The 57,671-nt window shown below is 62.8% G+C and carries 48 protein-coding genes (1 of these 48 running past the window's edge); 28 read left to right on the top strand and 20 right to left on the bottom strand.

Annotated features, from left to right (window positions below; all coding sequences use genetic code 11):
- Positions 1–123, bottom strand: partial view of a FadR/GntR family transcriptional regulator gene (locus FNA46_RS20470; RefSeq protein WP_143127067.1) — the 5' portion only. The gene continues 573 nt to the left of window position 1, outside the view; the window shows 123 of its 696 coding nt (coding positions 1–123); it begins with the start codon at positions 121–123; its stop codon lies off the left edge, out of view.
- Positions 124–353: 230 nt separating this feature from the next.
- Here FNA46_RS20470 and FNA46_RS20465 point away from each other — a divergent pair, with 230 nt between their 5' ends.
- The 15 genes from FNA46_RS20465 (at position 354) to FNA46_RS20395 (ending at position 18,986) form a co-directional block, all read left to right on the top strand.
- Positions 354–1,931, top strand: a complete 1,578-nt coding sequence (locus FNA46_RS20465; RefSeq protein ID WP_143127066.1) for a sugar ABC transporter ATP-binding protein — start codon at positions 354–356, stop codon at positions 1,929–1,931.
- Between the two features lie 19 nt (positions 1,932–1,950).
- Positions 1,951–2,973 carry an ABC transporter permease gene (locus FNA46_RS20460; RefSeq protein ID WP_143127065.1) on the top strand — a complete coding sequence of 341 codons (1,023 nt, stop codon included), beginning with the start codon at positions 1,951–1,953 and terminating at the stop codon, positions 2,971–2,973.
- A gap of 94 nt (positions 2,974–3,067) precedes the next feature.
- Positions 3,068–4,015 carry an ABC transporter substrate-binding protein gene (locus FNA46_RS20455; protein ID WP_143127064.1) on the top strand — a complete coding sequence of 316 codons (948 nt, stop codon included), beginning with the start codon at positions 3,068–3,070 and terminating at the stop codon, positions 4,013–4,015.
- A gap of 68 nt (positions 4,016–4,083) precedes the next feature.
- On the top strand, positions 4,084–5,097 hold the full coding sequence (locus FNA46_RS20450; RefSeq protein WP_143127063.1) for an aldo/keto reductase: 1,014 nt from the start codon (positions 4,084–4,086) through the stop codon (positions 5,095–5,097).
- Positions 5,098–5,099: 2 nt separating this feature from the next.
- Positions 5,100–5,918, top strand: coding sequence for an amidohydrolase family protein (locus FNA46_RS20445; protein WP_143127062.1), 819 nt, complete (start codon positions 5,100–5,102; stop codon positions 5,916–5,918).
- 4 nt (positions 5,919–5,922) lie between these two features.
- Positions 5,923–6,933, top strand: coding sequence for a zinc-binding alcohol dehydrogenase family protein (locus tag FNA46_RS20440; RefSeq protein WP_143127061.1), 1,011 nt, complete (start codon positions 5,923–5,925; stop codon positions 6,931–6,933).
- A gap of 106 nt (positions 6,934–7,039) precedes the next feature.
- Complete coding sequence (locus FNA46_RS20435; RefSeq protein WP_143127060.1) at positions 7,040–7,771, top strand: SDR family oxidoreductase; 732 nt, start codon at positions 7,040–7,042, stop codon at positions 7,769–7,771.
- A 26-nt stretch (positions 7,772–7,797) separates the two neighbouring features.
- Positions 7,798–8,643, top strand: a complete 846-nt coding sequence (locus FNA46_RS20430) for a fumarylacetoacetate hydrolase family protein (protein WP_143127059.1) — start codon at positions 7,798–7,800, stop codon at positions 8,641–8,643.
- Positions 8,644–8,688: 45 nt separating this feature from the next.
- Positions 8,689–10,005 (top strand): L-fuconate dehydratase, encoded by a 1,317-nt coding sequence (locus tag FNA46_RS20425; RefSeq protein WP_143127058.1) that lies wholly within the window; start codon positions 8,689–8,691, stop codon positions 10,003–10,005.
- Between the two features lie 117 nt (positions 10,006–10,122).
- Entirely contained in the window at positions 10,123–11,328 is a 1,206-nt protein-coding gene (locus tag FNA46_RS20420; protein ID WP_143127057.1) for an efflux RND transporter periplasmic adaptor subunit, read from the top strand.
- A 4-nt stretch (positions 11,329–11,332) separates the two neighbouring features.
- Entirely contained in the window at positions 11,333–13,291 is a 1,959-nt protein-coding gene (locus FNA46_RS20415; RefSeq protein WP_143127056.1) for a MacB family efflux pump subunit, read from the top strand.
- Between the two features lie 95 nt (positions 13,292–13,386).
- Positions 13,387–14,049: a TetR/AcrR family transcriptional regulator gene (locus FNA46_RS20410; RefSeq protein ID WP_143127055.1), complete on the top strand. Its 663-nt coding sequence runs from the start codon at positions 13,387–13,389 to the stop codon at positions 14,047–14,049.
- A gap of 153 nt (positions 14,050–14,202) precedes the next feature.
- On the top strand, positions 14,203–15,978 hold the full coding sequence (locus FNA46_RS20405) for an N-acetylglutaminylglutamine amidotransferase (protein ID WP_143127054.1): 1,776 nt from the start codon (positions 14,203–14,205) through the stop codon (positions 15,976–15,978).
- A 4-nt stretch (positions 15,979–15,982) separates the two neighbouring features.
- The gene (gene ngg, locus FNA46_RS20400; protein ID WP_143127053.1) at positions 15,983–17,785 is read left to right on the top strand and encodes an N-acetylglutaminylglutamine synthetase; all 1,803 of its coding nucleotides are present in this window, start codon (positions 15,983–15,985) and stop codon (positions 17,783–17,785) included.
- A gap of 1 nt (position 17,786) precedes the next feature.
- The gene (locus FNA46_RS20395; RefSeq protein WP_143127052.1) at positions 17,787–18,986 is read left to right on the top strand and encodes an osmoprotectant NAGGN system M42 family peptidase; all 1,200 of its coding nucleotides are present in this window, start codon (positions 17,787–17,789) and stop codon (positions 18,984–18,986) included.
- Positions 18,987–18,997: 11 nt separating this feature from the next.
- Here FNA46_RS20395 and FNA46_RS20390 read toward each other — a convergent pair whose 3' ends face one another.
- Positions 18,998–19,393 carry a diacylglycerol kinase gene (locus FNA46_RS20390; protein ID WP_143127051.1) on the bottom strand — a complete coding sequence of 132 codons (396 nt, stop codon included), beginning with the start codon at positions 19,391–19,393 and terminating at the stop codon, positions 18,998–19,000.
- A gap of 345 nt (positions 19,394–19,738) precedes the next feature.
- Here FNA46_RS20390 and FNA46_RS20385 point away from each other — a divergent pair, with 345 nt between their 5' ends.
- Genes FNA46_RS20385 through FNA46_RS20365 form a run of 5 tightly spaced genes read left to right on the top strand, consistent with a single transcriptional unit; the run spans position 19,739 to position 24,284 of the window.
- Positions 19,739–20,908: an ABC transporter substrate-binding protein gene (locus FNA46_RS20385; RefSeq protein ID WP_143127050.1), complete on the top strand. Its 1,170-nt coding sequence runs from the start codon at positions 19,739–19,741 to the stop codon at positions 20,906–20,908.
- Between the two features lie 49 nt (positions 20,909–20,957).
- Positions 20,958–21,818: a branched-chain amino acid ABC transporter permease gene (locus FNA46_RS20380; protein WP_143127049.1), complete on the top strand. Its 861-nt coding sequence runs from the start codon at positions 20,958–20,960 to the stop codon at positions 21,816–21,818.
- Positions 21,815–22,846, top strand: coding sequence for a branched-chain amino acid ABC transporter permease (locus tag FNA46_RS20375; protein ID WP_143127048.1), 1,032 nt, complete (start codon positions 21,815–21,817; stop codon positions 22,844–22,846). The genes FNA46_RS20380 and FNA46_RS20375 overlap by 4 nt, the downstream gene beginning before the upstream one ends.
- Complete coding sequence (locus FNA46_RS20370) at positions 22,843–23,589, top strand: ABC transporter ATP-binding protein (protein ID WP_143127047.1); 747 nt, start codon at positions 22,843–22,845, stop codon at positions 23,587–23,589. Before FNA46_RS20375 ends, FNA46_RS20370 begins: the two co-directional genes overlap by 4 nt.
- Positions 23,586–24,284 carry an ABC transporter ATP-binding protein gene (locus FNA46_RS20365; RefSeq protein ID WP_143127046.1) on the top strand — a complete coding sequence of 233 codons (699 nt, stop codon included), beginning with the start codon at positions 23,586–23,588 and terminating at the stop codon, positions 24,282–24,284. Before FNA46_RS20370 ends, FNA46_RS20365 begins: the two co-directional genes overlap by 4 nt.
- A gap of 176 nt (positions 24,285–24,460) precedes the next feature.
- Here the strand turns inward: FNA46_RS20365 and ligM are convergent, their stop codons facing one another.
- From ligM to purU, 3 genes are all read right to left on the bottom strand, one after another.
- A complete protein-coding gene (gene ligM, locus FNA46_RS20360; protein ID WP_143127045.1) occupies positions 24,461–25,873 on the bottom strand; it encodes a vanillate/3-O-methylgallate O-demethylase in 1,413 nt (470 codons plus the stop codon).
- A gap of 151 nt (positions 25,874–26,024) precedes the next feature.
- A complete protein-coding gene (locus tag FNA46_RS20355) occupies positions 26,025–26,759 on the bottom strand; it encodes a GntR family transcriptional regulator (RefSeq protein ID WP_143127044.1) in 735 nt (244 codons plus the stop codon).
- A gap of 147 nt (positions 26,760–26,906) precedes the next feature.
- Positions 26,907–27,755 (bottom strand): formyltetrahydrofolate deformylase, encoded by an 849-nt coding sequence (purU, locus tag FNA46_RS20350; protein WP_143127043.1) that lies wholly within the window; start codon positions 27,753–27,755, stop codon positions 26,907–26,909.
- Between the two features lie 484 nt (positions 27,756–28,239).
- On the opposite strand from purU, the gene FNA46_RS20345 reads away from it, so the two are divergent.
- A complete protein-coding gene (locus tag FNA46_RS20345; protein ID WP_143127042.1) occupies positions 28,240–29,133 on the top strand; it encodes a methylenetetrahydrofolate reductase in 894 nt (297 codons plus the stop codon).
- Positions 29,134–29,227: 94 nt separating this feature from the next.
- Here the strand turns inward: FNA46_RS20345 and FNA46_RS20340 are convergent, their stop codons facing one another.
- Positions 29,228–29,761, bottom strand: coding sequence for a DUF992 domain-containing protein (locus tag FNA46_RS20340; protein ID WP_143127041.1), 534 nt, complete (start codon positions 29,759–29,761; stop codon positions 29,228–29,230).
- Between the two features lie 377 nt (positions 29,762–30,138).
- Here FNA46_RS20340 and FNA46_RS20335 point away from each other — a divergent pair, with 377 nt between their 5' ends.
- The gene (locus tag FNA46_RS20335; RefSeq protein WP_143127040.1) at positions 30,139–32,970 is read left to right on the top strand and encodes a glycosyltransferase family 2 protein; all 2,832 of its coding nucleotides are present in this window, start codon (positions 30,139–30,141) and stop codon (positions 32,968–32,970) included.
- Positions 32,971–33,071: 101 nt separating this feature from the next.
- Here the strand turns inward: FNA46_RS20335 and FNA46_RS20330 are convergent, their stop codons facing one another.
- Positions 33,072–33,989 carry a glycosyltransferase family 2 protein gene (locus tag FNA46_RS20330; protein WP_246103241.1) on the bottom strand — a complete coding sequence of 306 codons (918 nt, stop codon included), beginning with the start codon at positions 33,987–33,989 and terminating at the stop codon, positions 33,072–33,074.
- 395 nt (positions 33,990–34,384) lie between these two features.
- Here FNA46_RS20330 and FNA46_RS20325 point away from each other — a divergent pair, with 395 nt between their 5' ends.
- The gene (locus FNA46_RS20325; RefSeq protein WP_143127039.1) at positions 34,385–35,704 is read left to right on the top strand and encodes a hypothetical protein; all 1,320 of its coding nucleotides are present in this window, start codon (positions 34,385–34,387) and stop codon (positions 35,702–35,704) included.
- 42 nt (positions 35,705–35,746) lie between these two features.
- On the opposite strand, the gene FNA46_RS20320 is transcribed toward FNA46_RS20325, so the two are convergent.
- From FNA46_RS20320 to FNA46_RS20260, 13 genes are all read right to left on the bottom strand, one after another.
- A complete protein-coding gene (locus tag FNA46_RS20320; protein ID WP_143127038.1) occupies positions 35,747–38,104 on the bottom strand; it encodes a hypothetical protein in 2,358 nt (785 codons plus the stop codon).
- Positions 38,105–38,183: 79 nt separating this feature from the next.
- Positions 38,184–40,547 carry a hypothetical protein gene (locus FNA46_RS20315; protein ID WP_143127037.1) on the bottom strand — a complete coding sequence of 788 codons (2,364 nt, stop codon included), beginning with the start codon at positions 40,545–40,547 and terminating at the stop codon, positions 38,184–38,186.
- Complete coding sequence (locus FNA46_RS20310) at positions 40,548–40,967, bottom strand: GtrA family protein (RefSeq protein ID WP_143127036.1); 420 nt, start codon at positions 40,965–40,967, stop codon at positions 40,548–40,550. It lies immediately after the preceding gene.
- A complete protein-coding gene (locus FNA46_RS20305; protein WP_143127035.1) occupies positions 40,964–42,247 on the bottom strand; it encodes an NAD(P)/FAD-dependent oxidoreductase in 1,284 nt (427 codons plus the stop codon). Before FNA46_RS20305 ends, FNA46_RS20310 begins: the two co-directional genes overlap by 4 nt.
- Before the next feature lie 115 nt (positions 42,248–42,362).
- Positions 42,363–43,295 (bottom strand): NAD-dependent epimerase/dehydratase family protein, encoded by a 933-nt coding sequence (locus tag FNA46_RS20300; protein ID WP_143127034.1) that lies wholly within the window; start codon positions 43,293–43,295, stop codon positions 42,363–42,365.
- Positions 43,295–44,032, bottom strand: coding sequence for an SDR family NAD(P)-dependent oxidoreductase (locus tag FNA46_RS20295; protein ID WP_210245908.1), 738 nt, complete (start codon positions 44,030–44,032; stop codon positions 43,295–43,297). The genes FNA46_RS20300 and FNA46_RS20295 overlap by 1 nt, the downstream gene beginning before the upstream one ends.
- Positions 44,033–44,043: 11 nt before the next feature.
- Complete coding sequence (locus FNA46_RS20290; RefSeq protein ID WP_246103239.1) at positions 44,044–45,315, bottom strand: FAD-binding oxidoreductase; 1,272 nt, start codon at positions 45,313–45,315, stop codon at positions 44,044–44,046.
- A gap of 62 nt (positions 45,316–45,377) precedes the next feature.
- On the bottom strand, positions 45,378–46,790 hold the full coding sequence (locus FNA46_RS20285) for a UbiA family prenyltransferase (protein WP_185969934.1): 1,413 nt from the start codon (positions 46,788–46,790) through the stop codon (positions 45,378–45,380).
- Positions 46,791–47,501: 711 nt separating this feature from the next.
- Complete coding sequence (locus FNA46_RS20280; RefSeq protein WP_143127030.1) at positions 47,502–48,311, bottom strand: DeoR/GlpR family DNA-binding transcription regulator; 810 nt, start codon at positions 48,309–48,311, stop codon at positions 47,502–47,504.
- A gap of 129 nt (positions 48,312–48,440) precedes the next feature.
- Positions 48,441–49,505 carry an ABC transporter permease gene (locus FNA46_RS20275; RefSeq protein ID WP_143127029.1) on the bottom strand — a complete coding sequence of 355 codons (1,065 nt, stop codon included), beginning with the start codon at positions 49,503–49,505 and terminating at the stop codon, positions 48,441–48,443.
- Entirely contained in the window at positions 49,502–51,031 is a 1,530-nt protein-coding gene (locus FNA46_RS20270; RefSeq protein WP_143127028.1) for a sugar ABC transporter ATP-binding protein, read from the bottom strand. The genes FNA46_RS20275 and FNA46_RS20270 overlap by 4 nt, the downstream gene beginning before the upstream one ends.
- Complete coding sequence (locus FNA46_RS20265; protein WP_210245907.1) at positions 51,028–51,645, bottom strand: DUF2291 family protein; 618 nt, start codon at positions 51,643–51,645, stop codon at positions 51,028–51,030. Before FNA46_RS20265 ends, FNA46_RS20270 begins: the two co-directional genes overlap by 4 nt.
- A 72-nt stretch (positions 51,646–51,717) precedes the next feature.
- Positions 51,718–52,659 carry a D-ribose ABC transporter substrate-binding protein gene (locus tag FNA46_RS20260; protein WP_143127027.1) on the bottom strand — a complete coding sequence of 314 codons (942 nt, stop codon included), beginning with the start codon at positions 52,657–52,659 and terminating at the stop codon, positions 51,718–51,720.
- Positions 52,660–53,012: 353 nt separating this feature from the next.
- On the opposite strand from FNA46_RS20260, the gene FNA46_RS20255 reads away from it, so the two are divergent.
- From FNA46_RS20255 to FNA46_RS20235, 5 genes are all read left to right on the top strand, one after another.
- A complete protein-coding gene (locus FNA46_RS20255) occupies positions 53,013–53,993 on the top strand; it encodes a sugar phosphate isomerase/epimerase family protein (RefSeq protein ID WP_143127026.1) in 981 nt (326 codons plus the stop codon).
- Between the two features lie 44 nt (positions 53,994–54,037).
- The gene (locus FNA46_RS20250; RefSeq protein ID WP_143127025.1) at positions 54,038–54,859 is read left to right on the top strand and encodes a transketolase; all 822 of its coding nucleotides are present in this window, start codon (positions 54,038–54,040) and stop codon (positions 54,857–54,859) included.
- Entirely contained in the window at positions 54,859–55,818 is a 960-nt protein-coding gene (locus tag FNA46_RS20245) for a transketolase family protein (RefSeq protein ID WP_143127024.1), read from the top strand. Before FNA46_RS20250 ends, FNA46_RS20245 begins: the two co-directional genes overlap by 1 nt.
- Positions 55,819–55,826: 8 nt before the next feature.
- Positions 55,827–57,296, top strand: coding sequence for an FGGY-family carbohydrate kinase (locus tag FNA46_RS20240; RefSeq protein ID WP_143127023.1), 1,470 nt, complete (start codon positions 55,827–55,829; stop codon positions 57,294–57,296).
- On the top strand, positions 57,257–57,671 hold a 415-nt coding region (locus tag FNA46_RS20235), incomplete at its 3' end, for a hypothetical protein (protein ID WP_143127022.1). The genes FNA46_RS20240 and FNA46_RS20235, both read left to right, overlap by 40 nt.

The raw sequence follows: 57,671 nt of genomic DNA, 5'->3' as shown, positions 1-57,671 counted from the left end.
GGCAAGCTCGCGCTCCGCCGGCAGCCGCTGGCCGAGCCGGAAATGACCACTCTGGATGAGGCTGCGGATCTGGTCCGCCACCTGCTGATAGAGCCGCCGCTCCGTTGTCCTGATCCCGCTCATCACCTGCGCCATATTCTCCATTGGCCTTACCATAGGGGCTCGGCAGGAAACTGGCAAGACCAATGATTTTTTATTGATATCATGGCTTTATGTAATTGACTGACGAAATATGATCGGAACTCGCCGAAATTGGCTTGACCAGTTTGGCCAGACCGCCTACCACTAATGGCCATCGGCCGCCGGGTGGAGCTGGAGCGGCCATGCGCAAGCTTGCGCAGGGAGGAGACTTCATGCAGACCGGTCAGGCCACGCATGGCGGGACAGGCGCGCCCACTGCCGAAAGGCGACGCGCAACGGAGCAAGGCAGCGAGACGCTGCTGAGCCTCACCGACATCCGCAAGGAATTCCCGAGCGTCGTGGCGCTTGCCGATGTCAGCTTCGACCTCAAGCGCGGCGAAGTCCATGCGGTCTGCGGCGAAAACGGCGCCGGCAAATCCACGCTGATGAAGATCATCAGCGGTGTCTACACCCCAACCTCCGGCCGCATCACCTACAAGGGTGTCGAGCGGCAGTTCGCCTCACCGCTTGAGGCCGAGCAACTCGGCATCGCCATCATTCACCAGGAACTCAATCTGGTGCCGCACCTGACGGTGGCGGAAAACATCTATCTGGCCCGCGAACCGCGCCGCAGCTTCCTGGTCGACCGCCGGAAACTGAAGGCGGATGCCAAGGCCTGCCTCGACCGGCTGGGCGTTGCGATCTCTCCGGACCGGCTGGTGCGCGAGCTTTCGGTCGCCCAGTGCCAGATGGTGGAAATCGCCAAGGCGCTGTCGCTCAACGCCGAAGTGCTGATCATGGACGAACCCACCTCCTCGCTGACCGAGCAGGAGACGCGCCTGCTGTTCAAGGTCATTCACGATCTGAAGCGGGAAGGCGTCGGCATCGTCTATATCTCGCATCGCCTCGATGAGATGGCAGAGATCGTCGACCGCGTCACCGTGCTGCGCGACGGTCGCTATGTGGCAACCGACGCCTTTGCCGACACCAGCATCGACCAGATCGTCGCCCGCATGGTCGGCCGCTCGCTGGAGGAAAAATTTCCCGAGCGCACGGCGCAGCCGACCGATGAGGTGATCTTCAGCGCCGAGAACCTGACGCGACGCGGCGTGTTCAGCAATGTCAGCTTCAGCCTCAGGCGCGGCGAAATCCTCGGCTTTGCCGGGCTGATGGGCGCCGGACGCACGGAGGTGGCGCGCGCAATCTTTGGCGCCGATCCGCTGGACGCCGGACGGGTCACCCTGGAAGGCCGGGAGCTTTCGATCCGCAATCCGCGCGATGCGATCGAGGCGGGGCTTGCCTATCTGTCGGAAGACCGCAAGGCGCAGGGGCTCGCCATCAAGATGCCCGTCGATGCCAACATGACGCTGGCGAACCTCAAGGCGCTGTCGAGCCGCCTCGGTCTCATCGATTTCGACCGCCACGCTCGCGTCACGCAGGACTATGTGGACCTGCTCAGCATCAAGACGCCGTCGATCCGCCAGCCGGTGCGGCTTTTGTCCGGCGGCAACCAGCAGAAGATCATCATCGGCAAATGGCTGTTCCGCAAATCGAAGGTGATGTTCTTCGACGAACCGACGCGCGGCATCGATGTCGGCGCGAAATTCGCGATCTACAAGATCATGGACGAGTTGGCCCGCGAGGGCATCGGCGTCATCCTGATCAGCTCCGAACTGCCGGAAATCTTAGGCATGACCGACCGTGTCGCCGTGTTCCACAATGGCCGCGTGACGGGCGTGCTGGAAACGGCGCGCACCAGCCAGGAGGAGATCATGCGCTATGCCTCCGGCTTCGGCCCCACCCAGCACTGACATGCCGACTGCGAGGACGATGATGACAGCCCCCAAGGAACCAAACAGCGCTCGCCTCAGCGACCGCCAGAAGGACGTGATCCAGAAATTCGCCGCCCTCGGCAGCCTTTTCGTGCTGATCGTCGTCTTCTCGCTGACCAGCAATGCCTTCTTCACCGTCAACAACGGCATGACGATTGCGCTGCAGGTCACCTCGATCGCCCTGCTCGGCATCGGCGCGACCTGCGTGATCATCACCGGCGGCATCGATCTGTCGGTCGGCTCCGTGCTGGCGCTGGCAGGCGTCGTCGCGGCCCTTCTCGTCAAGGAGGCCGGCTTTCCGGTCTGGCTCGGCATGCTGGGCGGCATTCTCACAGGCTCGCTCTGCGGCGTGGTGAACGGCATCCTGATCACCCGCATGAAGCTGCCACCCTTCATCGCCACGCTCGGCATGATGCTGATCGCCCGCGGCGTTGCGCTGCAGATCACTGGCGCGCGCGCCGTCTCCGGCCTTGGCGAAAGCTTCGGCGAACTTGGCAATGGCGCGCTCCTGCGCATCATCACCGTCGGCGACGACGGCTTCCCGACCGTGGTGTTTCCCGGCATTCCCTATCCGGTGATCCTGATGGTGGTGATCGCGCTCGCCGTCTCCTTCATGCTGAACCGCTCGATCCTCGGCCGCCATATCTATGCGGTCGGCTCGAATGTGGATGCGGCGCGTCTCTCCGGCGTCAACGTCACCCGCGTCACCAGCTTCACCTATATCCTGTCCGGCACGCTGGCCGGGCTGACGGGCTGCGTGCTGATGTCGCGCCTCGTCACGGGCCAGCCGAACGAAGGCGTGATGTACGAACTCGATGCCATCGCCAGTGCCGTGATCGGCGGCACCTCGCTGATCGGCGGCGTCGGCACCATTTCCGGCACGGCCATCGGCGCCTTCGTCATCGGCATCTTGCGCAACGGTCTCAACATGAACGGCGTCTCCGCCTTCACGCAGCAAATCATCATCGGTCTCGTCATTCTGGTCACCGTGTGGATCGACCAGCTGCGCAATCGCCGATGAGGACGGGGGCGGACCCTTTTCCGCAAACACCAAGGGGAGTGGGAGCTCCCGGGAGGCGGCCCGCCAGGGCCACTTCATTTCAGGAGGATGGACAATGAAGAAAATCGCATCTGCCTTGCTGGCATCGGCATTCATGATCTGCGCCGCCTCGGTGTCGGCGCAGGCGGCGGAAATCGCCGTGATCGTCAAGACCGTCAACTCGACCTTCTGGCAGAACGTGCAGAAGGGTGCTGATGCGGCGATCAAGGAGGTCGGCGGCGGTAACACCATGACCTTCCAGGGCCCGGCCGCCGAATCCGCCATCGCCGATCAGGTGAACATGGTGGAAAATGCCGTCAACCGCGGCGTCGCCGGCATCGTGCTGGCCCCGTCCGATCCGGACGCGCTGGTTCCGGCCGTGAAGAAGGCCTGGGAAGCCCGCATTCCGGTCGTCATCATCGACTCCATGCTCGCCAAGGGCGCCGAGCAATATTACCAGTCCTTCCTGGCCACCGATAACCGCAAGGCGGGCGAACTGGCCGCCAAGGCGCTGATCGACAAGGTGGGCAAGGAAGGCAAGATCGCCGTGATGTCCTATGTGGCAGGCGCCGGCTCGGAAATCGGCCGCGTCGGTGGCTTCACCGATTACATCAAGGCCAATTCCAAGCTCCAGATCGTCGGTCCCTTCTACTCGCAGTCGCAGATGGCGACCGCGCTGAACCAGACGACCGACGTTCTGGCCGCCAATGCCGATCTCAAGGGCATCTTCGGCGCCAACGAGCCGACCGCCATCGGCATGGGCCGCGCACTGAAGGAATCCGGCAAGGCCGGCAAGGTCGCGGCCGTCGGCTTTGACGGCAACCAGGATCTCCAGGGCTTCGTTAAGGACGGCACGCTTGCCGCGATCGCCGTGCAGGGCTCCTTCCAGATGGGCGAACTCGGCGTGAAGACGCTCTCGAAGATCCTGAAAAAGGAAAAGGTCGAGAAGTTCGTCGATACCGGCGTCGTCGTCGTCACCAAGGAAAACATCGACAAGCCGGAAGCCAAGAACGTTCTCTACTGATCGCAATCCATCGCGCGCGGCCTCTTTGGGTCGCGCGCCCTTTCCCCCCAATGCACGAGACAGATGACATGAAGGCCGCCGATATCCGCACCCACGCCCGCACCGGGGTTTCCCTTACCAGCATGGGACTGGGCTGTGCCCAGATGGGCAATCTCTACCGCGTGACATCCTATGCGGAATCCGAAGGCGCCTTCCGGGCCTCGTGGGAAGCCGGCATCCGTTATTTCGATACGGCCCCCTTCTACGGCTTCACCCGCTCCGAGCGTCGGCTCGGCACCATGCTGACCGATCTCCCCCGCAGCGATTACGTCGTCAGCACCAAGGTCGGCCGCGTGATGACGCCGGATGAAAGCGTGGGCGCCGAAGAAGACAGCTATGTGCAGCCCCTGCCCTTCCGCCCGGTCTACGACTACACCCATGACGGCGTGATGCGCTCTTTCGAGGCCAGCCAGCAACGCCTCGGCATTCTGAAGCCGGACATTCTCTATGTGCACGACATCGGCAGCGTGACCCATGGCGAACGCCACGCCCATTACTGGCAGCAGTTGACCGAAGGCGGCGGCTTCCGCGCGCTGACCCGGTTGCGGGAAGAAGGCCTGACGCGCGCCATCGGCCTCGGCGTCAACGAATGGGAAATCATCCGCGATGCCATGCAGGTGGCCGATATCGACATCTGCATGCTGGCCGGTCGCTATACGCTGCTTGAGCAGCAGAGCCTTTCCTTCATGGATGACTGCGCAGGCCGCGGCGTCGGCATCGTCATCGCCGGCGCCTTCAATTCCGGCATTCTCGCCGGCAATCGCAAGTTCAACTACACCGATGCGCCTGCCGATGTGCTGGCCCGCGTCGATGCGCTGCGCGATGCCTGCGAGGCCGAAGGGGTGACGCTGCAGGCCGCCGCCCTGCAGTTTCCGCTCGCCCATCCGGCGGCCCTCACCATCGTCTCCGGCGCCCGCACGGCCGAGCAGCTGACGGCCAATGTCGGCTGGTTCGAGGAAAGCATTCCGGCCGCCTTCTGGGCGCGCCTCAAGGACAAGGGCCTGATTGCCGAAGGCGCGCCGGTTCCGGCTGCGGGAGCCTGAACATGCGGATCGATGCCCACCAGCATTTCTGGCGTCTCGCGGACCGGCCCGGCCAGTGGCCGCCGCCGGAGCTTGCGCCGATCTACCGCGATTTTGCGCCGGAGGATCTGCTGCCGCTGATGGCCGCCTGCGGCATCGACGGCACCGTGCTGGTGCAGACCATGGAGAGCGCAGCGGATACCGACTTCATGCTGGATCTTTCCGAACGCCATGCCTTCATCCGGGGCGTGGTCGGCTGGACGGACCTGAAGGCAGCCGATGCGCCGGCCGCCATCGAAAACCTGACCGGCCATCGAAAACTGAAAGGCCTGCGCCCGATGCTGCAGGGTCTTGCGGAGGAGGACTGGATTGTCGATCCGGCCCTTGCACCGGCCGTCGAGGCCATGGTGGCCGCCGATCTTGCCTTCGATGCGCTGATCTTTCCAAAACATCTGCCGCATCTGCTGACCTTGGCACGGCGTCATCCGGCGCTTCGGATCGTCATCGACCACGGCGCCAAGCCGCTGATCGCCGAGGGCCATTTCAGCACCTGGCGGCAGGATATGGCCGCCCTTGCCGCCCTGCCGCAGATCTGCGTCAAGCTCTCAGGCCTGCTGACCGAAGCCGGCGACCAGAAGCCGCAGGCCGTGCGCCCCTATGCGGAAACGCTGCTGGAGCTTTTCGGCAGCGAACGCGTGATGTGGGGCAGCGACTGGCCGGTGGTGCGTCTCGCCGGCGATTATCAAGGCTGGTTCGAACAGGCCCGCGCCATCGTGCCGCAAGCCGATCACGCTGCCGTCTTCGGGGCCAATGCCGCCCGCTTCTATCGTCTGGAAAGGTAAGTAAATGCTGACGATCATCTGTGACGAGCCCGGCAGGTTGACGGCCATCGAACGGCCGAAGCCAACGCGTGCGACCGACGAGGTGCTGGTCCGGGTGCGCCGCGTCGGCGTCTGCGGCACCGACCTGCACATCTTCACCGGCAACCAGCCCTATCTCTCCTATCCGCGCGTGATGGGCCATGAACTGGCGGCAACGGTGGAAGAGGTTCCGGCTGGAAGCCGTCTCGTGCCCGGTTCGACGGTCTCGATCATTCCCTACATTTCCTGCGGCACCTGCGATGCCTGCCGCAAGGGCCGCACCAATTGCTGCCGCAATATCGGCGTGCTCGGCGTTCACCGCGATGGCGGCATGACCGGCTATCTCAGCCTGCCGGAACGCTTCCTGCTGCCGGCCGACGGCCTGTCGCTCGATCAGGCCGCCATGGTGGAGTTTCTGGCGATCGGCGCCCATGCCGTGGCACGTGCCGGCACGAAGGCGGGTGACAGCGTGCTGATCGCCGGTGCCGGCCCCATCGGCCTTGCGGTGGCCGTCTTCGCCAGGAAGGAGGGCGCCGTCGTGACGATGATCGACGGGCGCGAGGATCGCCTCGCCTTTGCCCGCGATCACCTCGGCATCGATGCCACCGTCCTGCTCGGCGAAGGCGACGTGGACCGGCTTTCGGCGCTGACCGACGGAAACTTCTTCGAGACGGTGTTCGATGCGACCGGCAATCCGAAGGCGATCGAGCGCGGTTTCCGCTTCGTCGCCCATGCCGGCACCTATGTGCTGGTCTCCATCGTCGCGAGCGACATCACCTTTTCCGATCCGGAATTCCACAAGCGCGAGACGACGCTGCTCGGCAGCCGCAATGCGACCGCCGCCGATTTCGAGCATGTGATGGCCGCCATGCGGGCGGGCCATGTGCCGGATGCGCTGGTGACGCACCGCATGGGGCTGGCCGAGGTGCCGGACAAGTTCTCCGGCCTTCTCGACCCGGCGGCCGGCGTGGTGAAGGCGATGATCGAGGTTGCGTGACGCAACAACGGTCAGGGGGCACTGGTCAAGCGCCACCCAAGGCGGCAGCATGCGGCACGGCGCCGACAAGGGGCGCGCGAAGGACAAGAGCAGGGAGCAGACGAACATGGCAGATCTTCAGGGCAAGACGGTGCTGATCACCGCCGCCGGACAGGGCATCGGACGCGCGAGCGCGCTCGCCTTCGCCGAGGCCGGCTGCACGGTCCATGCCACGGACATCAACGAACAGGCGCTGGCGGAGCTGCCGAAGCGCGACAATCTGACGGTCGAGCGGCTGGACGTGCTGGACGAGGCGGCGGTGAAGGCCTCAGTCGCCCGCATCGGCTCCGTGGACATTCTGTTCAATTGCGCCGGCGTCGTGCATGGCGGCTCGATCCTCGAGATGAAGGACAGCGACCTCGATTTCGCCATGGACCTCAATGTCAAGGCGATGATCCGCACCATCCGGGCCGTACTGCCCGGCATGATCGAGCGGAAGGATGGCGCGATCATCAACATGTCCTCGGTTGCCTCCAGCATCAAGGGCGTGCCGAACCGCTTTGCCTATGGCGTCAGCAAGGCCGCCGTGATCGGTCTCACCAAGGCGGTCGCTGCCGATTACGTCGGCCACAACATCCGCTGCAACGCCATCTGCCCCGGCACCGTGGAAAGCCCCTCGCTGCAGGACCGCCTGCGCGCCCAGGGCGATTACGAAGCGGCACGCGCCGCCTTTATCGCCCGCCAGCCGATCGGACGGCTTGGCAGGCCGGAAGAAATCGCAGACCTTGCCGTGCATCTGGCCGGCGCGACCTACACCACCGGTCAGGCCATCGCCATCGATGGCGGCTGGACCATCTGACGCATTAAAAGAGAAGGACATCCCCCATGAAACTGCTTCGTTACGGCGCACCCGGCGCGGAACGCCCCGCGCTTGTCGATGCCAGTGGCACGATCCGCGACCTGTCCGGCCATGTGGCCGATCTTGCGGGCGCAGCGCTTGACCCGGCAGCGCTCTCGAAACTGGCCGACCTCGATACTGCTTCGCTTCCGGCCGTCGCCGCCTCCGAGCGGCTTGGCCCCTGCGTTGCCGGCACGGGCAAGTTCATCTGCATCGGTCTCAACTATTCCGACCATGCCGCCGAATCCGGCATGGCGGTGCCGCCGGAGCCGGTCATCTTCATGAAGGCCAGCTCGGCGATCTGCGGCCCGAACGACGACGTGCTCATCCCGCGCGGCTCGGAAAAGACCGACTGGGAAGTCGAACTCGGCGTCGTGATCGGCAAGACGGCGAAATATGTCTCGGAAGCCGAGGCACTCGATTATGTCGCCGGCTACTGCGTGTCCCATGACGTCTCCGAGCGCGCATTCCAGACGGAACGCTCCGGCCAGTGGACCAAGGGCAAGTCCTGCGACACCTTCGGTCCGATCGGCCCCTGGCTGGTGACGAAGGACGAGATCACCGATCCGCAGAACCTCGGCATGTGGCTGAAGGTGAACGGCGAGACGATGCAGAACGGCTCCACCGCCACCATGGTTTACGGCGTGGCCTTCCTCGTTTCCTATCTCAGCCAGTTCATGAGCCTGCATCCGGGCGACGTCATCTCCACCGGCACGCCTCCGGGCGTCGGCATGGGCATGAAGCCGCAGCGCTACCTGAAGCCCGGCGACGTGGTGGAACTCGGCATCGAGGGTCTCGGCACCCAGAAGCAGACCTTCCGCGCCGACGCCTGACCCCTTGCAAGACACAGCTGACATCTGACTGCCGGAGACACGAGCATGGCCAAGATCACCGACATGCGCATCATCGACCTGAGGTTCCCCACATCGCACAGCCTCGACGGCTCGGATGCGATGAACCCGGATCCGGATTATTCGGCAGCCTATGTCATTCTCGAAACGGACGTGCCCGGTCTTGCCGGGCACGGCCTTACCTTCACCATCGGCCGCGGCAACGACATCTGCTGCATGGCGATCGATGCCATGCGCCATCTGGTGGTGGGCACCGATCTCGACACGATGAAGGCGCATCCGGGGACATTCTGGCGGCACCTGACCGGCGACAGCCAGCTGCGCTGGATCGGCCCCGACAAGGGCGCGATGCATCTTGCAACCGGTGCGGTCGTCAATGCGCTGTGGGACCTCATCGCCAAGGAGGCAGGAAAGCCGGTCTGGCGGCTCATCGCCGACATGAGGCCGGAGGAGATCGCCGACATTGTCGATTACCGTTACCTCACCGACGTACTGACGCGCGACGAGGCAATCGCCCTCCTGTCCAAGGCCGAGAGCGGCAAGGCGGAGCGCATCGCCATTCTGGAGCGCGAGGGCTATGCCTGCTACACCACCTCGGCCGGCTGGCTGGGCTATGACGACGAAAAGCTGCGCCGCCTCTGCCAGGAGGCCGTGGATGCCGGCTTCAACCATGTGAAGATGAAGGTCGGCCGCGATCTCACGGACGACATCCGACGGCTGACCATCGCCCGCGAGGTGATCGGGCCGGATCGCTATCTGATGATCGACGCCAACCAGGTCTGGGAGGTGGATCAGGCGATCGACTGGGTGAAGCGCCTCTCCTTCTGCAAACCCTTCTTCATCGAGGAACCGACGAGCCCAGACGACGTGGCCGGCCACCGCAAGATCCGGCAGGCGATTTCCCCCGTGAAGGTCGCGACCGGCGAGATGTGCCAGAACCGCATCATGTTCAAGCAGTTCATCGCCGAGGGCGCGATCGATGTGGTGCAGATCGACAGCTGCCGCATGGGCGGCCTGAACGAGGTGCTGGCCGTGCTGCTGATCGCCGCCAAGTTCAACCTGCCGGTCTGGCCGCATGCCGGTGGCGTGGGCCTGTGCGAATATGTGCAGCACCTCTCGATGATCGATTACATCTGCGTCTCCGGTACCAAGGACGGCCGGGTGATCGAATATGTCGATCACCTGCACGAACACTTCCTCGACCCCTGCCGCATCGAGAATGCCGCCTACATGCCGCCGAAGCTGCCGGGCTTTTCCATCGAGATGAAGCCGGAAACGCTGACGCAATTTGCCTTTGCGCCGGTGCGGGCCAGCGCCACGGCACAGGATGCCGATGCGGCCTGAAGAAGGCGCAAAAGCTGAGCAGATTACCAAGGTTTAATGCGGAAATGATTGACCGCGAACAGCCCGGGCGATTAATGGAACTCACAAGTTCCCATAAAACCCCGGGTTTGTTTCCGTATGTTTCCCACACGTCGCTCTCTCCTCCTGGCCCTGGCTGTTGCCGCAGTCGCCGGCTATGGCTGGATGCGTTTCTCCGCCGAACCGGCCGCGCCTCGCTATCTGACGGCACCCGTGACGCGGGCAGATCTGGAGGAAACCGTGCTGGCGACCGGAACGCTGAAGCCGGTGCGGCTGGTGGCCGTCGGCTCGCAGGCTTCCGGTCGCATCACATCGATCAAGGTGAAGCTTGGCGACACCGTGAAGACCGGCGACCTGATTGCCGAGATTGATTCCACCACCCAGGCCAACAGCCTGAAGACCGCCAGAGCCTCCCTGGACAACGTGAAGGCGCAGCTGGCCGAAAAGCAGGCGACGCTGGAAAGCTACCAGAAGACCCTGGCGCGGCAGAAGGCAATCTATACCAGCCAGGCGGGATCGCAGGCCGATCTGCAGACGGCCGAGACGAACGTGCGGACCACAGAGGCACAGATTGCGGCCCTCAACGCGCAGATCATCTCCGCCGAGATTGCCGTCGGCACCGCTGAAGTGGAACTCGGCTACACGCGGATCACCGCACCGATGGATGGCACCATCCTCTCGATCGTCAATCTGGAAGGGCGAACGGTGAATGCCAGCCAGTCCATTCCCACCATCGTCATCATGGGCGACCTGACGACAATGACCGTACGGGCCGAGATTTCCGAAGCCGATATTCCCAAGGTGAAGCCCGGCCAGCATCTGCGCTTCAACCTGATCGGCGACCGCGCGACCGTCCACGAGGCAACGCTGGAAGCCATCGAACCGGCGCCTGAATCGATTACCAGCGACAGCGCCGTCAGCAGTTCGACCACGACCAGCAGCAGCTCGTCCTCCAGTTCGTCGTCCTCGGCGATCTATTACATCGGCACCTTCAATGTTCCGAACCCGGACGGCAAGTTCCGCACCTACATGTCAGCAGAGGTCAACATCGTGCTGGGTGCTGCCAAGGGCGTGTTGACCATTCCCTCTTCCGCGCTCGGCACCGTCGACAAGGACGGGCACACCACGGTGCGCGTCGTCGACGCGGACGGCAAGGCGGGCGAGCGGGCGGTAACGGTCGGCCTCAACAACAAGATCGCCGCTGAAGTGCGCGACGGGTTGAACGAAGGCGAGCATGTCGTCATCAGCCAGGCCAGCGCGAGCAAGAGCAGCAGCAACCGTCCCGGCCCGCCGATGGGGTTCTGAGCCGATGACCACGCCGCTGATTTCCGTCGAAAAGCTGCGCCGCGATTACGTGTCCGGCGAAGGCACGCTGACCGTTCTGAAGGACATCGACCTTACCATCGAGCACGGGGAGATGGTCGCCATCATGGGCGCCTCCGGTTCGGGCAAGTCGACGCTGATGAACCTGCTCGGGCTGCTCGACCGTCCGACGTCGGGCACCTATCGCGTCTCGGGCCAGGATACCTCGGCCCTCGACAGCGACCAGCTCTCGGCGCTGCGGCGCGAGCATTTCGGCTTCATTTTCCAGCGTTATCACCTGCTGGCCGAGCTTTCGGCGGTCGGCAATGTGGAAATTCCGGCGATCTATGCCGGCCGCGCGCGCAGCGAACGCCGCGAACGCGGGGCGGCCCTGCTCGGACGGCTCGGCATGGCAGACCGCACCGCGCATCGACCCGGCCAGCTTTCCGGCGGCCAGCAGCAACGCGTTTCCATCGCCCGCGCCCTGATGAACGACGCCGAGGTGATCCTCGCCGATGAGCCGACCGGCGCGCTCGACCGCCAGAGTGGCGAAGAGGTGCTGCGCATTCTCGAAGAACTGAATGCAGACGGCAAGACGATCATCATCGTCACGCACGATCCAAGCGTGGCCGCGCGGGCAAAACGCATCATCGAAATTTCCGACGGCGTGATCATCGCGGACCGGCGCACCGACGCGGCAGACGCACGAAAATCGGAGACGCCGGCCGACCCGGGCACGGCCGCCTCCGCCCCCACCCGCTGGGGCGCCGGGCTGGACCGCTTCCGCGAGGCCTTCACCATGGCGCTGAAGGCGCTGGCCGCTCACCGGCTGCGCAGCTTCCTCACCATGCTCGGCATCATCATCGGCATTGCCTCGGTCATGCTGGTGGTGGCGCTCGGCACCGGCAGCCAGAAAATGATCCTTGCCAATATCAGCAGTCTCGGCACGAACACGCTGGAAGTGTTTCCCGGCAAGGGCTTTGGCGACACGCGGTCCGGCCGAGTGACGACACTTGTGATATCGGATGCCGATGCGCTGGCAAAGCTCACCTATGTCGCCGCCGTCACGCCAACCGTTTCCACCAACACCACGGCGCGCTTCGGCGCGACAGTAGCCAATGCGCTGGTCAACGGGGTCGGCAGCCAGTATTTCATCGTCAAGGGCTCGACGCTCGTCTCCGGCCGTTTCTTCGACGACGAGAGCGTTGCGACGCTCTCGCAGGATGCCGTCATCGACGAGAACACCGCCAAGGCGCTGTTCGGCTCCGAAGGCTCGGACCCGATCGGCAAGATCATCCTCGCCGGCACCGTTCCGGTGCGGGTGGTGGGCGTGATTTCCTCGCAGCAGGGCGGCTTCGGCTCCAGCGACAACCTGTCGATCTACCTGCCCTATACCAGCGTGCAGACGCGGTTTCTCGGTACGACATCGCTGCGAAGTCTGACCGTGCGCGTCGCCGACGATGCGGAAATGGACGCGGCCGAGCAGGCCGTCACCGACTTTCTCATCCGTCGCCACGGCACCAAGGACTTCTTCATCCTGAACACCGACGATATCCGCAAGACGATCACCAGCACGACGCAGACCATGACGCTGCTCGTCTCGGCCATCGCCGTCATTTCGCTGATCGTCGGCGGCATCGGGGTGATGAACATCATGCTGGTCTCGGTGTCGGAGCGGGTGGCGGAGATCGGCGTGCGCATGGCGGTCGGCGCTCGGCGGATGGACATCCTCCAGCAGTTCCTGATCGAGGCGGTGCTGGTCTGCCTGATCGGCGGCTGCCTCGGCATCGCGCTTGCCCTGTCGGTCGGAGCGGCGGCAGCATTGTCCGGCGCCGGTATCAGCCTGATCTTCTCGGCCACGCCCATGCTGCTTGCCTTCGCCTGCTCCTGCCTGATCGGCATCGCCTTCGGCTTCCTGCCGGCCCGCAATGCGTCCCGTCTCGATCCGGTCGCAGCGCTCTCGTGACCTTGGCCGGATGATTTTTCGATGGAAGTGGGCTAAGCCCACCATCGCGGGATGCGGATCGCAGGGATCGGCGCCTCCCGGAGGTTCAAGGCCCGATGGACGACAGTGACAAGACCCGGCAGGCCGAAGAGCTGCCCTCCGTTGCAAGACGGGGCCGCGGGCGGCCGAAAAGCCAGCCCGATCCGCAGCGCCGTGCGGCCATCATCGATACGGCCCGCCGCACCTTCATCGAACTCGGCCTCGCAGGCACGACGACCGAGATCGTCGCCAGCCGCTGCCATATCTCCAAGCAGACGCTCTACCGGCTGTTTCCCAGCAAGACGGATCTCTTCGTCGCCGTCGTCGCCGCGCATCGCCAGACGATGCTCGATCTGCCGCGTCCACCGGAAGAGGACGCGCCGCTGGCAGAGATCATCGGCCGGATCTTCATGCTGGACATCGATGCCGAGACGGAACGTGAACGCGAAGCCTTCATCCGCATGGTGATGCAGCAATCGCACCAGATGCCGGAGCTGATGGAAGTGCTTTTCCGCGAAGGCCCGGAAACCTCCCGCAGGCAGCTTGCCGACTGGCTGTCCGGCCAGATGACAAGGGGCAGGCTGGTGCTGGAAGACCCGGTCACCGGCGCGCGCATGCTGATGGATCTGCTGATGGGCGGGATCGGCCGCGGACCCAAGGGCTGGAAGGATCTGGCTGACCGCAGGCGCCACATGGAACAGGCCATCGCCCTCTTCGTGCGCGGCACGCGACCGGCCTGAGACCCGCCTCCCCCCACGAAAAATATCGCAACCTTTCCCGAGCCTCCTCGTTTGGCCCTCAGGCTGTCGCTTGTTCCCTTGGCACCGGCGCCGGCATGTCGCGCCCTGAAAGGGTCCTGTCCAGACGAAAAACGAGAGGCTTGAAGCAGCACAGTGTGTGGAATCTGCGGAGAAATTCGATTCGACGGCGTCCAGCCATCCCCTTTGGTACAGGCAAGAATGCTGGAGGCGATCGCGCCCCGCGGACCGGACGGGTCCGGCATGGTGATCCACGCCGCCACAGCCCTGTCTCATAGAAGACTATCGATCATCGACCTGTCGCCAAAGGCACGCCAGCCGATGGTCGATGCGGAGCTTGGCCTGACGATCGCCTTCAACGGCTGCATCTACAACTATCCGGAATTGCGCGCTGAACTGTCAGCCATGGGGTACCGCTTCTTCTCCCATGGCGATACCGAAGTGATCCTCAAGGCCTGGCATGCCTGGGGCACGGCCTGCGTCGAACGCTTCCACGGGATGTTCGCCTTCGTCATCCATGAGCGCGACACGAACCGTGTTGTCATGGCGCGCGACCGCTTCGGCATCAAGCCGCTCTATCTGGCGAGGATCGGCCGCAGCATCCGTTTTGCATCCACGCTTCCGGCGCTGGTGAAGGGAGGCGACATCGACACCTCGATCGACCGCGCCGCCCTGCACCACTATATGAGCTTCCATGCGGTGGTGCCGCCGCCGCGGACCATCCTGAACGGCGTGAAGAAGCTGCCACCCGCCACGATCCGCGTCATCGATGCCGATGGCAGCGAGACAGACAGCCTTTACTGGAATCCGCCCCACCGGCGCGATCCGGCGCTGGCCCATCTCTCACGCGAGGAATGGCGCGACCGGGTGCTTCATGCGCTCCGCACTGCAGTCCGTCGCCGGATGGTCGCCGACGTACCGGTCGGCGTGCTGCTGTCGGGCGGCGTCGATTCCAGCCTGATCACCGGCCTGCTGGCCGAGGAAGGCCAGCAGGACCTGATGACCTTTTCGGTCGGCTTCGAGGAGGCGAATGGCGAAAAGGGTGACGAGTTCGTCTATTCCGATCTCATCGCCAAGCACTTCGGCACCGATCATCACCGGATCTTCGTGCCCTCCTCCCAGTTGATGGAGGCCCTTCCGGGAGTGATCGGCGCCATGTCCGAACCCATGGTGTCCTACGACAATGTCGGCTTCTACCTGCTTGCCAAGGAGGTCTCGAAGCACATCCGCGTCGTGCAGTCCGGCCAGGGGGCAGACGAGGTGTTTGCCGGCTATCACTGGTATCCGCCGCTGCAGGACAGCCGGGACGTGGCGGGCGATTATGCGAAGGTCTTCTTCGACCGCTCGCATGCGGTTCTTGCTTCGCAGCTCAATCCGGACTGGATGGCAGACGGCGATGTCAGCCGCGACCTCGTGGCGGCTCACCTGCTCGCGCCGGGCGCGGAAACGCCGGTCGATGCCGCGCTTCGGCTGGACAGCCAGGTGATGCTGGTGGACGATCCGGTCAAGCGCGTCGACAACATGACCATGGCCTGGGGCCTGGAAGCCCGGGTGCCCTTTCTCGACCACGAACTGGTGGAACTGGCAGCGACCATTCCCCCTGACCTGAAGCTGGCCGACGGCGGCAAGGGCGTGCTGAAGGATGCCGCCCGTCTGGTCGTGCCGCATGAGGTGATCGACCGCAAGAAGGGCTATTTCCCGGTGCCGCAGCTCAAATATGTCGACGGCCCCTATCTCGACATGGTGCGCGACGCGCTGACCTCGCAGGCAGCCCGTGAACGCGGCCTCTTCCGCAACGACTATCTGCAGCGCCTGTTTGCCGATCCGACAGGCCACATCACGCCGCTTCAGGGCTCGGAACTCTGGCAGGTCGGCCTGATGGAACTGTGGCTGCAGAAGCAGGGAGTGTAACGGCATGACGAACAACAAGACAATGAGCGAGCGTGCCCAGCGCATCCGGAGCGACAAGGCCGTGGCGCACCGACTGAAGCGGAGACGCTTCGAATCGCTGCGCAGCACCATGCAGACGCATGCGGCAAAGACGGCCCCTTCCGCGGCGATCGATTGTGGCTGGGGCCGGCTGATCTTCGCCCAGACCTTCGATGATGCCGGTGAGCTTGTCTCGGCACTGCGCGAGGAAGCACCGGAACACCGAGACATCGCGGTCTATGTCGCCGACCCGCATGTGGCTCTGGCGCAGGCGCCGCAGGAGATTTTTCTCGACCCTTCCCACACCTACCGACTGGACCTTGCCACCTACCGGTCCGGACGCCGCCGTCCGCGCGGCTTTTCCGTGCGACGGCTGTCCTCGGAAGCGGATGCCCGGGCGGTCAACCGCATCTATGCCGCCCGCAACATGGTTCCGGTCCGGCCGGATTTCTTCTGGTCGAACCGCGACAATCGCGCCATCACCTATCTGGTGGCCGAGGATGAGGTGACCGGCGAAGTGATCGGCACCGTCACCGGGATCGACCATGCCCGGGCCTTCGCGGATCCCGAGCAGGGCGCATCGCTCTGGTGCCTTGCCGTCGACCCGCAGGCACGCCATGCCGGCATCGGCGAAACGCTGGTGCGGCGGCTTGGCGAACATTTCAAGGCGCGCGGCGCGGCTTTCATGGATCTCTCCGTGCTGCACGACAATGCGCAGGCCATCGCGCTTTACGAGAAACTGGGCTTCCGGCGCATTCCGGCCTTTTCGATCAAGCGCAAGAATTCGATCAATGAGCGTCTCTTCGTGCGCCCGCCGGAAGCCTATGACACCCTCAACCCCTATGCCCGGCTGATCGTGGACGAAGCGCGACGCCGCGGCGTGCAGGTGGAGATCACCGATGCGGAGGGAGGCTTTTTCCGCCTGTCGAGCGGCGGTCGCTCCGTCCATTGCCGCGAAAGCCTGTCGGACCTGACCTCTGGCGTGGCGCTGTCGATCTGCGACGACAAGGCAGTGACGCGGCGGGTGGCGGAACGCGCCGGTCTCTCGGTTCCGGAACAGATGACGGCGGAGGGGGATGAGACGGCGCTGACCGCCTTTCTGGAAAGACATGGCCGCGTCGTGGTCAAGCCCGCGCGCGGCGAGCAGGGTCGTGCCGTAGCGGTCGGCCTTGCCGGCATGGACGAAGTACGCCGGGCGATTGCCGGAGCCCGCGAGGTCTGCGACCGGGTCCTGATCGAAGCCTGCTTCGAGGGCGAGGATCTGCGCCTCGTCGTCATCGACTTCAAGCTGGTGGCCGCCGCGATCCGCCGGCCGCCGCATGTGATCGGCGACGGCAGGAGCACCGTGCGGCAGCTCATCGAGACCCTGTCGCGCCGGCGCGCGGCTGCAACCGGCGGCGAAAGCCGGATCCCGATTGACGCAGAGACGGAACGCTGCCTCAAGCTTTCCGGCCTGACGCTGGACGATGTGCTGGAGGACGGTCGTGACATCGTGGTGCGCAAGGCCGCCAACCTGCACACCGGCGGTTCGATCCACGACGTCACCGCCATCGTGCATCCCCGACTGGTGGACGCGGCCATCAAGGCGGCCCGCGCCATCGACATTCCCGTCGTCGGCATCGACTTCATGGTGAAGAGCCCGACCGAACCCGACTATGTCTTCATCGAAGCCAATGAGCGGCCCGGACTCGCCAATCACGAGCCGCAGCCGACGGCGGAACGGTTTCTCGATCTGCTGTTTCCGCTGTCGGGACATCGCGCCGCCCGCACCGCGCTCGGAAAGATGTGAGATGGCGATCGAGATCGACGAAGACTACCTGCTGGCCCAGTTGAAGACGCTGCTTACGATCGACAGTCCGACGGGCTACACCGACGCTGTGGTGATCCACTGTTCCCGCGAGCTGGAGCGGCTCGGCCTGACGCCCGAGCTGACACGGCGCGGCGCGATCCGGGCCGTGCGGCAGGGAAGCCGCCGGCAGGGGGCGCGGGCGATCGTCGCGCATCTCGACACGCTGGGTGCGCAGGTCAAGGCGATCAAGGAGAACGGCCGGCTGGAACTGGTACCGATCGGCCACTGGTCGGCCCGCTTCGCCGAAGGAGCAAGGGTCACGCTCTACAGCTATCACGGCGCCTTTCGCGGCACCATCCTGCCGCTGAAAGCCTCCGGCCACACCTTCAACGACGCGGTGGACACGGCGCCCGTCGGCTGGCCCCATGTCGAACTGCGCGTGGATGCTCTGACGCGCTCGGCTGCGGAAACGCGGGCTCTCGGCATCGACGTCGGCGACACTGTCGCCATCGACACCGGCGCGGAATTTCTCGACAACGGCTTCATCAATTCCCGCCACCTGGACGACAAAGCGGGCGTAGCCATCCTGCTTGCAGCCATCGAGGCGCTGGAGCGGGCACAGGCCAGAACACCGGTCGATACACACTGGCTGTTCACCATCGCGGAGGAGGTCGGCGTTGGCGCCTCCTCGGTCGTCTCGCCCGACATCGCCTCCATGCTGACGATCGACAACGGCACCGCCGCCCCGGGGCAGAACTCTTCCGAATTCGGCGTTACCATCGCCATGGCAGACCAGACCGGCCCCTTCGACTACCACCTCACCCGCAAGCTTGTGGACCTGTGCGAGGAAAACCGCATCCCCTACCAGAAGGACGTCTTCCGCTACTATCGCTCCGACTCCGCCTCGGCGCTGGAGGCGGGTCACGATATCCGCACCGCGCTTGCCGCCTTCGGTGTGGATGCTTCGCATGGCTACGAGCGCATCCACCGCCATGCGCTGGTTTCGGTCGCGCAGCTGGTTGCAGCCTTTGCGGTCAGTCCCGTCCGCATCGGTCGCGATCTGAGCGAACTGTCGGGCATCGATGATTTTACCACCCAGCCGACGAAAGCGGCTGAACAGGCTGCGGCCCCCTCCTCGGGCAGGCGCTCTCCAGAGTATCAGCGACACAGGCCCGGCAATCTGCCACGAGGCGGGGCGTAACGATCCGGAGTTCAGACCGGCAGCGGAGCGAGAAAGGCCAGATAGAGCGCATAAAAGAACAGGGCGCCATTGGCGAGCAGCAGACAGAAGACGGCAAAGGAGCCCAGATCCTTCGCGTGTCGCGCCACGACGGAAAATTCCGGCGAGATGCGGTCGACAATCTCCTCCACCGCCGTGTTCAGCGCCTCCATGGCAACCAGAACCAGAAAAAGGATCAGGCCGGCAAAGAAGATGAAGAAGCTCGCGCCAATGGCGAGATACGCAATGTTGAGGATGGCATAGACCAGCAATTCGTGCCGGAACGCCGTCTCGCCCCACAGTCGGCGCGCGCCGCCGAGCGAGTAGCTTGCCGCAGCAAAGACATGCCCCAGGCCCCGCTGCTTCTGGTGATGGACAGTTTCCGACATCTCGCACACGCCCCATGATCTTAGCCAGCACATAACCCGGCGCGACGCGGCTGCAAAGCCCTGCCTTGGCATGTGCCGCAGACCTTGTGGCCGCACGCACCGAAGGCCGGCCTCTCCCGGCACACGCCGCCATACTGGACCTTGCGTCAGTCGGGTCGATAAAGGCCCTGGCCTCCGCATTTCTGATCATGCGCCCGCTTGTCCTGCCTGCATTTGCTGTATACATTGACCCCGGCGCCTGCGGTGAGGAGACTGTAAGGGCGCCGCGGAATTCAGCAGCATCAGCCGTTGACGGGCCTGTGGGAGTGGGCTCGCCGCATCGCCATCACTCAGGGAGGAGTATACATGGCATCGTTATCGAGACGCATGTTCATTGCAGGCGCTGCGCTATGCGGCCTGCTTGCATCCAGCGCCCATGCCGCAGACACGGTGAAAATCGGGCTGATCCTGCCGATGACCGGTCCCTTTGCCTCGACGGGACGTCAGGTGGAGGCTGGCGTGCGGGCCTATATGGCGCTGAACGGCGATACGGTGGCCGGCAAGAAGATCGAGATCCTGCTGCGTGACGATGCCGGCACCGCCGACCAGACCCGCCGCGTGGCGCAGGAACTGGTGGTCAAGGACGGTGCCAACGTTCTGATGGGCTTCGGGCTGACGCCACTCGCGCTCTCCGTGGCACCGGTGCTTGGCCAGGCCAAGGTGCCGGCCATCATCACCTCGGCGACCACCTCGGTGATCACCCAGAAATCCGAATATTTCGTGCGCACCAGCATGGCCGGCCCGCAATCGGCCGTTCCCGTCGCCACCTGGGCCGCCAAGAACGGGCTGAAGCGCGTCGTGACGCTCGTCAGCGATTACGGCCCGGGCATCGACATCGAGAAGGGCTTTACCGACCAGTTCAAGAAGGAGGGCGGCGAGATTGTCGAAGCGGTGCGCGTGCCCCTGCAGAACCCGGATTTCGCGCCCTTCCTGCAGCGCGTGCGCGACACGAAGCCGGATGCCGTCTTCGTCTTCGTGCCCTCCGGCGTCGGCTCCATTTTCATGAAGCAGTTCGTCGAACGCGGCCTGCGCGATGCCGGAATCAAGCTGATCGCTACCGGCGACGTGACGGACGATGACCTGCTGAACGGCATGGGCGATGCGGCGCTTGGCGTCATCACCGGCCATTTCTATTCGGCCAACCACGACAGCCCGGAAAACAAGGCCTTCGTGGCGCAGGTGCGCAAGGCCAGCAACAACATGCGGCCGAACTTCATGGCGGTCGGCGGCTATGACGCCATGGCGCTCGCCTATGCGGGCCTGAAAAAGACGAATGGCGATACCGACGGCACCAAGCTGGTCGAGGCCATGAAGGGCATGTCCTGGGTCAGCCCGCGCGGGCCGATCACCATCGATCCGAAGACGCGCGACATCGTGCAGGACATCTACATGCGCGAGGTGAAGAAGGTGGATGGCGAACTCTACAATGTGGAATTCGCCACCTTCCCGAAGGTGCGCGATCCGAACACGCCCTGAGCGTTCAGGCAAGGCAGGGGTGCCGGGCTTCCCGGCACCGGGAGGACCGATGCTGACCATCCTGTTCGACGGCATTGCCTATGGCATGCTGCTGTTTGTTCTGGCGTGCGGGCTTGCCGTAACGCTGGGCCTGATGAACTTCGTCAATCTGGCGCATGGCGCATTCGCCATGGCCGGCGGTTATGTGACCGTCGTGATGATGAACCGCTATGGCCTCTCCTTCTACTGGTGCCTGCCGGCCGCCTTCCTCGCCGCCGCGCTTCTCGGTGCGGCGCTGGAGGTGACGCTCTACCGGCGTCTCTATGCCGCGCCCCATCTCGACCAGGTGCTGTTCTCGATCGGCCTCGTCTTCATGGCCGTCGCCGGCATCGACTATTTCATGGGCGGCCAGCAGCAGCTGATCTCGCTGCCGCCGGAACTTTCCGGCCGCTTCTCGCTGTTCGGCGTCGGCATCGGCCGCTACCGGCTGTTCATCATCATCCTCTGCGCGCTGCTGACCATCGCGCTGCAGCTGACGCTCACCCGCACCCGCATCGGCAGCCAGCTGCGCGCCGCTGTGGATGACGGGCGCGTGGCCCGCGGCCTTGGCATCAATGTCTCGCGGATCTTCGTGCTGACCTTTGCGCTCGGATCCGGCCTCGCCGGCCTCGGCGGCGCGCTCGGCGTGGAACTCTTGGGCCTCGATCCGAACTTCCCGCTGAAATACCTCATCTATTTCATGATTGTGGTGACGATCGGCGGAACCTCCTCGATCACCGGCCCCTTCCTGGCGGCGCTGCTGCTCGGCGTCGCGGATGTCGCCGGCAAATATTACCTGCCCTCGCTCGGGGCCTTCATCATCTATGCCGTCATGATCGCCTTCCTGATCCTGCGGCCGCATGGCCTGTTCACCCGGGAGGGCGGCAAGTGAGCACACCGCATTCGCAGATCGCCGCCGCCTTTCTGCGGCGCAAGGCCGCCTGGTCGCCGCTGGAAGCGGGCCTCTGGGGCCTGGCACTCGCCGCCGCCTTCCTGTTTCCCTCGCAGCAACTGCTGCTGAGCGAGATCGCGATCCTGGCACTCTTTGCCCTGTCGCTGGACCTGATCGTCGGCTATGCCGGCATCCTGTCGCTCGGTCACGCCGCCTTCTTCGGCATCGGCGCCTATACGGCTGGCCTCTTCTCGCTGCATGTTTCGGCCGAACCACTGGCCGGCCTTGCGGCCTCTGCCGTGGTGGCGGGGCTGCTCGGGCTTGCCACCAGCTTCCTCGTGCTGCGCGGCAGCGATCTCACCCGCCTGATGACCACTTTCGGCGTCAGCATGCTGCTGGCCGAAGGCGCCAACCAGGCCGCCTGGCTGACCGGCGGTGCGGACGGGTTGAGCGGCATCCTGCTGGGGCCGATCGCCGGCACCTTCGACTTCGATCTCTGGGGCCGCACCGGCTATCTCTACAGTCTCGCGGTGCTGTTCATCCTGCTGCTGGTGGCCCGCCGCATCGTGCATTCGCCCTTCGGCCTGTCGCTGAAAGCGATCAAGCGCAACAGCCGCCGCGCCGCCATGCTGGGCATTGCCCCCAACCGGCGCATCGTCGTCATCTACACCATTTCGGCGCTCTATGCCGGCATGGCCGGCGCGCTGCTGACGCAGACCACCAGCTTCGTTTCGCCGGATGTGCTGGCCTTCCACCGCTCGGCCGACGTGCTGCTGGTGCTGGTGCTGGGCGGCGTCGGCTATCTCTATGGCGGCATCATCGGTGCGGTAATCTTCACCCTGCTGCGCGCATGGCTGTCGGTCGTCACACCGCAATACTGGATGTTCTGGATCGGCCTGATCCTCGTGGCGCTGGTGGTGATCGGCCGCGACCGGCTGGATCCGGCGCGCGCCATTGCCCTTGTCCGCTCGCGCCTGCTCGGACGCCCAGCCGCAAAGCCGGTTCCGCTCTCGGAGGACGGCCGATGACCCCGGCGCTCGAAACACAGATGCTCGTCAAGCGCTTCGGCGGGCTGATCGTCACCAACGAAGTGTCGCTCAGCGTGCGGCCGGGCGCGCGCCATGCGCTGATCGGCCCGAACGGGGCCGGCAAGACCACGCTGATCAACCTGCTGACGGGTGCACTGACACCGAGCGGCGGGCGCATCCTGCTGTCCGGTGAAGACATTACCGCCACCACGCCCTTCGAACGGGTGCGCCGCGGCATTGCCCGCACCTTCCAGATCAACCAGCTGTTCAACGACCTGACGCCGCTCGAATCCGTGATGCTGGCGGTCGGCGAACGCCTGGGCCATGGCAACCGGCTGTTCCGCCCACTCGCAGCCGACCGCGCCGTCAGCGAAGAGGCGGCAGCCCTGCTGGAGCGTTTCCGGCTGGCGGATGTGATGTGCCTGCCAACCCGCGACCTGCCCTATGGCAAGCAGCGCCTGCTGGAAATCGCGCTGGCGATTGCTCTTGAGCCGAAGGTGCTGCTGCTGGACGAGCCGGCAGCCGGCGTGCCGGAAGAGGACCGTCACGAGGTGCTTGCCATCGTCCGCGCCCTGCCCGCCGACGTGACGGTTCTGCTGATCGAACACGACATGGATCTCGTCTTCTCCTTCGCCGACCGCATCTCGGTGCTGGCGGCCGGACGCCTGTTTGCGGAAGGCACGGTGGAGGAGATTTCCGGCGATCCCGAGGTCAAGGCGATCTATCTGGGAGATGCCGCATGAGTGAACTGCTCCGCGTCGAACAGCTGGTGGCCGGCTATGGCGACGCGCAGGTGCTGCACCGCATCGACCTGTCGCTCGCAGAAGGTCGCTCGCTGGCGCTGCTCGGCCGCAATGGCGCCGGCAAGACGACGCTCCTCAACACGCTGGTCGGGGTGACGACCCACCATGCGGGCCGCATTCATCTCGGCACTGACGAGATCACCCGCCTGCGGCCGGAGCAGCGGGCGGCGCGTGGCATAGGCTGGGTGCCGCAGGAGCGCAATATCTTCGCCTCGCTGACGGTGGAGGAGAACCTAACGGCCGCCGCCCGGCCCGGCCGCTGGGACCTGTCGGCCGTCTACCAGATGTTCCCGCGTCTTCAGGAGCGGCGGCGCAATCTCGGCAACCAGCTTTCCGGCGGCGAACAGCAGATGCTGGCCGTCGGCCGCGCGCTGATGCTGAACCCGCGCCTGCTGCTGCTGGATGAGCCGCTGGAAGGCCTGGCGCCGATCATCGTCGACGAGTTGCTGGCGGCGCTGCGCCGCATCGTCACCGGCGAGGGCCTGTCCGCCATCATCGTGGAGCAGAAAGCCCGCAAGATCCTGCCGCTGACCGACGAGGCCATCGTGCTGAACCGCGGCATGACCGCGCTGCACGCAGCATCCGACAGCCTGCTGTCGCGCCCGGCGGAACTGGACGCCCTGCTTGCCGTCTGATACGGCAAGCATCTCTCCCTTCCGTTTTCTGATACGAAAACGGCGCCCGCGAAGGCGCCGTCTGATGCAGATATATGACTATCACCAGAGCGCCATGCGCACTGATGACACGGCTGCCGGGCTTCCCTCGCCTGCCCGCATCCTTCCGATCCGGACAGGCATAGACAGACAGCCGGTCAGGCGCCGCGCTTGGTGCGCCAGCTGTCGGCGTAGTTTTCGCGGGCCTCGCGGGCGTAAGGCGTCGGCGAAACGCGCACGCGGATTTCCGCCTGCTTGTGGCGCTCGACCGAGGTCTTGCCGGAACCGCCGTCCGGCTCGCCCCAGACCAGCGTCAGCACCTCGCCTTCCTGCACGTCGGCATCCACGACGCCAAGCGAGAGCACGCAACGCTCGTTGTAGGAATAGCCGTTGAACATCGACATGCCGACCTTCTTGCCATCACGCAGGATGAGGTCCGCGCTGGTGGAGGCATAGTTCGGCTGCGGGAAGTCGATCCACTTGTAGTGATCCTCGCCCGGCCGGAAGGCCGATGCGATGACCTCGACGACATCCTCGGCATTCCACTCGAAGGTCACCTTCTTGCGGTTGTTGGCGCCCTTCATCTTTTCCAGCGCCGCCTTGCCGATGAAATCGTCCTTCTTCCAGCCGATGTAGAAGTCATAGCCGAGTTCGAACGGGTTGACGTAATAGTCCTCGATATTATCGGAGACGAAGCTGCCGCCGATCGAGCCCATCGCCTCGTAGCTGTCGGCACCCAGCCAATCGCGATAGGCGGCCAGCATGCCGTCGCCGGTGTAGATGCCCGGCAGCGGCGAAGGAATCCAGCCACTTTCCAGCGTGTTGGTGGAATAGGCGCGGCTGCCGCACCGTACCAGATCGACGCCTGCATCGCGCGCAGCTTCGAGAATGCAGGAGAGAATATAGCTCTTGTCCTCGTAGGGACCCCAGATTTCGAGGCCCGGCGCGCCGGACATGCCGTGACGCAGCGCCTGCACCTTCTTCGAGCCGACATTGATCCAGTCGACATGGAAGAACTTGATCTCCTGAATGGGACCGCCATTCATCTTTTCGAAGATCTTCGGCGCTTCCGGACCCTGGATCTGATAGCGGTAATGGGTGCGCAGCACGCGCTCGCCTTCCGGACGCGACGGCGAACGCGGATCGTGCTTGATGCGCACATTCCAGTTGCCATAGGCAGCACAGAACATCAGCCAGTTGGAGGTCGGCGCGCGACCGACCAGGATGAACTTGTCTTCCCGTTCGCGGAAGATGATGTGGTCACCGATCACATGGCCGTTCGGCGTCACCGGAACGAAGTGCTTGGCCCGGTTGAGACCGAAGTTCGAGAAGGAATTGATGCCGTGATGGGAGAGGAACTTTTCCGCATCCGGCCCTTCAACGATCAGTTCGTCCATGTGGTGCGACTGGTCGAACAGCACGGCGGAATGGCGCCAGGCGGCCTGCTCGGTGCGCCAGTTGCTGAACTCCGGCGCCACGACCGGGTATACATACATCCCCGTTCGCGAATGGCGCAGAAGCTCCACGGCATTCTTCGAACCCGCCAAAACACTGCTTAAACTCGAAACCATTTCTGGGCCTCCTCCCATGAAGATGAATTCTATGTATACACAGAACGACGCCGAGCCGAAATTTTCAAGCCCCAAAATTTGCAAAATGCACATTCCCGCCGCCGAGCATCCACGACGGCGGCTCCAAGTTGCTGGGGGCGAGGGGAAAAAGTCAGTCCTGCAGCAGCGCCAGAACCTTCACCTTTTCGAGAAGGGAGGGATCTTCCTGAAGGATGTATTCCAGATTGTTGCGAGCGGTGCGGGCATGTTCGCGGGCAATCGCTTCGGCGCGGCTGCCCTCCCGGTTTTCGATGGCGCGGACAATCGCCCGATGCTGCTCCTGCGCGGTGCGCAGCGACCGGCGGAAGGCCGCGATATTCGACTTGTTCGGCAGAAAGGCCGATGGTGAGGCAAAGGGCAAGGCACTGGCACGCTCCACCTCGCGGCGGATCACATCGCTGCCGGCAAGGGCTGCCATCTGCCGGTGGAACTCGGCATTCAGATCGGCATAGGCATCGAAATCCACATCATCCGGCTGTTCGCCGAAGCAGAGGTCCAGCCGCGCCACGGTCTGCCTGATCTCGGCAAGCAGGTCAGGCGCCACCCCGCGCTCGGCCGCCAGCCGCGCCGCCATGCCTTCCATCACGCCGCGCACCTCGATCGAATCCACCACGTCGGCAAGGCCGAAGCGGCGAACCACAAAGCCGCCATTCGGCAACCGGTCGAGCAGCCCTTCCTCCGCCAGACGCGACAGCGCCTCGCGCACCGGCGTGCGGGAAATCTCCAGCAGTTCCGCCAGCGGCACCTCGAACAGGCGCGTGCCGCCCTGCAGTTCGCCACTCAGGATCCGCTCCCGCAATTCGATGACCGCGCGCCGGCCATGCGTGGCCGCTTCCACCTGACGCATCAAGCTTTGCCCCATATCGGCCGGACACCCACCGCCGGCCATGCCTTGCTGTATCCACAGCATGTCCTCAAAGACAAGAACAATCAATGCGGAGCCCTGCGCGTGCCGGCAGCGGGACGGGAAAGCTGTATACAGCCACCGCCACGCCTACCTGGCGAAGACGACCGTCTTGTCCTTGTTGAGCAGCACCCGGTCCTCCAGGTGCCAGGCGACAGCCCGCGCCAGCACGCGACGCTCGATGTCGCGGCCCTTGCGGACCAGATCGTCCGGCGTATCGGCATGGCTGACGGGTTCGACATCCTGGCAGATGATCGGCCCCTCATCGAGGTCGCCGGTCACGTAATGGGCTGTGGCGCCAATCATCTTCACGCCACGCCGGTGCGCCTGGTGATAGGGCTTGGCACCCTTGAAGCCGGGCAGAAAACTGTGGTGAATGTTGATGCAGCGTCCGGAGAGCCAGGCGGAAAACTCATCCGACAGGATCTGCATGTAGCGGGCCAGCACTACCAACTCCGCACCACTCTCCTCGATCACCCGCTGGATCGCCGCCTCCTGCTCGCGCTTGCTCGCCGCCGTCACCGGAAGATGATGATAGGGGATAGCGCCCATCAGCGTGAGATTGAGGGCCTCGCGCGGGTGGTTACCGATGATCGCCACCGGCTCCATGGGAAGCTCGCCGATCCGCGTGCGGTACAAAAGGTCGCCCAGGCAGTGATCGAAGCGCGAGACCAGCAGCAGCACCTTGCGGCGCGCGCCAGCCACCCTCAGCGTCAGATCAAGGCCGAAACGGCGCACCTCCTCGTCCAGGCCCGCGCGAAGCGTAGCGGCATCAGTCTCAGCCCGGAAGGCGACACGCATGAAGAACATGCCGGTTTCGGGATCATCGAACTGATGCGCCTCGGTAATGTCACCGCCCTGCGCCGCCAGACGGCCGGCGACGGCGGCCACAATGCCGCTGCGGTTGCCGCAGCGAAGTGTCATGATGAATTCGGACATGCTCCTCCCTTCGGGCCGGCATGGTCGTTCCGGCCCCTCCTCCGCAAAACCTGTTGAACCCTCTCGGTCGCCACGCCCGGGGCACCGATGCCGCGCATGTCGCAGATGTCGCCAGCAGGCCAGAAACGCGGGCCAGCAGACGCGGGCCGCGCGACGAAAGCCGCTATGACTTCCGCATGATCTCGACCGGCCCCTCGACACATTCGCCCGACCGCGCCCCTGCGGGCGCCGGCGCCCTGTCTGCGTGCCGCACAGGCCGGCCAGCCTCCTCCACCACCGCACCCTCTGGGACAGACAGGGCGGAGACTGCCAGAGGGGGCGCAATTTCGCAAGCCGTGAATACATGGACAAGCCGTCGACGGCGCAAGGGCCGGTTCGCTTGCGGTAAAAATCGACCAGAACCCGCCATATCGTACAGAATTCATGAAATCAGCTTGGCGATGGACAAATTTTATGTATACATCATCCACGGGAGAGATGGAGGATGAGCATGGACATGCGCAGCAATCCGCATCGGGAGGCTTCAGCCGGCTCCAGCCTGCTGGATCGGTGGTCCATTGAGGTCATGCCGCGCACGGCGGCGAAAATTCCGGATTTCAAAACGCTGCTGCCGCCCGGTACGCGCGTCTATATCGCGCACATCGACGGCACTCCGCTGGATGACATGGTGGCGACGGCCCGACGTCTGACACGCGATGGATTTCCCGTCATGCCGCACATTCCCGCGCGCTCCATCGACGGCAAGGCCGCGCTCGAAGACCTGCTGACGCGCTACCGGCAGGAAGCCGATATACGCCAGGCCCTGTTGCTGGCGGGCGGCAACAGCGCGCCGCGCGGCAGCCTCACGAGTTCGATAGACCTGATCGAAACCGGGTTGTTCGACCGGATGGGCTTTACCGATCTGCACGTGGCAGGCCATCCCGAGGGCAATCGCGACATAGACCGCGACGGTTCCAGCACGGGCGTTGATGCCGCACTGATGACCAAGCAGGCCTATGCCGACCGCACCGATGCCCGCATCGCCATCACCACCCAGTTCGCCTTCGATGCCGAGAGCGTGATCCGCTGGGCAGAGCGCATCGCAGCCCTGGGCATCACGCTGCCCGTGCATGTGGGCCTTGCCGGCCCGGCCAAGCTGCAGACGCTGATCAAATATGCGATATCCTGCGGTGTCGGGCCGTCGTTGAAGGTTTTGCAGAAGCGCGCGCTCGATGTGACGCGCCTGCTGGTGCCTTATGAACCGACCGATCTACTGGCGCAGCTGGAACGTCATCGCGCCAGCCATCCGGAAAGCCTGATCCGGCAGGCGCATCTCTTCCCGCTCGGCGGCATCGAGGCCGCCGTCGACTGGTGCAGGCGCCAGAAGGCCCGGGCCTGACCCCTTTTCTTCGTCATCCAGGACAACGCGCCGGCCAACAATGACCGACACGCGTGCCTGAATTCAACGTTCCGCCAAAGGCTGCGACCGACGATCAGCTCGCCGGCGTCAGCGTCAGCGACGTGCCGGTCGCTGCGACATTCAGACCAATCTGGCCGGTGACGCTCACCGTCTGGAGGTGGATCGAACCGGAGGTGCCGCCGATCAGAACGTTTGCCCCAACCCCGGCACCAACCGTCGCCTCGGCGGTGATGCCCTGATAAAGGCCGGCCAGCGATCCGTGATGATACCCGGCGGTCGGCGCGAAGACCGCCCAGATCAACCGGCTGCGGGTGGTAAAGCCGAGATCGACACCCATTTTGCGCACCACGCCGCTGTACTGGTCGAGAGGCTCGCTGCCGATCGTCGAGGTGAAGACGCAGCTTGCGCCCTTTGCCGAACCCAGGACATAGCCGACGCCGCCCTCGATGGTACAATCCAGATAGCCGATGCGCACGCCGCCGCGCGCATCATCATAGGCCGGCACCGGTGCCGCACGCTCGCGCCGAACGGCATCCGCCGCCATGGCCGCGCCCGCACCTTCCAGCGCCATGATTGCCACCAGCGCGACTGCAACTCGCTTTTTCATCCCTGTGCTCCATTGTTTTCTTATCTGTTGGCCGCTGGGCGAAACCAGTCCAGCGCTTCGTTCTCGACAACGCCTGTGGCAAAAGAATGATCCGCAGCCCATGCAAAAAGCATCCCTGAAGACTGCGGCAATTTGACCGGACGCCATGTCCGAGGGCCGGCTGGACGATGGCCACCCGCACGTTGCGGCGACAGAAGACCACGGCATCCGTCATCCCTCTCAGCGGGACGAAGGTCCAGCCACCCGCCACCGCAGCTTAAACGCGAATACCTCTGAGGAAAAAGGTGAATCGCGCCCATCTGCCCGCAATCGAGGATGGCGAAATCCCCGAGATATGGTAAGAAGCCCCTGATATTACCAAGTATTGGAAATGGCAGATGTTTCTGACACAAAACACGCTCAAATCCTCACAACACTTGCGGCTTTCTGCGTGGCTTGAACATGGGCCTTTTGCCTTCTGGTTGATGCAGCAGCTTCAACCCGAAAATGTGGTAGAACTCGGCACGCATCACGGCTTTTCATTTCTCTCTCTGTGCCAGGCAGCCAAACAAAACAATCTGACATCACACATTTACGCTGTGGATACATGGCGGGGTGATGCCCATGCCGGTTTTTACGGTGACGAGATCTTCGACACCCTGGAGGCTGAGGTTCAGCGGGACTATCCGCAGACAGGATTCCTGATTCGATCCACCTTCCAGGAGGCCCGCTCTCAATTTGCCGATGGCACGATAGACCTTCTGCATATCGATGGCCGCCATCGTTACGAAGACGTTCTTGAGGATTTCGAAACCTGGCGGGGCACGCTTTCCAATCGAGGCGTCATTCTGTTTCATGACACCCAGGTCCAGACGCAGGATTTTGGCGTCTGGAAGCTCTGGGCCGACATCGCAAAGGATTATCCGAGTTTCGAATTCCACCATGGCAACGGACTTGGCGTTCTAGTGGTTGGCAAGAACGCACCGGCACCGATCATGGCTCTGTGTGCCGCAGGCCCGGAAGACGCAGCGCTCACCCGCTCGCTCTATGCCCGTCTCGGCCTGATCAACTCGATCGAGTATCAGTTGACCTTCGGCCCGCAGAATCTCAAGGAACTGGAAGAGCAATGCCATCTTCTCACGGAAGACCGTGACCGCGTCGCCAGAGCAAGCGAGCTCAAGGACACGCGCCTTGCCGCTCTCCAGATCGAACGTGACGAGGCATGCGCGCGCGCCAGCCAGCTTGACGCGTTGATCGAACAAATGCGGTCATCCTCCAGCTGGAGGCTGACGAAGGGCTACCGCTGGGCGGGACATCAGCTCAGGCGCGCCAGACACGTGGCGAAAGTCGCCTCAAGCCTCATCCGCCGCCATGGCGGCCTCGGCCGCGCGGCATCCAGACTGATTGCCAAGCTCAGACGGGAAGGCCCGCAGGGCATCTTCTCGACATGGCGCCGCGCCCAGGAGATCGCGGCCGTCTCGATGCCGATCGACTCCGGTGACGGACAGGTCTACCTGGAGTGGCTCGCCAAATACGCCTCGCTTGATGATGACGGCAGGCAGGCGATCCGGCAGGAGATTGCCGGATGGCACAATCGCCCGCTCATTTCGATCGTCATGCCGGTTTACAATCCTCCCCTCGAACTTCTGCAGCAGGCTGTTGAGTCCGTAAAGGCCCAGCTCTACCCCCATTGGGAGCTGTGCATAGCCGACGACAAATCAACGGACAGGGAGGTTCGGAAATACCTGAAACAGCTGCGCGCAACGGATGACCGCATCAAGGTGACGTTCCGGCGTGTGAACGGCCATATTTCCGAAGCATCGAATACCGCAATCGACATGGCAACCGGCGAATGGATTGCCTTGCTCGATCAGGACGATCTTCTGACGCAGGATGCTCTGTTTTACGTGGCGCGGGAGATTCTGGGGCGAGAAGACGTCAAGCTGATCTATTCCGACGAGGACAAGTTCGACGGCGTGAAGCGCTACGATCCTTATTTCAAACCCGACTGGAATCCGGATCTCCTGCGGTCATGCAACTATGTCTGCCATCTGGGCGTCTACAGGCGCGACCGCATCCGGGAGATCGGCGGTTTCCGGAAGGGCCTGGAGGGCTCCCAGGACCACGATCTGGTTCTGCGCTTTTCCGAGGGACTGACGCCCGGCGAGATCGCCCACATCCCGCGCGTTCTCTATCACTGGCGCAGCCATTCCGGCAGCACGGCGCAAAGCGCCAGCAACAAGTCCTATGCCGTGAGAGCCGGTCAAAGGGCGATCCAGGATCACCTGAAGCGACTTTCCGTGCCGGGAACGGTCGAGATCCTTCCAACCAGCATGTACCGTGTCAGATACAGCCTTCCGGAAGTCCTTCCCCTCGTCACCATCGTGATCCCCACCCGCAATGGCGTCGACCTGCTGCGGCAGTGCATCGATTCCATCCGGACAAAGACGTCCTATGCCAATTACGAGATCCTGATCGTCGACAACAATTCCGACGATCCACGTACCATGGCGTATTTTGCGCAGGTGCAGGCGCAGGCAAACGTCAAGGTCGTGCGTGACGAAAGGCCATTCAACTATTCCCAGCTGAACAACAGTGCTGTCCGTTCCGCAAGCGGTGCGTTCATCGTCCTGATGAACAATGATATCGAAGTCATTTCAGAGGACTGGCTCTCGGAAATGATGGGGATCGCCATTCAGAAGGGCGTCGGCGTCGTCGGCGCGAGGCTGTGGTATCCGGACAACCGCCTGCAGCATGGCGGCGTCATTCTCGGGATCGGAGGGGTCGCGGGACACTCGCACAAGTACCTCCCCAAGGGGGGCCCCAGCTATTTCTCGCGCGGCGATCTCATCCAGAGCCTGACCGCAGTAACAGCCGCCTGCCTGCTCGTGCGCAAGAGCATATACGAAGAGGTTGGCGGTCTCGATGAAGAGAGGCTGAAAGTCGCCTTCAATGACGTCGACTTCTGTATCCGCGTGCGCGAGGCCGGATATCGCAACGTCTGGACGCCCTATGCGGAGCTTTATCACCACGAATCCGCCACCCGCGGCCATGAGGACACACCGGAAAAGATGCGCCGGTTCCAGGGTGAAGCCGAGTATATGCTTGGCCGCTGGAAGCATATTCTGAATCGTGATCCCGCCTACAATCCGAACCTGACGCTGGAGCACGAAGACTTTTCGCTGGCATGGCCGCCCCGCAACGAAGGCGACCCGACACTGGCCTCCTGACCGCACAGTTCGCGGCGCACCATCGCACGGCACGTCCTAAGATGCAGGACGGCCCACAGGGTTGCAGCTTCACTGGCGGCATGGCGAAGGCTGGCTTAGCATCACTCCGGCAGTTTGCCGCTGCGTCCCGTCATGCCGTGCCAGAAGCCAAGGCCCATCTTTCGGACATGCTGCAGACGCCCTTGCCCGAAAAGGCTGAAGAAGAGAAACTGCAGCACCAGCCGCTGCAGAAGAATCAACCGCCAGGGCCAGTTGATCCAGGGCCGTCTGGCCAGCCAGATGGCGTTGCGGAACTGGTAGTAATGCCGCAAGGGGCTGTGAACCGGCACCCGTCGTCCGCAGAAGGCGAGCCATTCATCGCCCAGCGAATGCGTCATCACGGCCGCATGAACACCGAAACTGAGAAACCCCTGATCTCGGGCGCGCAGGCCCCACTCGATATCGACATAATCGATGAAGAGCGCCTCCTCCATCAGGCCGACGGCCGACAAGGCCTCCCGAGAGACAAGGCAACCGGACGCAATCAGAAAATCGGTTTCCGCCACCGCTTCAGCGGTCTTGCTTTGACGGCGCTTCAACTGGAAACCATCGCGATAGACAAAAGGGGCCACGTCACCCTGGCGTGGATCGATATAGCTGGGCCCGACGGCTGCGACCCTTGTTCCCCGGGAGACCAACCGTTCATGCGCCTCGATCAGACGGGCGACCATGTCGCCGGCGGGAATGCTGTCCTGATCCAGCAGCAGCACGAAGGCACTGCCCTGCCGCAAGGCCTCCGACACGCCGATGTTCTGGGCAGCCCCGATGCCCTTGTTGTCACCGAGGCAGATGAGCGTCACATCCGACTGCAGCACCTCCGTGGGTATCAAACGGCCATCGCCATTATCGATGATGAACAGCAGGTCGACCTGCGGACGAACGGCCTGCACGAGGCGCAGGAGGTCGTGCGGCGCCGGCCGGTAGGTCACGATCACGCCGCTGGTCCGCGGCTGGCCTTCAGGCCGCTCGTCTGGCTTCATGCAGAATGACATTGTTTTCGCAACGCGACGATATCCACAAACGCGGTCACCAGAATGGCTTACGGAGAAGGCTCCCGCCTAATTGAAGTGCGGGGCCGGAAAGTCAAGCGCGATGAATTGGAAGAGCAGACGGCGTGGTATTACCCGCCCTCCCGGGACGCGTGCGAGGCAGCAACCCTCGATAGTCATTGGGATAACCTGTTCACGCTTGACAGCGCTACGCGGCCATCTGGGTCAGACTGGCCATAGCGGCCTGAGGACGATTGCAGCCGATCACGCCGACTGCTCAGCATCGGCATGGTCGAGCAGTGTTTCCACCTGCATCATCTCGGTTTGACAGCGCATTGCAACTGCAACTATGAACTGTTGCAACGATGATGCGAGGGCGGAATGTGATGCACTTTGAGGTCTCCTCCCGGCGGGGCGCCAGCCTGCCCCTGCTTTTCGGTTTCGCACTCTGTGTGCTCGCAGCGGGCTACACAATGCGGGCATCACTTGAGCAGATTACTCTCTATGCGCGGGATCTGCCCTATTGGGACCATTTTGGATATTTTGACTCCTTCCGCCACTGGAGGGAAGGCGACTGGAACTTCTGGACCTTCTTCCACATGACGCATAATGAGCATCGCCTGGGGCTGACCAAGCTTACGATGCTCGCAGATCTCTACTGGACGCGGGGATCCAATCAGGTGCTTCTTGCCACGACGTTTCTGCTGCTGTTCGTCAGCGGAGGACTGATCATGGCAACCGGGGCCAAGGGCCGGTCAACGCTGGCCGCAGCGGGCTTGTCCCTGCTGGGAGCCGCCAGCATGGTAGGAATCGTCTCGTTGGGGAACCTGGCCTGGCCGACCCAGGTTCAGTTTGGTTATGCCCAGATCGTGCCCATTCTGCTCTTCATGATCGCGTTCTCGCCGCTATCTCTACGCATCAAGACACCGGCCGTTGCCCTTCTCGCCGTCATGGCGGCAGAAACGATGGCATCGGGCATTCTTGCCCCCCTCGCCGGTTTCCTCGCCGCCCTGCTGTTTGCCCGCGACAGGACCACTATCCTGCTCCTGTTGGGCGCATTCCTTCTTTCGCTGCTCTATTACAGCTTTCCGACCGCGCACGACTTTCCTGTCGGACCGAAGCACGGCTTCACCTACGACAATCTGGTCTACTATTTTGCGGCCGCCGGAAACTGGGCACAGCGCGGTGGCGTCGTGCTCAGCATCGGAACAGGGATTGCCGTGACCGCTCTCGCTGCCATCATCTGTCTGGTCAGCCTTCGGCAGGCGCCGATTGTCGATCGCTCCCTGCTCGTCCTTCTCGCCATTGCATTGTACGAGGGCGGATCGATCGCCGCCATGGCAATAAACCGGGGGACCGCCGGCAATCCGGAATGGGCGCTGACCTCCAGATACTCCACCCCCGCAATTGCCCTGGCACTCGCCGTGACCGCCCTCGTCCTCAGGCTTGGCTACCTCCGGAATGCCAAGCCTCTTGGATGGATCGGGGCTGGCTTCATTGCCTGTATCCTGTTCTTCACATCGTACAGTCAGCGCGCGATCGAAGATATGGCGCACATCACAGGGCAAATCGATGTTGCAACGAAAATGATGCGGGATGGCGGGTTCGATGCGGAAGTCTACAAGAAGATCTATCCGTCGCCCGATATTCTCAGGGACATGGTGCAGTTCATGCGCGATCACAGGTACAGCATCTTCCGAAAATAGAGTCCGCGAAAGGGGAAGCCGCCATTCAGGCGGCATCCTCCTTCATTTCCCGGCGATGCCCTCGACGCCGCCCCAGTAGCTCCAGTCCCAGGTGCAGGCAGCGCGGCAGGCCGTGTCCAGCCGAAGCTCCGTAACATCGGCGGGAACATCGACATCCATCGTCTGCTCGCCCCGGTCCCCTTGATTGCGCACGGGATCGAGGCACCGTTCGGCAAGGCCTGCCGATGGCGACCGGACGATGAAGCAGACGCCGTCCGTATTGCCTCCGCCGCTCCACGATCCATCGCGCAGGCCGAAGAACAGACGGAGCGTGGAGCCGGGCTGAACCGGCAGTCGCAGGCTCGCCGGCGCATGCGCAAAGACACCTTCCGCCGCAGGCTCAAGGGTCGGCGGTCGCATGTCGTTATTTCTCAGGAGGGGAATGACCCGCCCTGCCTTGGCCTGCATGTCCCGGACGAACTGATTCTGGTTCGCCGCCCGAAGGGGGGCCGCATTCACAGCCGTGAACCGGATCGCCAGGGCCCGATCATAGAACAGGCCGGCCTTTATCCCGGTCCTGACCGTAAACGAGGTTGCATGCTTCAGATTGGCAGCATCCGCATTGCCCGTGGAGACGATGAGGTAATCACTGGCGCTCGCGACATGGGGCGACAACAGCATGCCGTCCGCCGCCATGCCGGGGATGAGGCGATAGGTGCCCGAAGAACCGTCGCTGTAGTGAACAGCAATCTCCGTCATTGGCGGACGGTAGACCAGATCGACCAGACGACCCAAAAAGGTGGGACGGATGTCGATGGACACCATCCAGGCACCATCCGGCGCCGGAAAGGCAACCTCATCCCCAAAGCTTGCGGTCTTCTCGACGGCCGGCGCCAGCACATCCGCAATCGGGGTTGCCCTCCGTTTCAGGATGAGGCCCAGCGGCGAGGACTGAACCGCTTCATAGCGCGAGAAGAACAGCGGCCACAGCGCCCCTTCCGCCGATGCGGGATGCCGCCCGTCGATCGAGCCCGGCTGCATGATGAGATAATCAGGTGCGCTCTCGTCGGCAAAGAAGGCACGGTTGCGGGCAATCAAGCGGGGGGAATAGGTGGAGTATTCCTGGATGGTCGGACGAGGCCTGTAGGCAAGCCCGTTCGCGATCACAGCCGATTGTGCCGACGGGATGATATCGACGGTGCCGTCGAGAGGCGGAAGCGGGGTTTGCGCCTTGATCGCAGCCAGTGCAGCCTTGTTGCGCGCCTCAAGGTTTGCAAGCCAGACCGAAGGCCGCATGATCAACTCGGCCGCTGTCTTCACCTCGCTCACGATCGCGGATGGCATGTTGAGAATGCCGGAAAAGGGCACGATCCGGTAGGCATCGTAGACCAATGCATGTCCCGGAAGCACCAGAATGGCGGCAAGCACCATCAGCCGCCGAACGGTTGCCCGGGACAGGCCGAGGCCCGCGTCAAGGCTGGACAGGACCGCGATCACGAGCGCGGCCCAGGTTGCGATGCTGTGAAGGCGAACCATACCGGCCTTGAAGGAGACGAACAGGAAGGCGCAGATCACAAGCCAGCGTGCAAGCGGCAGCCAAAGTCCATATTTGCGCCGATTGCTCCAGACCGCATGGAAAAGGATCCCGGCAAACAGGCTCGCAATGCCCAACCAGGCCAGGCGCTCGCCGAGGCTGCGCGCCACCGTGCGGCTCATTGCGCTGGAGTAGCCGCCGGAAACCTCGAAACTGGCGGCCAGGAAGGCAGCAAGCTGGCTGAGAGGCTGACCGCTTGCCGCAAAGCCGCCGACGAGGCCAAGCGCGAGCACGATCATATGCAGGGGGCGGCGTCTACATGCGACAGCCCTTACATCAAGGACCAGCGTCGCGAACACCGCAACCGGCAAGGTCGAGAATTTTGCCAGGATGATCAGACCGGAGAGAAAGACACCGCACCAGGTCAGGATGGTCCGGCTGCGGCAGGGATCGCCGAGCCCGACCAGACCCGTCAGAAGCGGCACCAGAAACAGGATATTGTTGTTGTCCATAACGGTCAGTGACAGGACAAGACAGACCATCACGACATTCAAGGCATGCCCGCGATCCGCCAGCAGCCTTGACCAGGCTGCGGCAATGACGATCACGATCAGCAGGGAAACGATGGCCAGGGGATAGGCCGAAACTACGCTGAACTGGCGGGTATAGAGGGAAGAAAGCGGCCCGCCGGTGAATACGACATCCGTGCCGAACAAAAGCCCGCGCTCGAGACCATAGGCCAGAGCCGCCTGCCAGGAAGGATCAAGCCCACGGGCAAGGGGATGAAAATCAAGCGGGTCCATCTTCTGGTAGAAGACGAGAAACAAGGCGAAGCATGCAGCTGCACTCCAGCCGATCCCGGGCGCTTTCACTCCCATGCCATGCATCTGTCCCGCTCCTGCAAACGTGACATCCTCATGCATGAACCGGCCCATGATGGTCCAGCCAGGAACGTCCGCCTGCACATCATTTCCCGGCGATGCCCTCGACGCCGCCCCAGTAGCTCCAGTCCCAGGTGCAGGCGGCGCGGCAGGCCGTGTCCAGCCGAAGCTCCGTAACATCGGCGGGAACATCGACATCCATCGTCTGCTCGCCCCGGTCCCCTTGATTGCGCACGGGATCGAGGCACCGTTCGGCAAGGCCTGCCGATGGCGACCGGACGATGAAGCAGACGCCGTCCGTATTGCCTCCGCCGCTCCACGATCCATCGCGCAGGCCGAAGAACAGACGGAGCGTGGAGCCGGGCTGAACCGGCAGTCGCAGGCTCGCCGGCGCATGCGCAAAGACGCCTTCCGCCGCAGGCTCAAGGGTCGGCGGTCGCATGTCGTTATTTCTCAGGAGGGGAATGACCCGCCCTGCCTTGGCCTGCATGTCCCGGACGAACTGATTCTGGTTCGCCGCCCGAAGGGGGGCCGCATTCACAGCCGTGAACCGGATGGCCAGGGCCCGATCATAGAACAGGCCGGCCTTTATCCCGGTCCTGACCGTAAACGAGGTTGCATGCTTCAGATTGGCAGCATCCGCATTGCCCGTGGAGACGATGAGGTAATCACTGGCGCTCGCGACATGGGGCGACAACAGCATGCCGTCCGCCGCCATGCCGGGGATGAGGCGATAGGTGCCCGAAGAACCGTCGCTGTAGCGAACAGCAATCTCCGTCATTGGCGGACGGTAGACCAGATCGACCAGACGACCCAAAAGGGTGGGACGGATGTCGATGGACACCATCCAGGCACCATCCGGCGCCGGAAAGGCAACCTCATCCCCAAAGCTTGCGGTCTTCTCGATGGCCGGCGCCAGCACATCCGCAATCGGGGTTGCCCTCCGTTTCAGGATGAGGCCAAGCGGCGAGGACTGAACCGCTTCATAGCGCGAGAAGAACAGCGGCCACAGCGCCCCTTCCGCCGATGCGGGATGCCGCCCGTCGATCGAGCCCGGCTGCATGATGAGATAATCAGGTGCGCTCTCGCCGGCAAAGAAGGCGCGGTTGCGGGCAATCAAGCGGGGGGAATAGGTGGAGTATTCCTGGATGGTCGGACGAGGCCTGTAGGCAAGCCCGTTCGCGATCACAGCCGATTGTGCCGACGGGATGATATCGACGGTGCCGTCGAGAGGCGGAAGCGGGGTTTGCGCCTTGATCGCAGCCAGTGCAGCCTTGTTGCGCGCCTCAAGGTTTGCAAGCCAGACCGAAGGCCGCATGATCAACTCGGCCGCCGTTTTCACCTCGCTCACGATCGCGGATGGCATGTTGAGAATGCCGGAAAAGGGCACGATCCGGTAGGCATAATAGAGCATGGCATGTCCCGGAAGCACCAGAATGGCAGCAAGCACCATCCGCCGACGGATGGCCGCCCCGGACAGGCCAGGAATGACAAGGATGCTCAGGAGGACTGCGAGGCTGAGCGAGGCCCAGGCGGTCAGCGCGTGCAGGTCATGCCGCACCATGCCTGCCTTGAAGGAGACAAAGAGAAATCCGGCCATCACGATGAAGCGGGCAAACGGCAGCCAGAATCCGTGTTCGCGCCGCCCCTTCCAGAGGGCACGGGCCCACGCCCCCAAGAATACAGTGGTGATGCTCAACCATGTCGCGAGGTCTATGACACTGAGCCCGGTGACGACGCTCATCGCGCTGGAATAGCCGCTGGAGACGTCCAGACTGGCCGCCATGAAGGCCGGAAGCTGGCCGAGAGGCTGACCACAGACCACAAAACCGGAAGCCGTGCCGGCAGCCAGCAAAAGGAGATGCATCGGCAGGCGCCGTTCCACCGCCGCCTTCACGTCAAGGACCAGCATTGCAAGCAGGGCAATCGGGAAAACTGAAAACTTTGCCAGAATGATCAGGCCGCAGAGAAACGCGCCGGCCCCCGACAGCAAGATGCGGCTTCGCCCGCCGCTCAATCCATAAAGGCCGGCGAGAAGGGGCACGAACAGCAAGATGCTGTCACTGCTGTTGAAGACCGTCAGCCACGATACAAGGCAAACCATCGCGATAATCGCAAGGCTGCCGCGCTCGACCAAAAGGATCGACCACACGCGCGCGAGAAAGACAGTGATGAGAAGAGAGAGAACCGCAAGGGGGTAGGCCGTGACCACGCTGAAATGGCGGGTGTAGAGCGACGACAACGGCCCGCCGGTGAACACGACATCCGTGCCGAACAGAAGCCCGCGCTCAAGTCCATGGACAAGCGCCGCGCTCCACGACGGATCAAGACCGGCGGCCACCGTGTAAAAGCTAAGCGCGCCGATCTTCTGGTAGAAGATAAGAAACAAGGCAATGAAGGCCGCCAGATGCCACCCAAGTCCAGCTGTCCTTGTTTCCTGCCCGCGCATCTACGCCCCTCCCGCAAACGTGAAATGTTTATGCATGAAATAGCTCGTGGCGATCGGGCTCAGCACGCCGATGATGTGCGCAGCCGTCTCTGCATGGGTCTCGAACGAGATCGCGGGAAAGACGAACCTGGCAAGAACAACGCTGACGCCCCAGACCTGGGCAAGGGCGACCAGGTTGACGAGCCCGAAGCGCACATACTCGCTGTGAACACGGCGGCCCGACTGTTCGAAGACGAATATCTTCATCAGGACATAGGCTGTGGTCATGCCGATCAGATAGGCGAGAACGATCGCAACCGAATAGCTGGTGATCTGCGACAGTGCCATTCGCGAGAGAATGTTGGCCGCGGCAGCAATGCCGCCCGACACGGCAAACCGGACGAATGGCTGATGGATCAGGGCGGTGAACCTGCCGTTCATCGCGCAACGGCCTCCGCCATGCGACGGCCGTAGCGAATGCTTTCGGCGATGCCTCGATCTTCCGGATAGTAGTAGCAGGTATCGGCAATCTGCAGGCCGGTGATCGGCGTCTGGATCGGCGGCAGCTTGGCATAGAAGTTGGGCTCGCACACCGGCTGCGCATATTTCAGTCGCCCGACCTTTGCCTCCAGAAGATCGGATGGCGCAATGGCCGGGTTGACCTTGCGGATGTAGCCGAACGCCTCATCGATGAACTGATCGTCGCTCCATTGCCACTTGGGCTGCGAGGTCGGCATGTAATAGGGAACGTAAACGACGGTATCCTGGACCGGGCGCAGATTGGAAAACTCGATGATGCCGGGGATATCGATCGTCTCGTCGACGATGTTGACCCAGAAGTTGCGGCTGACAGACGTCTTCAGCTTGAAGAGCAGGCATACGACGCCGATGTTGCGGATGGCATCATACTGCGCCTTGCTTGCAGCCGGCAGATCCGGAACCAGGGTGGAGATGTAGGGCGTGGGAACGGTGGAGATGACCGCGTCTGCGGGGAAGAACCGCTCGCCGGCCTGCACGCCGGTCACCCGTCCATTCTCCGTCACAACCTTTTGCGCCGGCATCGACAGATGCAGCCGGCCCCCCTTGTCGGTGAAGGCTTTCACCAGCGCATCCACCAGGGTCTGGGACCCGCCCTCGATATAGCCGAGTTCCTCCTGGAAGATCGACCTGCGCGAATTTCCGATCCGCCGCACACGCGTCGCGATCCAGGATGCCGAGATGTCATCGGCGAGTTCGTAGAATTTCAGCTCCATCAGGCGCTTCCAGAGCGTCTGGTAGACTTCCCGGCCGGAGCCGCCTTCGAGCCATTGCCGCGCAGATTTATGCTCGATGGAGGAGAAGGACCGTGCCTTCGTCGTCAGGAACATCTGGATCCCGGTTCGAAGCTTGGCGAGGAAGCTCAGATGCGGAAAGCGCAGCAGCGAGATCGGATCGCCCCAGGGATGGATGCGTCCCTTCATGAAATAGCCCATGGATGTCGGCCGCCAACGCATGCGGTCACCGATGCCAAGCTCCCGCATCAGATCAAACGTGGGAGCATCCGATTTGCAGACGAAATGATAGAAGCGCTCGATGGAGAGACCGCCGAAGTCGAAATGGGCGGCCATGCCACCGGCAACCGCGTCCGCTTCAATCAGATCCACCTGATGACCGAGGGTGACGGCCCGGTGCGCGGCTGCCAGGCCCATGGCGCCTGCGCCAATGATAACGATACGGCTCATCTCTTGTCTCCTAGAGCATTTCCGGTGAAAACCGGATCACCTGAAATGCTCTATCTCTTTGTTTTCACACAGTCCGGACGCAAAACCGCTGATGCACTTTTGGCTCGGACGTGCTCTAGAAGTCCAGGACGATGCTGCTGTAACGGGCATCGAGGTAGGTCTCTCGGATCGCATCACCGAGCGGCGTCGCAGTCACGCCAAAGATCGCCGGCCAATCGATGACCGGAAATGTTTCCGGTATCACCAGCGCCTCCAGCTGGTTCGTGGTGAAGGGAGGATTGGCACTGAATTTTCCATAGACGAACAGCAACCACCAGAAAAGGCGATAGGGGATGTGAACAATCTTTGCGCGCGGTTTCACCGTGCGATGGATCAGGCGAATGAGGTCGCCATACGGAATCTGCTCAAGCCCTGAAATATCGAAGGTCCCCGTCTTCCGGCTGCGCAGCGACGAGACGATGATGGACGCAAAATCCCCGACGTAAAGCGGCTGGCGAATGAAATTGCCATTGCCCGGGATCGGAAATACCGGTGTGCGGTCCATGAAGCGGCGCAGCCAGCCCAGATGCTTGCGATCGAACCAGCCGAACATCAGCGTGGGGCGCAGCACGACATGCGCAATGTCCGTGACCGTATCGATGAACCTCTCCTGGGTCGTCTTGGTGCGTGTGTAGAAGTCATCGGCCTTGGAATTCACCACGGACGACGAGATGTGAACGAAATAGGGAACCGCATGCCTGCGCATGGCCGACACGATGAGCTGCGTGGCCGTCACGTTGTTGGCAACGAATTCCTCTTCCTCCAGACCACCGATCTGCGCCTGGTTGAGGAGAACGGCATCCGCCCCTGCAAAGACATCCATCCAGGGGCCCTCGACCGCCAGGTCGGCCTCGATCACCTCGACCTGCGGATGCAGGCGGCGCAGCAGGGCCGTATTGGCGGGATGCTTGTCGATACCGACAATCGTGATGCCCGGTTCGCCCTTCAGGCGGGCAATCACGTTTTGCCCGACCAGTCCGGCAGCACCGGTGACAATGATCTTCGTCATCAGATTTCCATCCGGTTGAAAATGAAGCTCGGCAGATTGCGGATGACGAGCATGATGATGCGCCAGAAGCCCGGCGCATAGGCGACCGGCCCTCCCCTGAAGGCGCGACGGTAGACGATCTGCGCCACCTGCTCCGGACTGGCCCACAGCGCGCCACTGCGGTTCATACCCTCGGTCATCGGCGTGACCGTCGGACCCGGCTTGATGAGAACCGCGCGCGGCCCCTTATCCGCAAAACGATGCGCGATGCCTTCCATGAGTGCCGCGAGACCAGCCTTTGCGGCACCATAGATGAAATTGGCGCGTCGTCCGCGATCACCCGCCACAGAACCGATGACGACGAGGCTGCCGCGCCCCTGCCTCTCCAGCAGGTTGGCCGCAGCAAGGGCCCAGGCCGTGGCCGAATTGAAGTTGACCCGCAGAATGTCCTCGGCTGCAGCAAGGTTGCGCTCGGCATCCGCCTGATCACCCAGGATGCCATAGGCAAGAAGGACATGATCCACGCCGCCGATGCGGGCAGAAAAATCGGAGAACTGCCGCTGCGCGTCTTGCGGTGCGGCAAGATCGCATAGGGCCGTCTCGACGCGTTCAGCACCGCGGATCGCCAGATCGGCAGCTGTCTGCTCCAGTCGATCCTGATCCCGGCCAACCAGCAGGATGGTCGCTCCATCTGCCGCGTAAAGTCGTGCCGTTGCGGCAGCGATGGAGGACGTGGCGCCCAATACGATAAGTCGCAATTCTTTTCCCCTCAGATCTGGGAGACGCGTTTCCAGAAATGCGAGCTGAAGCCCGCATCGACGTATTTGGCAAACTCCTGCCAGGCCGGATAGCCTGCCTGAAACATGGCCGCAGACATTCGGCCGTCCTTGGCCGGATAAAGACGTCCCCCCGCTTCACGCACGATCGCATCCAGCCGCCCCATCAGCTTGAGCGTCACGTCCCCGCGGTTTGGAAAATCCAGCGCAAGCGTGGTGCCCGGCGCCGGAAAGGACAGAAGGCCGGGAGAGGCAACATCCCCGAACGTTTTCAGGACCGCCAGAAACGACCCCTGACCGCTGGCTGAAATTGCCTTCAGCATATCATGCGTCGCCTCCTTCTGGACGGCAGCGGGAACAACGGACTGGTATTGATACATACCATTTCGTCCGTACATGCGATTCCAGCGGCCAATCGAATCGAGCGGGTAGAAAAAGGGGTGCAGGCCGGTTCGGGCGGTTCCGGACTTGCGCCTGCCGTTCCAGACATACAGAGCATTGAAGGCGCTGATGGAATAACGGTTCATGGCAAGACCGGGCAGGTTCACCGGCATGGTCAGAAGCGTATTGCCCCTGTCCGGCAGGATGGAGCCCGTCCCGGCGTGATTGCCGCGGGTAAAGATACCCCGTCCCAGACGCTCACCACCGGACAGGCAATCGATCCAGGACACGGTATAGTCGAACGCGTCTTCGCTGTCGGCCGCCAGGGTGAAAAACTCGTCGAGTTTGCCAAAGGGAATATTCTCCACATCCATCATGGCACTCGCGATCGGCATCAGTTCGATCTCGGCCCAGGTGATGACGCCGGTGAGGCCGAGGCCGCCAATGGTGGCCTGAAAAAGCCCCGAAGGATCATCCGGCGCAAGGTCCAGTTCCAGCCCGTCGGAACGCAGCAGACCAAGGCGACGCACCCAGCGGCCGATCGTACCATGCCGGTGATGGTTCTTTCCATGAACATCATTGGCAATCGCACCCCCGACCGTCACGAAACGGGTGCCGGGCGTCACCGGTAGAAACAGCCCCTGGCGCACGATCACCTGGAGGATGGCATCGAAGGAGGCACCGGCCTCGACGCGGATGCGCCGCGTTGCAGGATCAAGCGTGATCATCCGGTCAAGGCCGGTCATGTCGATCAGGCCTTCGTGCGGATTGAGACCGCTGTCCCCGTAGGACCGACGCAGACCGCAGGCGAGAAGCCGATAGCCCTGCTGGCGTCCCGACAGGACGAGGCGTGACAGTTCGCTCCTCCAACCGGGTCTTGCCACATGATGCGGCGCCTTCAGCACGCCGCCCCAGGAGCGAATGGAATCTGATGGCGAGAAAGGATTCATAGGGCAGCCAGAAAGACGCAGGCGACGACTGTGCCGAGACCGAGGCTCAACCTGTCGCGGATGGCGAAGCTGACGGGATCGTCGTTCATCCTGCCGCGATGGGAAAGAAGCCAGATCCGCCCAAGCCAGATCGACAGAAGAACGGGAATGACGGCAAGAACCTGCGGGCGACTGTACTGGTTGCCCGGCAGCATCTCAAGCAGCACGAAAATCATCAGGACCACCAGCGATGCCATGGCCGCGCTGATCCCGAGAGCAAGGGTCAGCGGCGCATCCTCCACCTCATATCCTCGGCTTTTCAGGCTGGAGGTTCCACTGGCTGATGCACGAACGATTTCGGTATGCCGCTTGGCAACGGCAAGCGAGAAGAAGAAAAACAGGGCGAAGGTCAGCATCCAGGCCGGGCGCGAGGCATCCTGCAGGACCGTTCCCATGATCAAGCGGGTCGTGAAGAGCACGCCGATGATCAAGGTATCCAGAAGAGGCACGCGTTTAAGGCCGAGCGAATAGGCTCCCGTGATCACGAAATACGCCATCAGGACCATCGCGAACGGAACCGATGTCAGAAAGGCGCATAGAAAACCACCCACCAGCAATCCGCTTGCCAGGAGAAAACCCGACTGAATGGAAAGCCGGCCGCTGGCAAGCGCGCGATGTCGCTTCGACCAGTGCTGTCTGTCTGCATTGAGGTCGGCGATGTCGTTCAGGAGATAGGTCGCAGATGTCACCGCAAGCAGGCAACAGAATGCCAAAAGGCTCTTGAGTATGAGCGAGACGTCCGTCCAGGAATGCGCCAGGATCAGGGGCACGAACATCAGGACATTCTTCGTCCAGTGATGCACGCGGATCGCCTTCATGAACTCCTTGGGCGTCAGTTGGGCAGTATGGAATTCCGCGAGAACAGGCTTCCCCAGCTGACGTGCCTTGCGGGCCGTTTCCGGCTTTGCGCCAGCCAGAACAATGCCGCGCGACACGGCCCAGACCGCCAGATCGGCAAGATGGTCTCCGGCATAGATGAACCCTTGCGGGAAGCGCTCCTTCAGATAGCCAGCCTTGGCCTGCCCCTTGAGGTTCGCCGCGGCCGACCCCACCGCGGAGGCAAAAATGCCAAGCCGTTGCGCAATCTTGTCCACCACCGTCTGATCCGCGGCGGAACACAGATGAAGTTCGTGCCCTTCGGCAGCCCTTTCACGCAGCCATTGAACCAGATCTTCGCGGAGCGGCAGCACTTCCTCCGTCAGATCAACCTCCCTCGCCAATGCCGCCTTCAATGCATGGCGCCCGTTTCTGAGTTCCGGAAGCGCCAGAAGAAGGGAGGCCGGCTTTCGAAAGAGCGCGATGGCAGCGGATTCATGCAGGGTGTCGGACACGACCAGCGTGCCATCCAGATCGACCACGATGGGCAGCATCACCGGCTCTGAATCGGCGATGCGGTGCACATTCCCTGAAGAACACAAGGCGGCCGTCATTCCAGTTCATCCCTTCCGCAACATCAGCACTTCGCAAGCAATTCTGCATACACGAATAACGCCCCGAAAAAACAAGCGGAAATTGCCCTCGAAGCGTTTTCCGGGCGTGCGATTGCAAAGATTGTGATACCCAATACCCACACATGCATATCGCATGATACACTTAATCCATATCGCCCTTTCCGCGATTACCGAAAGGGCACAGTGGGAATTCGCCAACGATCCAAATCGAGAAAGTGTATCGCCGTTCAGCCATGCTATTTCCGCACGGCTCGAAGACATTTCGTGCATCGATTGCAAGATGATCTGACCGCTAAAATTCCATGTGGCGAAGATGTTGAGGGCGAACGGATCTTCCAGCCCTCCCTTTTTACGTGATGTTGCAAGGCTTTCCGGACATCTCTCCCAATAGACGTCGGTCGCATGTCGCCGTGCGGTATTGCAGGGGAGCAGTGATCGTGCAGGGAGTTGAGGTCCGGCGCGCTTCAATCCAGCGGGTCGATGACCTCGGCGCATGCGGAGGATGCGGAAACGCCATGAAGGTGTCCGAGCATGTCCGAAAGCCGGCCTTATCCTGACTGTGCCAGGCGATCGAGGAGACGATGTCGGCGATATTCGCCAGGCCCCTGACGGGTCGATTGCCGTCTCGCCTCAGGATGCGATCAGAACCTCGACACCGCGGCGTTCGAATTCGCGTGCGACACGGTCCGGAATTCCGTCATCCGTGATCAATGACTGGATGACGTCGAGAGATCCGAGACGGGTGAAGGAGGATCGGCCGATTTTCGTCGAATCGGCCACAAGATAGACATGGGCTGCCGCCTTGATCATGGCTTCCTTGAGCTGGAGATCGGCAAAACTCGGATAGGTCAGCCCGGCCTCGAGATCCACTCCGGCGGTTGCCAGAAACAGCTTTCCGGCAAAGATATTGCTGAAATATTCAACCGACTTGTCACCGGAGAGCGACAGCGTCGGCGACTTGAACTGGCCGCCCGGCATATGCACGGCAAAGGTCGGCACCGCTCCCAGAATGATCGCGATGTTGAGTGCATTGGTGATGAGGGTCAGGTTGCGACGGCCCGCCAGTCGCATGGCAATTTCGGTCGTCGTCGTGCCGGCATCGAGGATCAGGGTCTCGCCATCTTTCACCAGCCCCGCGGCCAGCGCGCCGATCCTGCGCTTCTTGTCCATGTTCTCCTGGTGATGCAGGGTCATGGTCCCGATCTGCGGTGCGACCGCATTCAGGTAGGCGCCGCCATGCTCGCGGGTGATGAAGCCCTCATTCTCCAGACGCTCGAGATCCTGGCGGATCGTCGCCTCCGAGACGTGGAATGCGGTTGCAAGCTCGCGCACGCGCGCCGAGCCTTCCTCCTGCAGCCATTCGAGGATCCGGCGACGCCTGGGCTCCGACAGCAGGCCGATCATGGAGTCGGACGAGTCGTTTTCTGTCTTCGCGTCCATGTTCCGACAAACCTCGAATTTCGCAAGCAATCAGCAGTGTTTCGATCTTAACCCACGGTTCCCATACAACAAGTGGCTTCCCGTTGAAATCCCGGGTCAAAGCCCGCTCGGGAGGCGCATTGCCCCTCCTCACGCCTGCCCTTGCAGGACCACGCGGGCCTGCAGCTTCTGCTGAACCTGATCGACCACGACCGCAGCGATGATCACGAGACCCTTGATGACCGTCTGCCAGAACGAGGAGACGCCCATCATGATCAGGCCATCCGCCAGAATGCCGATGACGAAGGCCCCCACGATGGTACCACCGATACGGCCGCGCCCGCCGGACATGGATGTTCCGCCGAGAACCGCCGCGGCGATCGCGTTGAGTTCGAAGGTCTCGCCCGTGGCCGGATGGCTCGCCTGCAGCTGCGAGGCGATGATGAGGCCGACCAGAGCCGCGCAGAAGCCGGAGAACATGTAGACGAACAGCTTGATGCGATCGACGTTGACGCCTGAAAGGGCCGCGCCGCGTTCATTGCCACCGACGGCATAAATGTGGCGTCCGACCGGTGTGCGTGTCGCAAGATAGGCGGCCAGGACGGCGACCACCACCATGATCCAGACCGAGAGCGGAACGCCGAGCCATGTGCCGGAACCGATCAGCTTGAAGGTATCCGAACCATAGTCCGGATTTCCTGCGAGGTTGGGGAAGGTTCGCCCATCGGAAAACAGCAGCGCTGCGCCGCGGGCGACGTAAAGCGTCCCGAGTGTCGCGATGAAGGGGGCAACGTTCAGCTTGGTAATCAGGATGCCATTGATCAACCCGATCAAGATACCGGCAATGGCAACGATCACGCAGATCTCCAGGGTGTTGAACTGCAGGCTCCAGCCGATCCGGAGATCGATCCCGTAAAGGACCAGCCAGCCGGCGACCATCGCACACAGACCGACGATCGAGCCGACGGAGAGATCGATACCGCCTGACACGATGACGAAAGTCATGCCGATGGCCAGCAGGGCATTGAGCGCCACATGCTTCGATATGATCAGCATGTTGGCACCGGTCAGGAAGTTCGGAGCCGCGAAGGCGAAGAAGGCAAACACCAGGATCAGCGCCACGAATGTCCGCATTTTCAGGAGAAGCAGCAGCGTCGAGGTCTGCGAGGACGGGCCGGCAGCCTTGCTGCCATGAGGGGGGACGGGACTGCTCATCGGGATTGAACCTTGTTCAGATGGGGCGTCGCGGCGGAAATGACGTCCGCTGCGGCGGCACCGGCCGGAAAAGCGCCGGTCAGCCTGCCATTCGCCATGACGAGGATGCGATCGGAAAGGGCAAGCACCTCTTCCAGATCGGAGGTGACGAAGAGAATTCCCAGACCATCAGCTGCAAGCTTGCGCATGGTGCGGAAGATCTCGGCCTTGGCGCCGATGTCGATGCCGCGCGACGGCTCGTCCATCAACAGGATGCGGGGGTTCGTCATCAACGCCTTGCCGATGACGACCTTCTGCTGGTTGCCGCCCGAGAGGCTGGAGACGGGATGCTCCAGGCTCGCAATCTTGATCGCCATGCGCCTGACGAACTCGACCGCCTTGGCCGCTTCCGCTTTCAGGCTGAGGTGGAAACCGGTGGTAAAATCGCCCAGCGACGAGAGGGTCAGATTCTCGCGAATGCTCATGATCTGCACCAGGCCGTCGCGCTTGCGGTCTTCCGGAATAAGGGCAAGGCCCCGGCGGATGCGGCCCGACACGCTTCGCTCCCTGACACGCGCGCCGGCAATGAAGAGCCTGCCCTTTGCTGCGGGATGCTGGGCCATGATGCATTCAAGCAGTTCGGATCGCCCGGCCCCCATGAGACCGTAAAGACCGACAATTTCGCCTGATCGCACCGACAGCGAGACATGATCCACCACGTAACCGCCAGCCGGCCCGGGCAACGAGACGTCTTCGACGCGAAACACCTCTTCGCCCAGCGCATGGTGCTCCATCTTCGGAAACTCCTTGGAGGCGCTGCCGATCATGTTGGAAACGATCCAGGGAATATCGACCCCCTCCATCGACCGCGCACCGGTGATGACGCCATCCCGCAGCACGGTGATGTAGTCTCCGATCCGGATCAGTTCCTCCAGCCGGTGGGAGATGTAGACAATGCCGACCCCCTGGCGCGTCAGATCGCCGATGACGCGAAACAGAACCTCGACCTCGGCAGCGGAGAGCGCGGATGTCGGCTCGTCGAGAATCAGAATGCGCGCATCCTCGGCCAGCGCCTTGGCGATCTCGACGATCTGCTGTTGACCGATCCTGAGATTGCCGAGCGGCGTGTCGGGATCGATCTCCTGCTCGAGCCGCTGCATCAGCGCTCTCGCAACGGCAGACTGGGCAGCCCGGTCGATGTGCACGCCGCCCACCGTCTTTTCGCGGCCGACAAAGATGTTCTCCGCCACGGTCAGGTTGGGAAAGAGATTGAGTTCCTGGAAGACGATGCCGACGCCCTGCCGCGCGGCATCGCTGCGGTCGGAGAAGACGACAGGTCTGCCATCAAGCGTGATGGTTCCGCCATTCAACTGCTCCACCCCCGCGATGACCTTCATCAGGGTCGATTTGCCGGCACCATTTTCGCCGACCAGCACGTTGACGGCGCCCATGCGCAGGTCAAAGTCGACATTCTTCAGCGCCTGCGTACCGGGATAGATCTTCGACCCGGAGCGGATCGTCAGGCCGATCGGATGCGCCGCGTTCATGGCGCTGTCTCGATCGAAACCGGGGTGACAAGCGGCTTTTCGCCCGCAGAGCGGATGACCGTTGCCCCCAGGAACTGGACGGTCTTTCCCTTCATCGAGCCGTCGGCAGGAACAGTCGAGACAGCACGATCGTTGAGCGCGCGTCCAAGGCGCGCATATTCGATCTGGTCGCGGAATGTCGAGAAGTCATAGAGCGGCGTGACATCCCGGAGCGCCGTCCCCTTCACGACCGGGCCGAGTTGCAGGATCACGTCGGACTTCCCGTCTCCGTCCACGTCAACCTCCGCAACGGCGGCCTTCGTATCACGGTTCTCGACCACCACCTTGCCCTTGCCCTTGACCGCAAAATTCCAGCCGCCGCCGGCACCGCCGACGCGCAGTCCATATTTGCTCCCCGCATCATCCAGGCCAGCCGTCACTGCGCTGCGCAGCACCGCGACATCGATTGCCTTTTCGGACAAGGCCGGAACGAGTTTTGCCTCGAAAGTCTTGGACACCAGCGTGGCGATCGGATCGGCGGCCGCCTCGGTGGCGCTCTCGGTCTTCACGAGCTTGCAGCCCGAAAGGCTGAACACGACCACGAGGCCCGTTGCGAACAGGATGGGTTTCATCATCAAACGACCATTTTCTTCAACAGAAGCGGCCACCCGGCACAAAGGTGCACCGGGCGACCTGCTGACCAGGCATCACGGCTTGAGAGCAAAGGTCTCAAGCTTGGAGGCATTGTCCTTGTTGACCAGAATGCAGTCCATCAGCTGCTTTTCCTCGACCCCCGTCGCGCCCGTCTTGATGAACTTGTCGGCCTGCTCGACCGCAAGCTGGGCCTGCTGGTAGGCCGGCTGCAGGACGGTCGCCTTGATGCCGCCCTTGAGGATGGAATCGCGCACGTCGTTGGACCCGTCGAAACCGACGACGATCACGTCCTTGCGACCGGCAGCTTCCAGCGCGGCATAGGCACCCATGGCCATGGTATCGTTGCCCGAGATGACGCCCTTGATGTCCGGATGCGCCTGCAGGATGGATTCCATCACGGTATAGGCTTCCGTCTGCGACCAGTTGGCCGTCTGGCGAGCGACCATCTTCATGCTCGAATACTGGTCGATCACGTCGTGGTAGCCTTGCGAGCGAATACCGGCATTCGTGTCGGACTCCTTGCCGACAAGCTCGGCATAATTGCCCTTCTCGCCCATCAGCTTGACGAACTCTTCTCCGCCAAGCTGCGCGCCCTGATAGTTGTTGGAGACGATCTGCGAGACGGCAACGCCGCTCGCGGTGATCTCGCGGTCGATCAGGAAGGATGGAATGCCTTTGTCCTTGGCCTTCTTGACGGCGGCGACCGAGGCATCGGCTCCGGCATTGTCGAGGATGATGGCCTTGACGCCCGCCGCAATCGCGGAATCGAACAGTTCATTCTGCTTGTTGGCGTCGTCGTTGTGGACCAGAACCATCGTCTCGTAGCCGAGAGCCTTGGCCTTGGCCGCTGCACCATCAGCCTCAGCCTTGAAAAACGGATTGTCGTGGCTCGGCGTGATGATCGCGATGGTACCGGCCGCCATGGCAAAGCCCGGCACGAAGCCAGACAGCGCCAATGCGCACGCGGATACGAGCAAACGGCGTGAAATATTCATGTGACCTCCCCTTTATCCAAGCCACCTCCTTGTGACCTGTAGCAATTCCTATCGAATGTTTTCGATTTATGTCAACACGGTTTTGTTTCATTCGTGATTTATGTGAATTTCAGAAACATTCAGACCGCATCCGCACACAATTTCAAGCGATTTTCGCTGCAACGCAGCAGATGTGGCAGGAGAGAGCAAAAATCACTTGTCGATACACGCAATTTATGAAAGATATCGAAATCAAATAAAAGCAATCGAAACACATTTCGCCTGAATCGCATTCCCTGTGACGCCGCCGCAAGGTCTGGCAGAGCGGACCTCGCGAAGACGCGAATGGATTTCCCCATACCGGAGGACGCCCCATGACAACACAACGCTTCGGCGCAGGAATCTGGCACTTTGCAACCTATGTGGACCGCTATGCGACAGACGGCTACGGCACGCCCCGCAGCGTGATCGAAGCGATCGACCTTGCCGGCCAGGTGAAGGATCTGTCCGTTGTCGATATCAACTATCCCTTTTTCGGCGGAAACTTCTCCAGCGCGCAGATCAAGGAAGCACTGGATCGCAACACGCTCGGCGTCATCGGCATCACGCCGGAAATCTACACGCGCGAATTCTCCAAGGGCTCGTTCACCAATCCGGACGCGGGTATCCGCCGACGCACGCATGAGCTGGTGACGGAAGCCTGCGATCAGGTTCGCTATTTCGGCGCAGATTACGTCAAACTCTGGCCGGGTCAGGATGGCTGGGACTACCCGTTCCAGGTCGACTACGGCACCCTGTGGAAGCACTCGCTCGATGGCGTGGGCCAGCTGGCCAGCGAAAACCCGGACCTCAAGTTCGTCATCGAGTACAAGCCGCGCGAACCGAGGGTGCGCATGAGCTTCGGCTCGGTCGCCCGTACGCTTCTCGGCATCGAGAAGATCGGCCTGCCAAACCTCGGTATTCTCCTGGATTTCGGTCATGCAATCATGGGCGGAGAATCCGCCGCCGACAGCGCACAGCTCGCCATCGACTACGGTCGTCTGTTCGGCATGGACGTGAACGACAACTACCGCAGCTGGGATGACGATCTGGTCGCCGGCAGCCTGCATCCAATCGAACTCTTCGAGTTTTTCCACGTGCTGCGGAAGAACAGATGGGAAGGGGTCTGGCAGCTCGACCAGTTCCCCTTCCGCGAGGACAGCGTCGCAACGGCCAACCACGCCATCGACTTCCTGAAAGCCGCCGCTAGGGGTCTTGATGCGCTCGATCTCGATGCCCTGAGGGAAGCCCAGAGCCGGCACGACGCCATCGCCGCGTTGCGAATTGCCCAGAAGGCTCTGTTCGGCGCCATGTAAGCGCATGCGACAGGGGCGCTGCCCAGACTGAAAGGCCTCTTTGAATGCTCAAGAACAATACCGTTCAGACCATCCGTGACAAGGCGCTATGGATGCGCCGGCGTGCCTTCACGATGGTTCATGACGCCCAGCTCGGGCATCCGGGCGGGGATTTTTCCGCCATAGACATCATCGCAACGCTCTACTTCGGGGTGATGCATTATGATCCCACGAAACCGGGGCTGGAGAACCGCGACCGGTTCATCATGTCGAAGGGCCATGCGACCGGCGCGCTCTATACGGCGCTCTGCGCCGCAGGATACTATCCGGAGGAGTGGCTGGATACCTACATGCAGCCGAACTCGAAGCTGAACGGGCATCCGAACCGCACCTATCTGCCCGGTGTCGAAACAAACACCGGCCCCCTCGGGCATGGCATGCCGGTCGCGCTGGGCATTGCCATCGCCGCCCAGATCTCGGGACAGGACCATCGCACCTTCGTGCTGACAGGCGATGGTGAACTGCAGGAGGGATCAAACTGGGAGGCCGCCATGACGGCCGGCCACCGCAAGCTCGAAACCCTGACCCTGATCGTGGACCGCAACCGCCTTCAGCAGGGCATGGGCACCGAAGACACCAACGGTCTCGATCCGCTTGATGAGAAATTCCGGGCCTTCGGCTGGGAGGCCGTGATGGTGGACGGCCACGACATCGGGGCTCTCCTCGACGTTCTCGCGCCGGCCCGCATCGGCAAGGGGCGCCCGCTGTGTGTCATCGCCAACACGGTGAAGGGCAAGGGGGTGTCCTTCATGGAGAACAAGGCTTCGTGGCATCATGGCGTGCCCAATGCCGAACAATACAGGATTGCCTTGGAGGAACTCGTCTGATGGCTGCTCCCGCCCCCCAACAGGAAGGCTTTCACGATTGCCGCGACGCCTGGGCACGCACGCTCGAAGACCTCGCCGCCCGGGATCCGCGCATTGTTGCCGTCGTCAACGATTCCGTCGGATCGTCCAAACTCGGCGGTTTCCAGAAGACGTTCCCCGAGCGACTCGTGAATGTCGGAATTGCCGAGCAGAACATGGTTGGCGTGGGCGCCGGCCTTGCCAATGGCGGCAAGATCCCGTTCGTCTCGGCAGCATCCTGCTTTCTCAGCGGCCGCGCTCTGGAGCAGATCAAGGCCGACATCGCCTATGCGCGCTTCAACGTGAAGCTGGTCGGCCAGTCGTCCGGCGTCGCCTATGGCGAGCTTGGGCCGACGCATCACTCGATCGAGGACTTTGCCTGGCTTCGCCCGCTGGACGCCATCACCGTGATCGCTCCGGCCGATGCCTGGGAAACGGAGCAGGCTGTTCGCTGGGCCGCCGCGCATGATGGCCCGGTCTATATTCGCCTGAGCCGCATGCCGGTACCCGACCTTACCGTCAAGGACCGTGTCTTTCGTCCAGGAAAGGCGGAAATGGTTCTGGCCGGCAGCGACCTGACCCTGATCGCCTGCGGCACAACGGTACATCTTGCAGCGCAGGCTGCAGCCACATTGCGCGCCGAGGGTATCTCGGTACGCCTCCTCAACATGGCAACCCTCAATCCACTGGATGAGGAGGCGCTTGCCGCCGCAGCCTCGCAAACCGGGGCAATCGTTACGGTGGAAGAAGCCCATATCCGCGGAGGGCTGGGCGGGGCCGTTGCCGAGTTTACAGCGGGACACCACCCGGTACCGGTGGAGCGCCTCGGCTTTCCCGGCTTCGTGGTGACAGGCTCCGTGAATTTCCTCTTCGAACATTACGGCATCACCCCGCATGGAATCATTGCGGCTGCACGTCGCGCATTGGCGCGCAAACAGTGAGTTCGAGGATGGAACAACAGCCACTCGTCCTCGCGATCGATCAGGGCACCACCAACACCAAGGCGGTGCTCGTCGATGCCTCCGGCAAGGTCATCTCACGGGCGTCCGCACCCCTCACCTCGCACTATCCACGCCCGGGCTGGGCCGAGCAATCGGCCGATGCCATCTGGAACAGCGTCCAGTCCGTGATCGCCGACATCGTGGCCGGCGATCACGGCCCGATTGGCGGCATTGCCATCAGCAACCAGCGGGAAACGCTCGTTGTCTGGGATGCGGAAACCGGCGCCCCCCTGGCGCCGGCGATCCTGTGGCAGTGCCGCCGCACGGCCGTAGCCTGCCAGGCTCTGGTCGATGCCGGGCACGACGCCGCTGTCGTCGATCAGACCGGATTGTCAATCAATGCCCTGTTTCCGGCATCAAAGCTCGGTTGGGTCATGGAAAATGTCGCATCGGCGCGCGATCTGGCAGAGCAGGGACGGCTACGCGCCGGCACGGTGGACAGCTGGTTGCTGTTCAAGATGACAGATGGCGCCGTCTTTGCGACGGACCACTCCAACGCTTCGCGCACCATGCTGTTCGATACCGTCAGACTGGTGTGGAGTGCCGAACTCTGTGCTCTCTTCAAGGTCCCGCTATCGGCGCTGCCGTCCCCCCTGCCCTCCAACAGCCGTTTCGGCGAGACGGGGGCCGGCGCGACGGCCCTGCCTGGCGGGATCCCCATTCTCACCATGATGGGGGACAGTCATGCCGCACTCTACGGTCATGGCGTCCGCAGACCGGGCCTCGTCAAGGCGACCTACGGCACAGGGTCATCCCTGATGACCCTGACCGACGGACGTGTTGCCTCCCGGCATGGTCTTTCGAGTACGATCGCCTGGTCTGACGACGGCGGCGTTGCCTACGCGCTCGAGGGCAACATCACGGTCTCGGCGCAGGCCCTCGCATTTGCCGCAACCCTGCTGGGACTTGCCGGCCCCGCCGCACTTTCCGATCTCGCGCAATCTGTCCCAGAGAGCGGCACGGTGGTCTTCGTCCCGGCACTGGCGGGCCTTGGTGCGCCGCACTGGGTCGATGATGCGACCGGTACGGTTTCCGGCATGACCCATGCCACGAGGCCTGCACACATAGCCCGCGCGACGATCGAGGCCGTCGCACTTCAGATTGCCGATGTCTTCGAAGCCATGCAGCAGGATACGGGCCTCGACCTCGCCGGTCTGATGGCGGATGGCGGCGCATCGACCAATGACTTCCTCATGCAAGTGCAGGCCGACGTGCTGGACCGCCCGGTGCTCCGGGGAGATCAACCCGAAGTGGGCGCACTGGGGGCCGCGGCCATGGCGTTCGGCGCGATGGGCATACAGCCTCCGGAGCCCTCGCATGCCCGGCATTTCTCTCCGGGAGCGCTGTCCGCTGACGCGCGTACAGACCTTCTTGCGCGATGGCGCCAGGCGCTGATGCGGGTCAAGATGACCCTATAGTACAACTTGCCCCGCTTCTCAGGGGAGTATCGCGCAGGCACGACGCCATTGCAGCACAGATCACCCGTAAAATCCTCCATGGCCAGCCGCAGATCGAATCTTCGCTTCGAATCCAGCAGGCGAAGCGTCGCGGTCCGCCCAAGACCTTCACAATCAATCCATCGATGTTTGCAGCGGCGATCGGTGCGTTGACGGCGGTGGCCCGCGCCGGTGCGAGCGAACATGACGACGTGCAGCGTCATTTCAACTTCTTGCGAGAGCTGGTCCAAAAGGTCGTGATCGCGCCGTCTGCCGATGGCAAGTCGGCGGAGCTGACCATCCATGGCCGCCTTGCTGGTGTACTGGCTTCAATGCAGGTGACCTGCTCCCCTGATT

Source organism: Affinirhizobium straminoryzae, assembly GCF_007004135.1.
Classification (GTDB): Bacteria; Pseudomonadota; Alphaproteobacteria; order Rhizobiales; family Rhizobiaceae; genus Neorhizobium; species Neorhizobium straminoryzae.
Note: the sequence above shows the minus strand (reverse complement) of the source record. Positions and strands in the feature narration are given on the sequence as shown.

Coding starts and splice junctions, on each gene's coding strand:
- FNA46_RS20465 (WP_143127066.1), top strand. CDS start 354: ATGCAGACCGGTCAGGCCACGCATGGCGGGACAGGCGCGCCCACTGCC.
- FNA46_RS20460 (WP_143127065.1), top strand. CDS start 1,951: ATGATGACAGCCCCCAAGGAACCAAACAGCGCTCGCCTCAGCGACCGC.
- FNA46_RS20455 (WP_143127064.1), top strand. CDS start 3,068: ATGAAGAAAATCGCATCTGCCTTGCTGGCATCGGCATTCATGATCTGC.
- FNA46_RS20450 (WP_143127063.1), top strand. CDS start 4,084: ATGAAGGCCGCCGATATCCGCACCCACGCCCGCACCGGGGTTTCCCTT.
- FNA46_RS20445 (WP_143127062.1), top strand. CDS start 5,100: ATGCGGATCGATGCCCACCAGCATTTCTGGCGTCTCGCGGACCGGCCC.
- FNA46_RS20440 (WP_143127061.1), top strand. CDS start 5,923: ATGCTGACGATCATCTGTGACGAGCCCGGCAGGTTGACGGCCATCGAA.
- FNA46_RS20435 (WP_143127060.1), top strand. CDS start 7,040: ATGGCAGATCTTCAGGGCAAGACGGTGCTGATCACCGCCGCCGGACAG.
- FNA46_RS20430 (WP_143127059.1), top strand. CDS start 7,798: ATGAAACTGCTTCGTTACGGCGCACCCGGCGCGGAACGCCCCGCGCTT.
- FNA46_RS20425 (WP_143127058.1), top strand. CDS start 8,689: ATGGCCAAGATCACCGACATGCGCATCATCGACCTGAGGTTCCCCACA.
- FNA46_RS20420 (WP_143127057.1), top strand. CDS start 10,123: ATGTTTCCCACACGTCGCTCTCTCCTCCTGGCCCTGGCTGTTGCCGCA.
- FNA46_RS20415 (WP_143127056.1), top strand. CDS start 11,333: ATGACCACGCCGCTGATTTCCGTCGAAAAGCTGCGCCGCGATTACGTG.
- FNA46_RS20410 (WP_143127055.1), top strand. CDS start 13,387: ATGGACGACAGTGACAAGACCCGGCAGGCCGAAGAGCTGCCCTCCGTT.
- ngg (WP_143127053.1), top strand. CDS start 15,983: ATGACGAACAACAAGACAATGAGCGAGCGTGCCCAGCGCATCCGGAGC.
- FNA46_RS20395 (WP_143127052.1), top strand. CDS start 17,787: ATGGCGATCGAGATCGACGAAGACTACCTGCTGGCCCAGTTGAAGACG.
- FNA46_RS20390 (WP_143127051.1), bottom strand. CDS start 19,393: ATGTCGGAAACTGTCCATCACCAGAAGCAGCGGGGCCTGGGGCATGTC.
- FNA46_RS20385 (WP_143127050.1), top strand. CDS start 19,739: ATGGCATCGTTATCGAGACGCATGTTCATTGCAGGCGCTGCGCTATGC.
- FNA46_RS20380 (WP_143127049.1), top strand. CDS start 20,958: ATGCTGACCATCCTGTTCGACGGCATTGCCTATGGCATGCTGCTGTTT.
- FNA46_RS20370 (WP_143127047.1), top strand. CDS start 22,843: ATGACCCCGGCGCTCGAAACACAGATGCTCGTCAAGCGCTTCGGCGGG.
- FNA46_RS20365 (WP_143127046.1), top strand. CDS start 23,586: ATGAGTGAACTGCTCCGCGTCGAACAGCTGGTGGCCGGCTATGGCGAC.
- ligM (WP_143127045.1), bottom strand. CDS start 25,873: ATGGTTTCGAGTTTAAGCAGTGTTTTGGCGGGTTCGAAGAATGCCGTG.
- FNA46_RS20355 (WP_143127044.1), bottom strand. CDS start 26,759: ATGCGTCAGGTGGAAGCGGCCACGCATGGCCGGCGCGCGGTCATCGAA.
- purU (WP_143127043.1), bottom strand. CDS start 27,755: ATGTCCGAATTCATCATGACACTTCGCTGCGGCAACCGCAGCGGCATT.
- FNA46_RS20345 (WP_143127042.1), top strand. CDS start 28,240: ATGAGCATGGACATGCGCAGCAATCCGCATCGGGAGGCTTCAGCCGGC.
- FNA46_RS20340 (WP_143127041.1), bottom strand. CDS start 29,761: ATGAAAAAGCGAGTTGCAGTCGCGCTGGTGGCAATCATGGCGCTGGAA.
- FNA46_RS20335 (WP_143127040.1), top strand. CDS start 30,139: ATGTTTCTGACACAAAACACGCTCAAATCCTCACAACACTTGCGGCTT.
- FNA46_RS20330 (WP_246103241.1), bottom strand. CDS start 33,989: ATGAAGCCAGACGAGCGGCCTGAAGGCCAGCCGCGGACCAGCGGCGTG.
- FNA46_RS20325 (WP_143127039.1), top strand. CDS start 34,385: ATGCACTTTGAGGTCTCCTCCCGGCGGGGCGCCAGCCTGCCCCTGCTT.
- FNA46_RS20320 (WP_143127038.1), bottom strand. CDS start 38,104: ATGCATGGCATGGGAGTGAAAGCGCCCGGGATCGGCTGGAGTGCAGCT.
- FNA46_RS20315 (WP_143127037.1), bottom strand. CDS start 40,547: ATGCGCGGGCAGGAAACAAGGACAGCTGGACTTGGGTGGCATCTGGCG.
- FNA46_RS20310 (WP_143127036.1), bottom strand. CDS start 40,967: ATGAACGGCAGGTTCACCGCCCTGATCCATCAGCCATTCGTCCGGTTT.
- FNA46_RS20305 (WP_143127035.1), bottom strand. CDS start 42,247: ATGAGCCGTATCGTTATCATTGGCGCAGGCGCCATGGGCCTGGCAGCC.
- FNA46_RS20300 (WP_143127034.1), bottom strand. CDS start 43,295: ATGACGAAGATCATTGTCACCGGTGCTGCCGGACTGGTCGGGCAAAAC.
- FNA46_RS20285 (WP_185969934.1), bottom strand. CDS start 46,790: ATGCTGCCCATCGTGGTCGATCTGGATGGCACGCTGGTCGTGTCCGAC.
- FNA46_RS20280 (WP_143127030.1), bottom strand. CDS start 48,311: ATGGACGCGAAGACAGAAAACGACTCGTCCGACTCCATGATCGGCCTG.
- FNA46_RS20275 (WP_143127029.1), bottom strand. CDS start 49,505: ATGAGCAGTCCCGTCCCCCCTCATGGCAGCAAGGCTGCCGGCCCGTCC.
- FNA46_RS20270 (WP_143127028.1), bottom strand. CDS start 51,031: ATGAACGCGGCGCATCCGATCGGCCTGACGATCCGCTCCGGGTCGAAG.
- FNA46_RS20265 (WP_210245907.1), bottom strand. CDS start 51,645: ATGATGAAACCCATCCTGTTCGCAACGGGCCTCGTGGTCGTGTTCAGC.
- FNA46_RS20260 (WP_143127027.1), bottom strand. CDS start 52,659: ATGAATATTTCACGCCGTTTGCTCGTATCCGCGTGCGCATTGGCGCTG.
- FNA46_RS20255 (WP_143127026.1), top strand. CDS start 53,013: ATGACAACACAACGCTTCGGCGCAGGAATCTGGCACTTTGCAACCTAT.
- FNA46_RS20250 (WP_143127025.1), top strand. CDS start 54,038: ATGCTCAAGAACAATACCGTTCAGACCATCCGTGACAAGGCGCTATGG.
- FNA46_RS20245 (WP_143127024.1), top strand. CDS start 54,859: ATGGCTGCTCCCGCCCCCCAACAGGAAGGCTTTCACGATTGCCGCGAC.
- FNA46_RS20240 (WP_143127023.1), top strand. CDS start 55,827: ATGGAACAACAGCCACTCGTCCTCGCGATCGATCAGGGCACCACCAAC.